The organism is Paenarthrobacter sp. NPDC089988 (assembly GCF_044748465.1).
Taxonomy (GTDB): domain Bacteria; phylum Actinomycetota; class Actinomycetes; order Actinomycetales; family Micrococcaceae; genus Arthrobacter.
Genome location: NZ_JBIVGD010000011.1, coordinates 1 through 57,242, shown reverse-complemented (window position 1 = coordinate 57,242; position 57,242 = coordinate 1). Strand labels below are relative to the sequence as shown.

Here is a 57,242-nt window from a genome sequence, read left to right as displayed (position 1 = left end):
GCGGACCACGCTGGCCCAGCAATTGGTTCGCGGCAAGGTAGCCGAATCCACGCTGGTGAGCATCAGCCGCGCTTACCACCTCAACCCGGTCCAGGAATTGGCCACGTTCGACCTCTATGCAGAGCTTCGGGGTGAACCCATTCCGCCCACTCCTGCCGAGTTGGTCAGCCAGATCGCCACGATCGACCTGCTGCGCGCCGTGGTGGAACGTACCGAGCCGGGCAGCGTTCCCGCCACCGGACTCACCGCAACACCGCACCCCACTGCCGTGCGGAACTGGGTGGACGCGATCGACGACGGCGAGTTGCGGCACCGGGTCAGCGAGGCCACCGGGATCGCGCCCCAAAACTTTTCCGCCCACCTGACGGCCAACCGGCTCCCTCCCGAACTGGCCGTCGCCACCTCGCGGGCCGCCGGCGTCGGACCGGCGGGTGGGCTCGTTGCGGGCGGATTGATCACCGAAAGCGAAGCCGGCTGGACACCCCACGGGCGCCGGGACGCCTTGGACAGGATGACACTGGGCGAGCTGGTGACGCTGTCCGGCGAACGCCTTCAGGCCCTGGGCAAGACCCTGCGCCGGCAAGAACAAGACCACGAACGAACTGAACGAATTTGGGAGAACCTCGGATGACGGCTGTCCTGCCCTGGGCAACGCTTGTTATTTGCCTGGCCATTACTGTGGCGCGCATCCCCAGCGCGCTGCGCGGAGAGAACCGCGTGGTCTTCTACATCTTTGCCTTGATGACCATGGACATCCTGCTCAGCATCGAAGGACCCTACCTGGCCATCGACGCCGTCCTGGGGGGCATGAACCTGACCAACCTCATCCTGCGGTTCCTGCTCTATGGGACATTCCTGCTGATGGGCATCAAGATCGCAACGGGCTTTGACTCCAAATCCGCGGTCCGGGCCATCCGGGGTCCGTGGGGCCTGACTGTCCTGGCCATCACTGCGGCGTTGACTGCATTTTTCTTCTTCATCACCGATACCCGGGGCTCCACGGTGGGCATGACAGGGCTGACGTGGGGTCCGTCCATGGAGGCGTACGCTGCCCTTGGCCGGTTCTATCCGGGCTTTGTTTCGGCATGCCTGCTCCCGGCGATCTGGCGCACGGTTACCGGGCGCTTCCCCGCCCTCTTGCGCGCCGCATCGGCTTTGTTGTTCGTCGGCCTGACGCTGTTGCTGGTGTCCCAGCTCTTCCCGCTGATTCCTCTGGTACATCTGTGGCTGCGCTCACTGATCAACTATTCGGCCGTGCTCGCAACGGCCATCGGCTTGGCCGGAATCTGGTTTTCCAAGGCCTACGCGAGGCGGAAAAGACGACGCACGGCGTAAGACTTTCACAAAAGCATTAGATCGTGGCACAATCATGAATGTGTGAATGAGGCTTGCAGCCTGACAGCGGAATCAGAGAACGGGTTTCCGGTGGATGTGGCGCCCTCATGATCACAATTGGGGGGATGAGTGGTGGCGGGCTGTTGGGGACCGCCCCCACTCAGCCTTTTTAAGGGCCTTTTTCGGAGGCGTTGACCGCGTCGGCTCAGCGGGCCGGACGGAGGGCGTGGCTAAGATGGCTTCCATGACCAGTCTCCGTACCCGTCGCTCTGTCCTGGCAGCTACCTTGGCCTCCGTGGCCCTTGCCCTCTCCGCTTGCGGTGGCGGATCCACCCAGTCGCAGTCCGGTGGCGATATGTCCCTTTCGGATGTGAAATCCAAGGGTGAACTGGTCATCGCCACCGAGGGAACCTACCGTCCCTTCAGCTTCCACGCCAACGGGGCCGGCGAACTAACAGGCTACGACGTGGAGATCGCCAAGGCAGTGGCGGACAAACTGGGCGTGAAGGCAACGTTCCAGGAGACCCAGTTCGACGGCATCTTCGCGGGCCTCGACGCCAAGCGCTTCGATACGATCGCCAACCAGATCTCCATCAACGAAGACCGCAAGGCCAAATACGACTTCTCCACGCCCTACACGGTTTCCACGGGCGTGGTAGTAACCAAGTCCGACAATTCCGGCATCAACAGCTTCGCCGATCTCAAAGGCAAGACCACGGCGCAGTCCCTCACCAGCAACTTCTACAAGATGGCCGTGGACGCAGGCGCCAACGTCCAGGCGGTGGAAGGCTGGGCCCAGGCGGCAACGCTGGTTCAGCAGGGCCGGGTGGACGCCACGGTCAACGACAAGCTCACGTACCTGGACTACGCCAAGACCACCCCCGATTCCGGCCTCAAGGTGGCAGCGGAAGCCCCGGACAAGACCGAGAGCGCCATGGTGTTCCGCAAGGGCTCCACGGAACTGGCCAACGCCGTGAACAAGGCCCTCGCCGACCTGCAGGCTGATGGCACCCTGGCAAAGATCTCCGACAAGTACTTCGGCGCGGACGTCTCCAAGTAAATGAACTGGGACCTCGTCTGGAGTTCCTTCGGGCCGCTCGTCACAGGTGCCGTGACGGGGACCATTCCGCTCACGCTGCTGTCCTTCGCGTTCGGGCTGGTTCTGGCGCTCCTGGTGGCCTTGATGCGGCTTAGCCCCAACTGGCTGCTCTCGGGCATAGGGCGCTTCTACGTGTCAGTAATCCGAGGAACTCCCCTCCTGGTCCAGTTGTTCGTGATCTTCTATGGCCTGCCCAATCTGGGCGTGAAGCTGGATCCTTGGCCCAGCGCCATCATCGCGTTCTCGCTGAACGTGGGTGGTTACGCGGCCGAGATCATCCGCGCAGCCATCCTGTCCGTACCCAAGGGCCAGTGGGAGGCAGGACACACCATCGGCATGTCCAGCCGCCAGACCCTGGTCCGGATCATCCTCCCCCAAGCCGCCAGGGTGTCCGTCCCACCGCTGTCCAACACCTTCATTTCCCTGGTGAAGGACACCTCGCTCGCTTCGCTGATCCTGGTCACCGAACTGTTCCGCAATGCCCAACAGATCGCCGCGTTCAGCCAGGAATTCATGGTCCTGTACCTGCAGGCAGCCTTGGTCTACTGGGTGATCTGCCTCGTCCTGTCCACGGCGCAGTCAGCCGTGGAACGCAGATTGGACCGCTATGTCGCCCACTGACTCACCGCAACCCCGCCCGGTACCGGTCCTGAAAGCCCGCAACCTCGCCAAGGCCTTTGGCAGCAACGTCGTGCTGCGCGACATCGACATCGAGATCCGCCGGGGCCAGGTGGTCGCACTGATCGGTCCGTCCGGTTCAGGCAAAACCACCGTCCTGCGCTCGCTCAACGGACTGGAAATTCCCGACGCCGGCACGGTCGCCTTTGGGGACGACGGCGCCGAACGTGGTCTCTCCATCGACTTCGGCGCCAAGGTGGGCAAGAGGGACATCGCTGCCCTGCGGGATCGCAGCGCGATGGTGTTCCAGCACTACAACCTGTTTCCCCACATGACCGTGCTGAAGAACATCATCGAGGGCCCTGTCCAGGTCCAGAAGCGACCACGGGCCGAGGCCATCGCAGACGCCGAGCGGCTCCTGGAACGGGTTGGCTTGGCCGACAAGCGCGATGCCTACCCCTTTGAACTCTCCGGGGGCCAGCAGCAGCGTGTGGGCATTGTCCGTGCGCTGGCGCTCAAACCGCAGTTGCTGCTCTTCGACGAGCCCACGTCGGCACTGGATCCTGAGCTGGTGGGGGATGTCCTCGGCGTCATCAAGGAGCTTGCCGAAGAAGGCTGGACCATGGTGATCGTGACTCACGAGCTCGCCTTCGCCCAGCATGTAGCGGACGAGGTCATCTTCATGGACGGCGGAGTGGTGGTGGAACGCGGCCCCGCCGCCGAGGTCCTCCGTACCCCCAAGCAGGAGCGCACCAAGTTGTTCGTCAAACGCCTCCAGCACGACGTCTAGCCAGGCTGGCGTATCCTCATAAAGTTCCTGCTCAATAGGAGCCTTAGGAGGATACGGGTGCCCGTTGGCGGGCGCGCGTCAAAAAATCGGGGGAAATCGGACTGTGGAAGTGACAGAACAGCCGGAACAAAAAACCAATCGGCGAACACCCATCATCGTTGCAGTAGTGGCGCTGGCTTTGGTGGTCGGGGGGCTTGGTGCGTGGTTCGTGCTGTCCCGCCCGGCCGGTGTCCAGCGTGCGGACGTGCTTCGCTTGGACAAGCAACGGGCCATCGTGGACAACTCCATGAATATCTACGACCCCCTGGTCCAGGAATTCACGGCCCGGTACACCAGCGCGGTCTCCACCGATGCGGATGAGGTTGGCCAGGTACTGCAACAGCAGCGCGATGTCCTGGCACGCGAATCCGCCACGAACAAGAACCGGCTGGAAGCCATGGCCGGCTCGCCTGCGCTGCAGGAGTCCGAGGTCAAGGACGCCGTTGGGAAGTTCAAGGACAAGTACGGCGCCGTGGTGGCCTACAACGACCAGCGCTTGACCAACACGGCAAACATTACCCAGTCAGTTGGCGGCGCCTGCGCCCCCTTGCACCGCGACCTGAACATCGGCAGCGAAACGTACGCCAAGGACTACGTTTCCACCGCCGATGCTTGTTTGGCAGCCCTGTCGGATGCAAAAAATGGCTCCGACGCCGATACAAGCACGCTCTTGACTGCCTTCGAGGGTGTCATCCGCGGGCAGCGGGACAAGCAACAGGAAGTCCTGGACGCCAAGGATGACTTTGAGCGGGCTGCAAAGCGCACCCTGGCAGCCATCGCCATGCTCGACATCAACGATGCCCTGGACAAGCCCCGCGCGGAGTATGAGAACGCGGTGAAACAAGCGTCCACAACCGTGGTCAACGAAGCGAACGAATCAAACGCCAACCTTGAGCGGGTCCTGAAAGAGCGGTTGGAACGCTTTGATGCCGCCGGCCAGGAGGGGAAATAGGCAATGAGCAACCACATTCCGGAGACCACTGCCGTCCCCGTCCGCCGCAATCGCCGCCCAGTACTCCTGGTGATTGGTATTGTCCTCGTCGTTCTGGTCATTGCCGCCGGAACGCTGGTGGCCATGACCAACTTGGCTGCTCAACAGCGAAAAGAAGGCCTGTCCTTATTGAAGGAAGACCGGATGAATGCCCTCAGCGAGGCCAGGGACAAGATCCAGCCGGCAGTCAACGCTTATCTGGCGGCCTACAAGAAGGCACGGAACGCCCCCGCTTCCCGGGACGAGGCAACGCGGAACAGCCAGAAGGAGAAGGACGACGTCCAACAGGCTACGGAATCTGCCCGGTCTGCCTTGGACGAGCTGAAGGCCACGCATGGTTCCAGCGACGATGCCGTGGGAGTCGCGCTGCAGCAGCTGGTGGAGTCCCACGAAGGGTACTTCGGCTACATGGAGGGACTCGTGAACTCCTACCCGCAGTTCGAGGGCCTCTTCCGCGAGGACGACGCAGCCGGATGCAACGGCCTGTTCGTTGGTTCCAAAGCGGCCAGCCTGCGGGAACGCCAAACCTTGCTGGCCAAGGCTGCCACACCGTGCCGGAAAGCGGCGGAGGAACTGAAGCAGTCCAACAACACCGCTTACCAGGAGTTCGCCCGTACATTCGACGCCAAGGTGGCCGAGCTGGAGGCGAACGCCGAGGCAACCGCGAAGGGCGAAGAAAGCTATGCGGAGTTCGTGCGGCTTAAGGACGACTTCGTCAAGAAGGCAGACGATGCCGAGGCACGCAACGCCCCGGCGGAGGAAGTCCAGAAAATCGCCGACGACGCCAAAGCGCTCAACGCCAAGATCCGATACAACAGATCGGACTTCGACTTCGCCGCGAAGCGCTACCTGGCCGGGGTCAAGGAAATGCCTTCCCTGGTTGAGGAAGTATTCACCAAGGGGGTGGCGGACGACATCAAACACTTCAGCACTGTCATCCCCCTGCGCGAACAGGTCCTGAAGGGCGCCGTGGACGTCGAACTGACCGAGTAGCCGGATGCGGGCCTGCATCCAATGATGCATACCCGCATCGACTATCCGGTGAAGCTACCTGGCAATGCGGAGCGTGACCAGCTGGAACGGCCGGAGAACCAGCTCAGCTGCCCCACCTGTGCAGACCACACCAGGAGCTTCCACGGTCCGTTCAAGCAAGTCCGTCGCCACCACACCGGAAGATTCGAAGTTGGCCATCACCGTGCCCTTCGACCGCTGTCCAAGGGATTCGTAGAGCCGCACAATGACGTCCCCGCTGCCGTCCTCAGCGAGCTTCACCGCTTCCACCACAATCGCAGGGTTGGACACCGAAACCAGCGGCTCCACCGGCCGGGAACCGTCGGCGTAGCGCGGCTTGAGGTTGGCTCGGTAGCCCTCTTCGACGGCGTCGGCGATGCCCGCTCCGGGCCTGATGGAAACCTCCAGGGTATGCTCGCCGCGGTCTGCCTCGGGGTCCGGGAACTTCGCCGACCGCAGCAGCGAGGTGCGCACCGTCGTCGTGGTTCCACCATCCTGGCGGACGGCCCGGGTGACGTCGTGCCCGTAACTGGACGAGTTGCTGACCGCCACGCCATATCCCGGTTCCCCTACGTGGATCCAGCGGTGTGCGCAGATCTCGAACTTGGCGGCATCCCAGGACGTGTTGGTGTGGGTTGGCCGGAACACGTGGCCGAACTGCGTTTCCGAGGCCGAATGGTCGGCCCGCACATCCAGCGGGAAGGCGATTTTCAGCATCTTCTCGCGTTCCTGCCAATCCACGGTGGTGGCTATGGCCAGGGACGCCGCGCCGGCGTCGAGCATGATCCGCTGCGTGATGGTGGATGCGCCCACCGAACGCTTGACCACCACGACGGCGCCCGTCGCGGTCCGCTCAAGGGCGGTACTTTCGGCCTCGGTCAGCGGCGTGACGTTGTGGCGGTAGAACTCCTCAATGTCCCAGGCGTCCCATTCATTCGGGGTGTCGCGGAACAGTTCCAGCAGGTTGCCGCCCTGGCCGGGTGCGATCGCGTTGCGGCCGCTGGCATGGTCAACAAGTGAGGTGAGCAAACCGTTGGAGTCCAGGACCGCGCGGATGACGCCGTTGTCCAGCACATAACCGCCGTCCTCTTCCAGCACCTCCACCGAAGCGCCGGTCCTGGCGGCTTCGGCAACACCCAGTGCCGGCACGCCATACCGCTTATGCGGCGCGGCGTTGAAGAGGAAGCGCGTGTCCCCCTGGCCCACCAGGGCCTGCGCGGCCTCCGCGATGATGGCCTCCAGGTCGCGGGCGATTGCCTCATAATTGCGTTCGGCATCCTGATGGACCCAGGCGATGGAGCTGCCGGGCAGGATGTCATGGAACTGCTGGAGCAGCACCAGTTGCCAGAGCCGCTTGAGCTCCGCCGCCGGATAGGGGAAGCCCACGCGGACGGCCGCCGTGGAGCACCAGAGCTCGGCCTCGCGGAGCAGGTGCTCGCTTCGGCGGTTGCCCCGCTTGGTCTTGGCCTGGCTGGTGTAGGTGCCGCGGTGCATCTCCAAGTACATTTCGCCCACCCAGACAGGCGGGTTGGCGTACTCTGCCTCGGCCTTGAGGAAGAAGTCCCTTGCCGTCCCCAAACGGACCTTGGGTGAGCCTTCCAGGTCTGCCGTGCGGTGCGCCGCGGCCACCATCTCGCGCGTGGGTCCGCCACCGCCGTCGCCATAGCCAAACGGAACCAGGGACATGGTTCCCCGGCCGTGGTCGCGGTAGTTCCGCTGGGCGTGGGCCAGTTCGCGTCCGTGCAACTCGGCGTTGTAGGTGTCCACGGGCGGGAAGTGGGTGAACAGGCGCGTCCCGTCAATGCCTTCCCAGGAGAAGGTGTGGTGCGGCATGCGGTTGACCTTGTTCCAGGAGATCTTCTGGGTCAGGAACCACCGCGACCCGGCGGACTTGACGATCTGCGGGAGGGCACCGGAGTAGCCAAAGGAATCGGGCAGCCAGGCTTCCTGGCACTCAACGTCGAACTCGCGTTGGAAGAAGCTCTTGCCCTCCACGAACTGGCGGGCCATGGCCTCACCACCGGGCATGTTGGTGTCCGATTCCACCCACATACCACCCACGGGGACGAACTGTCCGGCTTTGACCTTCTCGCGGATGCGGACAAAGAGCTCCGGAAAGTACTCCTTGATCCAGGCCAGTTGCTGGGCGGAGGAGCAGGAGAACACAAACCCGGGGTCGTCGTCCATGAGCGCCACCACGTTGGAGAACGTACGGGCGCACTTGCGGATGGTTTCCCGGACAGGCCAAAGCCATGCCGAATCGATGTGGGCGTGGCCGGTGGCAAGCAGTTCGTGGGCAGATGCGTAGGCAGGGCGTTTCAGCACCTCTGCCAGCACGGCACGGCCGGCTGCCGCAGTCCGGGCAACGTCCTCCGGGTCCATGATGTCCAGCATGCGTTCCAGCGCCCGCAGGATCTCATGCCGGCGGGGCAGTTCCATGGGAAGCTCGTGCATCAACCCGGTCAGGGTCCACACGTCCTGGTTGAGCTCCCACACCGTTTCGTTGAGTTCTGCGATGGCGATGCGCCCCAGCCGGTAGCGGGGTTCGTCGCCGGACGTGGCTTTGTCCCCCAGCGGGGTGGGAGCAAAGGACCAGCCCTGGGCTACGTCCGGGTTGGCGGCCGCTTCGACGTAGAAGTCCACGGAAAGTCCACCACCGAGCAGTTTGAGCGGTACGTGGTAGTTCCGCGGCGAGATCGCCTTGATGATGCTGCCGTCGGCACGCCAGGCCGTACCCTCGCACTGGAATCCCGGGACATCGCTGTTGAAGCCGAGGTCAACGATGATTTCCACGGTGGTGTCTTCCGAGGCACCCCAGCCTTCGGGAACCTCGCCCTGCAGCCTGAGCCACTTGGTGCTCCATGCCTTGCCCCAAGCTGCGCCGGCCTCCTGCGGCGTGAACAGCTGGCGCATTGCCTCTGAGGCCGGGACCGGTTCACCCGGCGCATCCCAACTGCTCAATTCAAGGGGAACGGACCTGCCGTAAATGGCCGGAAGAAGGCGTTCCCGAACGAATCGGTCAAGACGCTGTTCTGTGATCCGACGGTCGTCGTGCAATTAAATCCCCTTTGGCATGAGCTGGGCGGCGGGACTGGCGGCGGGTGGACGGTGTCCCTCAAAGAGGTGGCGATCCGGGCACTCCGGCGATTCCATTCGATGGATAAAATCTACGTTGTTCCAGCACAATAGCCAAGTGATGGGGAACTATCCCTGGCCCGCCACGTCCGCGGAGACGGGAACATCCTGCAGGATCCGCTCGACGCCGGCATACACGTTGATGCTGTGGCCGCGGCTGAAGCCGGCCAACGTCACGCCCGTTTCGGCTGCCAGTTCAACGGCAAGGCTGGAGGGGGCGCTGACAGCGGACAGCACGGGGATGCCGGCCATGGCGGCCTTCTGCACGAGCTCGAAGGACGCCCGTCCGGAGACCTGCAGGACCGTGCCGTGAAGCGGCAGCTTCCCGGCCCGCAACGCCCAGCCGATCACCTTGTCCACCGCGTTGTGGCGACCCACATCCTCCCGCAGGCAGAGCAGCTCGGAGGTGCCGTCGTCGTCAACCCGGAAGAGCCCGGCAGCATGGACGCCGCCGGTCTTGGCGAAAACCGCCTGCGCTTCCCGGAGCCTGTCCGGGAGGGCAGCCAGTGCCCGTACCGGCACCGTCACGGGATCTTCCTTGGGGCTGTGGTGCGAAGACTTGCGGACGGCCTCAATGGAATCGGTGCCGCAAATGCCGCACGAACTTGAGGTGTAGACGTTGCGGCCCGTTTCGGGACGTTCGACGTCGGGACGCAACTGGGCGTCGACGACGTTGAACGTCTGCACGCCGTCCTCGTCCTCCCCCGCGCAGAACCGTTCCGAGACCAGTTGCCCGGGCTCCCAGATGACGCCCTCGGAGACCAGGAAACCCGCAACGAGATCGAAGTCGTCGCCCGGCGTGCGCATGGTTACCGAGAAGGACATCTCCCCCAGCCGGATTTCCAGCGGTTCCTCGACTGCAAGGACGTCTTCCTTGTACCGGACGGGGTGCTCCATGGCCTGGGGCGATCCGTCCAGGACGAACTTGTGCAGTTTTCGGCGCTGGGTGACGCGTCCCATGTCAGGCTTCTTCCTCTGCATGCGGGACGAACCGCACGGTCATGGCCTTGTATCCCGGTGTATTGGACTCCCGCGCCACCAGCTCCCGGTGGACCAGTGCGTTGGCCTCCGGGAAGTAGGCGGCCGCGCAGCCCTTGGCAGTCGGGTAAGCGATGAGCCGGAACTTGTTCGCCCGGCGCTCCGTCCCCGCGAACGTGGAGATGACATCCACCAGGTCCCGGTCTTGGAAGCCGAGTTCCTTGATGTCGTCCTCGTGGACCAGGATCACGCGGCGGGCGTCGGATACCCCGCGGTACCGGTCATCCAAGCCGTAGAACGTGGTGTTGTACTGGTCGTGGCTGCGTACGGTCTGCAGGATCAAGTGCCCGGCAGGGGCTTCGAGGTACTCCAGCGGGCTCACCGTGAACCTTGCCTTGCCAATGTCCGTGGCGAAGGTCCTGGTATCGCGTGGCGGGTTGGGCAGGACAAAACCGTTCTTGGTACGGACCCGGGCGTTGAAGTCCTCGAAGCCCGGAATGACGCGGGAGATGTGGTCCCGGATCACGTCGTAGTCCTCGGCCATGGCGCGCCAGTCCACCTCGTGGTCGTCGCCAAAGGTGGCCTGGGCCATCCGGGCAACAATGACCGGCTCGCTCAGCAAGTGTTCGGAGACAGGCGCCAGCCTTCCCTGGGTCTTGTGGATGACGGACATGGAGTCCTCCACGGAGAGGAACTGCCGGCCCTTCGGGTGCTTGTCATCAGTGTCCGTGCGGCCCAGCGTGGGCAGGATCAGGGACGTCCGGCCGTGCACCACATGGGCACGGTTGGGCTTGGTGGAAATGTGGACCGTGAGGCCCGCGGTCTTGAGTCCGGCCTCCAGCGCATTGGTATCGGAACCGGCAGCCGCGAAGTTCCCGCCCATGGACACGAAGACGTCCACCTCGCCCTTTTCCAGGGCGTGCTGGGTTTCCACCGAGTCGTAGCCGTGGTCCCGGGGCATCCGGAAACCGAATTCCTTGTCCAAAGCCTCCAGGAACGATTCCTTGGGCTTTTCCCAGATACCCATGGTGCGGTCGCCCTGCACGTTGGAGTGGCCGCGCACGGGGCAGGCGCCCGCGCCGGGCTTGCCGAAGTTTCCCTGCAGCAGGAGCAGGTTGATGATCTCCTTGAGGGTGTCCACCGAATGCGGCTGCTGGGTCAGTCCCAGGGCCCAACAAATGATGGTGCCCTTGGAGGCGGCCATCATGCCCGCGACTTTGATGATCTCCTCGCGGGAGAGGCCGGTGGCCCGTTCTGTCTCGTCCCAGTCCAGCACGGAGCGTGCCCGGGAGTAGGCCTCGAAGCCCTCCGTCTGCTTGCCAATGAAGGACTTGTCCACCACCGTGCCGGGATTGCGCTTTTCTTCCTCCAGGAGCAAGTGGCCCAAGGCCTGGAACAGTGCGAGGTCTCCGCCAACCTTGATCTGCAGGAACTCGTCCGCAATGGTGGTTCCGCCGCCAATGACGCCGTTCAGGGACTGGGGATCCTTGAAGTTCAGCAGGCCCGCTTCGGGAAGCGGGTTGACGGCCACAACCTTGCCTCCGTTGCGCTTGCAGTCACTCAAGGCGGACAACATACGGGGATGGTTGGTTCCCGGGTTCTGCCCCACCACGAAGACCAGCTCGGCGTGGTGGAGGTCCTCCAAGGACACCGTTCCCTTGCCAATGCCGATGGTGGGGTTGAGGGCACTTCCAGAGGACTCGTGACACATGTTGGAGCAGTCCGGCAGGTTGTTGGTGCCCAGGCTCCTCGCAAACAGCTGGTACATGAACGCTGTTTCGTTGGCCGTCCGGCCCGAGGTGTAGAACACGCAGCGATCCGGCGTGGAGGCGTTGATGTGCTCGCCGATCAAGGCAAACGCGTCGGTCCAGCTGATGGGCGAGTAGTGGGTGTCCCCCGGCCTGATGACCACGGGTTCGGCAATGCGGCCCTGGCTGCCCAGCCACCACTCGGTCTTGTCTTCGAGGTCCGCTATGGAGTGCTCGGCCCAGAATTCAGCGCCGACGGTACGGGTGGTGCTTTCTTCGGCGATCGCCTTGGCGCCGTTCTCACAGAACTCCGCAGGGCTTCGCCGGCCCGTAATGGACTCCGGCCAGGCGCAACCCGGGCAGTCGAAGCCATCACGCTGGTTGACCCGGAGCATGGACCGGACCGTACGGGCCACACCGGCCTGGGAGTAGCCCCGTTCGAGGGCGACGCTCACGGCCTTCAGGCCGGCAGCAGCTCGTTTGGGCGGGTGGATCTGCAGGTCATCCTCGTTGATGTCCTGTTCTGGGGCATGCCTGTTCATGTGTCCATCATTACAAGCCCGGCGGCAAAGCCGCCACCCGCGTCCACGGACAGCGTCAGGCGTCCAGCGCGCTCCAGTCCACCGGTCCCGCCGATGGCTTCTTTGCGGTGCGAACGGGGGCCTTGCGCGGTTTGTCCCCGGCAGCTTTGGGAGCGGGCAGCGGTTTTCCCCACGGCAGCGGGAAGGCTTGCACCGGTTCGCCCATCTGCACCCCGTGGGGAGGCACCACCATGACGCCGTCCGCTCCTGCCAACCCGCGCATCATTCCCGGCCCGGCATGCTGGGACGGCGACGCCAGCCCGTAAACCAGCTTGAACGGCATCAAACGCGTGCGGCCCGGGTCGGCATCGATCATGGAACCGCACGGTACTTCGCCCACATCTCCGAGGCGTCCGTGGCCCAGGGCTGCCAGCAGCGGTCCGCCCACGGTAAAGAGGGCCATCATGGCTGCGAGGGGGTTCCCCGGCAGGCCCAGGACGAAGCGGCCATCCGGCAGTTCCGCCAGAACGGCCGGGTGCCCGGGACGCATGGCGATCCCATCAATCAGCAGCGTCCCGCCCAACTCCGCTACGGCCCTGCGGAAATGGTCAGTTCCCGAGCGTCCGGTCCCGCCAGTAGTAATAACGACGTCGGCAGGCGGGTCTGCGTCGGCGCCCAGTTCCGTCTTGTCCAGTTCCGTAGTGCCCAGTTCCGTCATGCCCGCTTCCAGGGTGCCCGGCTCCGCGTCCTGCAGCGCCGCGAGCCACTCCCCGTAGTTATCGCCCACACGGACCAGCCCGCCGTCGATCCCGCCAAGGAGCTCCACCACCGAACCCAGCTGCGGCCCGAAGGTATCCCTGACCTGTCCGGGGGCAGGGACGCCCTGTTCAACCACCTCGGACCCGGTAAGGAGGAACCTCACCAAGGGTTTGCCCAGGACAGGGAGTTCGTCCAGGCCGGCCAGGGCCGCGACGGCCAGGTGCGCGGGGTTCAGCACCGTTGCCTTCTTCAGCAGGACCTCGCCCTCAGCAGCTTCCTCGGCCGCCTTGCGGATGTGCTGGCCGTTGCGCGGCTCCCCCGGCTTCGCGGTGCCGCCGAGCGCCAAAACCGGCAGGCCGTCGTCGTCCGTGGCGATGATGCCGCTTTCGCTGCGGAGAACCGCTTTGGCACCGGGTGGAATCAGCCCGCCGGTGACGATCGGGCTGGCCTGGTGTGGTGCCAGCCGCTGGCCGGGTTCGTTGAGGATCCACGGACCGCTGCCGTTCACGGCCCAACCATCCATGGCCGACGACGCGTAGTGCGGCATGTCCTGCAGGGCAAGCACGTCCTGGGCAAGGGTCCGCCCCAACGCCGCGCGCAGCGGAACAGGGCTTGCGGGTATGGGAGTGGCGACGTCGAACGCACGCTGCCTGGCTTCGTGCCAGGTATGCGCCGCATGGTGGCCCTGTTCGGGGGCCTCCGTCATTCGGTTTCGGCCCCGGGCTCCGCATACTGCTTGGCTACCTGGCGGGCAAGGTCGAGGGCGGCGGCCATGGCGGCATCTTCGTTGGCCTGGCCGATGCCGCGCGCCATTCCGGCCGCGTAACCCGCGATGAACGTGGTCAAGGGCGCCGCGGGACGTACCACGGAGTGCGCGGCCACGCCGGCTACGGCAAGGATCTCGTTGACGTCCACGTCCACGCCCTCAAGCTCAAAGGCCTGCAGCAGCATGCGGCACCATTCTTCGAGTGTCTCGTCCTGGCTTTTCACGTCCGCCTCCAAGTCGTTGTCAATGCCCAGGGCCGCGGCGTCCTCCCACGTATCCACATCGTCCGTGGAGCCATCGGGAACGGCAACAGCCAGCACGTTCAGCCTAGCAAGCAGCTTGAAGACAGATGCGTTCGTTAACGACTGGGCTGCACCGACTTCGCGTTCCAGTGCCTGCGTGCTGTAGATACCAAGGAGAGGCTGTTGCCTGCCGTCGGAAGACACTGCCATGGCTCCTTCGGTGCCATGATGCCCCTCAACTCCCTCAAGGATGGCCGCCACGCCCCGTGAGGCGTGCGGCATGTCGCAGGCCAGCACCAAGGTCCACGGAGCCGGATCAGCAGCCTCAAGTGCGGCAAGCCCCGCGGCAATCGCCGCCGCCGGTCCTGCGAATGCGGGCTCCTCGCGCGCGGACAGGATCCTTTCCGGAAGGCCTTCCTGGTGCGGCCCAACCACCACCGTCCGCGAAGCACCCCGGACTGCGTCCAGGGCGTGCGAAAGGAGGCTCGCGCCGTCGTACTTCAACTCCGGCTTGGGCACGCCACCGAGGCGGGTGGCCCTGCCACCCGCCAGGATCACGGCGTTGAACTCCATCCGCCCAGATTACCCGCAGGGACGGAGCACAACAGAAATCGATCAGGCAGCGGATTCCGGCAAGAGGAACGGGTCCCAATCCGGCGCAGGTTTCTCGAGTTCTTTGATCTGCCACATGGTTCCCGTGGGCACGCCGGGGGTGAACCGAAGTTTCCAGCCCATCTCGGCGAGCGTCTGGTTGCTCTTGGCGTTATTGCATTTCAAGCACGCCGCAACCAGGTTTTCCCAGGAATCCGCGCCGCCCCTGGATTTGGGGTGGACGTGGTCTATGGTGTGCGCTGTCTTCCCGCAATAGGCGCAACGGTGGCCGTCGCGGCGGAGCACCCCGCGACGGCTCACAGCGGTGATCCTGTTGTACCGGGGACGGATGTAGCGGTTGAGGAGAATCACGGACGGACGTCCCAGAATCTCCTGTGGCCCGACGACAGGTTCGCCGCCTTCGGCCACTACGCTAGCTTTCCCAGTCAGCACAAGGACCAGCGCCCGGCGGAAGGTTACTACCGCCAGCGGTTCATATCCAGCATTCAGAACGAGTGTGCGCATGCACGTACCTCTTCACGGCCGCACCCGTCAGGGGCACGAGGGCCGGCTGCCCTCTGCATGTACGGGCTGTGGATCGACACCATAAGGGTAAGCACTTATATGCCGTATCAACGAATTTTCGGACCGGTTCCCGGGCAGTGTCGGCGAATGTTCATGTGCGGGCCACCTTGCCTGGCCCTCTGCGGGGGCTTAAAGCGGAACGCCCCGCAGGGATTCCTGCGGGGCGTTCAAAGAATTTGTATCAGCCGTTCACGCGGATGAAGACCGGGCCGGAGCCGACGTTCACGCTGAAGAGTGCGGTGGTGGATCCGTTCCATCCACCGTGCACTGCCATGCCGTTACCGACGTACACGGCGATGTGTGCCATTCCACCGTAACCACCGTTGGCGTAGTACGCGAGGTCGCCCGGCTGCGCTTCGGCGGCGCTGACGGTGCGGCCGAGGGAGAGGTAGCCGGCGGGCCAGTCGTGGAAGTTGATGCCCACAGCGGCCAGCGAGTTGGTTACCAGCATGGTGCAATCCTGGGTCACGCCGAGCTGGGCGTAGGCCGCCGCGGCGATGGCAGCACCGAGGCCACTGGACGCCGCTGGAGCTTTGGCGGCCGTGGCCGGGTTGCTGACGGCCACGGTGGCGCTGGCGCCAGTAGTAGCAGTGGAGCCGGACGCGGCCTTCTTTGCGGGCTTCTCAACGACGGGAGCCGGAGCCTCCACTGTGGTGACGACCGGGCTCTCGTAGGAGATGGCCACGGTGGAATCGGCAGCGATGGTGGACTGAGTGACTGCCTGGACGTCCAGGGCCGTGGTGGCGGTGGACTCACGCTGGACGTTGGTATCGGCGGCGTTCGCAGCAACGCCACTGGTCAAGACCAGTCCTGAAGCGGCAGCGATCACAGCTGCCTGGCGGCCCACGCCACCGGCGTTGTCGCTGACAGCCTTCGCGATCACGGCAAGGGAGCTGGTCTTGGGGGCCTCAGCTCGGTGCCGTGCAACCTTGTGTGCACTGGTCATTTTGATCTCTTTTCGTTTCCGCACGCGGTTGGGGCACGTGCGGTTTGTGGGCAAGCCAGCACTTGGGGGGCATGCTGGCGTACCCCGAACGGGGTTTTAGCGGAGGGTGAAGAATGAAGACGTGCCGGTGGAAGCCACCGAGTGAAGCAAGGTGCCCTGGCTCGGGTTGAGGGCGCTGATCATCATGCCGTTGCCGACGTAGATGCCAACGTGTGCGCCGCCGTTCTGCATGACCAGGTCACCCGGCTGCGGAGTGCTGGTGGCCTTCATGGCAGTCCAGGCGTTGACGCGGGGAATGCTGATGCCGGCCTGGGCGTAGACCCACTGGGTGAAGCCGGAGCAGTCCCAGCCGTTGGGGGTGGTGCCGCCCCAAACGTAAGGGTGGCCGATGCCCGTGTAGGCGATTGCGGCGAGGCCGGAAGCTGCGGCACTGGAGGCCGTTTCCTTGGCGTTTGAAGACTGTGCGGTGAGGGCGCCTGCGGCCTGGCCACCAGTGGTCTGGTTACCAGCGGTCTGCGAGCGCTGGGTGGTCTGCGAAGCGCGCTGGATCTTCGGGGCTTCCCTGGTGGCCACAACGGGGCTCTCGAAGGAAACGGTGGCCGTGGGCTCAGCAGTGACAACCTCGGTGGTGAGGAGTTGCTGCGTGCTCGTCTCGGCCTTGGAAACATCGGTGTCCGCTGCCTGGGCCGGAAGGCCGACGCTGAGGACGAGGCCGGAGGCCGCCGCGAGAACTGCGGCCTGGCGGCCAACGGTTCCGGCATTCGCTGAAACAGCCTTCGAAAGAGTGTTCAACGGGTGAACCGTCTCGGCGCGGTGGCGCGCAGAAGTAGTGCGTGATGACACGTAGGTAGCCTCTCCCAATGCCTGCGAGGTGAGCTGTCGGATTCGGATGGGAGTCATCCGGCCACGCGCTTCGGGAAGCTTTGTGACTTAACCCCAAGGCCTTCTCTCGAAGACCAAAAGTGGTTCCCCCGCCCCTGCCAGACGAATTATGCGAACGGACCCTGAGTGGTGGCAGAGCTAGGCAATCCACTCAAGTGCATCGGCCCCCTAAAAAGCCGATGCGCTTTAGACGGTACAACAGTTGAACACGAATGTCACATTCAGGTCACGGGGTGTGTCGCGAATGCGAGAGACGACCATCGACTTTGCTTAGAGCCAGCCCATGGGGTCCACGACTTCGCCGTTGACCTGGACCTCGAAGTGCAGGTGGCAGCCCGTGGAGGCACCTGTGGTGCCGCTCAGGGCTACGACGTCACCGCGGTTAACAGTCTGGCCAACCTTGACGTTGAACGACGACAGGTGGTTGTACGTGGTTTCAAGGCCATTGCCGTGATCCACCACGACGCGGTTGCCTCCGCCGTACTCGTGCCACCCAGCGAACGTGACCTTCCCGGCCGCTGCAGCGTGGACCTGGGTGCCGCACTGGGCAACGAAGTCCTGGCCGCGGTGGAAGTCGCCGGTGCCGCCGGTCAGAGGACTGACCCGGTATCCGAACGGAGAAGCCGTGGACAGCGTGTCCAGCGGGCTGCCAAGGGTGCCTTTGGAGGAACTGGCCTGGATGCTGCCGACGGACTGGGCGCTGAGCAACTGCTTGAGCTTGCCGTCGGGATCGGCTTTGGTAGCCACCGCCGCACGGCTGAAGTCGATTTTTGCCGATGCTTCCGCGGAAACCTCAGGCTGGCTGCCACCGGAGACGGCAAGGGCAGCTTCTGTTTGGCCCGACTCGGAGGTGGCCATAACGGGGCTTGTGGCTGGCAGACCGACAGTAAGGGCGAGGCCTGTGGCAGCCAGTGCCACTCCGGCTTTCTGCCCTACGCCACTGGCTGCGGCGAAATCGGCAACCTGGCGCAACGGGCTCTTACGGCGGCGCACCTGACGCTGGGTGTCGCGGGGCCGGATCTCCGTTACGACGCGGGCTGGCCGCAGCTCAGCAGCGGGGCCGGACGCGCGTCGGCGGCCCCTGACGTTCTGCGATGTCAAACTCTGTTCCTCTCTAGAAAGCCTGCGAAGTTAGCTGTCGGATTCGGATCAGAGAGTGCAAAGACCCGGCCCGCACGCAGCGCATACGGCACACAGGTATCCCGGAGGAAATTGCGTAAGTAGGCACTGCTGCTGCGGACTTCACCCCAAGGCTGCTTCTTCAGGCAGCCGATGGTGGTTCCCCCGCCTCTGCCAGTAGTGGATAACACCCCTGATCTGCTGGCAGAGCTCGGCTCCAGATCAGGTAACGCTTTGGTATCGGCGCTAGAAGATAACTATAGGGGATTAAGGCCTTCGGTAATAAATTCGTTATCTTCCGGAGCGCCGCTTTACGGGGTGGGCCCTTAGCATCTTTCGGCGGAAACTGCAGGTCACACCGTTGCACCCGATGATCTTAGTGAGATCAGACACTCCGGCCCGGTACCCAGAAGAGGCACCCATCCTTTTTCGGAAAGGTGCCTCGAAAGTCCTACGCTCAGCCAACCGCCACGAAGACGTGGGCTGCAACTTCGGGGGGCAATTCGAGGGCGCCCTCGATGCCGGGGACGCGGACGGAGATGTACTCCCCTACCCGTGCCAACGAGACTGCCGCACCCGGCCGGATCCCGCCTTCATCGAGTTGGGTCAGGAGTTCGGGCTCAACCTGGATGGGTTCGGCCAACCTACTCACCACAACCCGTGAATCCGTGGCATAGCCGTCCATCGCCTGGATGAGGTTGACGTCACCCTTCAAGGAGATCTGGCTGGCCCGCCCACCGAGTGCTTCCAGGCCCGGGATCGGGTTTCCATAGGGCGACTCGGTGGGGTGCTCAAGCAACTCGTAAAGCCGGCGTTCAACCCGCTCACTCATTACGTGCTCCCAGCGGCAGGCCTCGTCATGCACATAGGCCCAGTCCAGGCCGATCACATCGGCCAGGAGGCGCTCGGCCAGACGGTGCTTGCGCATCACCTCGGTGGCCCGCTTCCGGCCAACCTCGGTCAACTCCAGATGGCGGTCATTGGAAACAACCACCAGGCCATCGCGCTCCATGCGGCCGATGGTCTGGGAAACAGTGGGACCGGAATGGCGCAGGCGCTCGGCAATGCGGGCCCGAAGAGCAACGATGTTCTCTTCTTCAAGCTCCAAGATGGTACGAAGATACATCTCAGTGGTATCGATCAGATCCGTCATCCAGCTCAGCTCTCCTCGAACGCAGTTCTCGCGTAGTGTCCACCGTACCGCGTCCAGACGAGGCGGTCGGTCCCGTGGCGCCGCCCCATGACGCTTCCTCCAGCTTAGCTTATTTGGAATTACTCTGAATAATCCTCATCCGCGTTCCTGCGCACCCGGACAGCACCATTCCACGTGGCGGACTATGACAACCGCAGGTTCCTGCCCGCGCGCCGAGTCAGGCAGAATTGGGGTGTCGAAGGAGCAGTTGATGCCACCTGCCACGACCCATCTTTGACCGATACCCATTGGAGCCACCCGTGAGCGACAACAGCATCACCATTCCCGCCGACCTGCTGCCCAAGGACGGACGCTTCGGCGCAGGACCGTCAAAGGTCCGCCCGGAGCAGGTCGAAGCCCTGTCCGCCGCAGCCACCACCATCCTTGGCACGTCCCACCGCCAGGCACCGGTGAAGAACCTCGTGGGCTCGATCCGCGAAGGACTCAGCACTTTCTTCCGCGCCCCGGAGGGCTACGAAGTTGTTCTTGGCATCGGCGGCTCCACGGCGTTCTGGGATGTCGCAGCGTTCGGCCTGGTAGAGAAGAAGGCCCAGCACCTCTCCTTCGGGGAGTTCGGTTCCAAGTTCGCGGCGGCCACCAACAAGGCTCCCTTCCTGGATGCATCCTCCATCATCAAGTCCGAGCCTGGCACCCGTCCGTCGCCGCAGGCCGAGGCCGGTGTGGATATCTACGCCTGGCCCCAGAACGAGACGTCTACGGGTGTCTCGGCTCCGGTCAAGCGCGTTGACGGAGCCGACGAGGGCTCGCTGATCGTGGTGGACGCAACCTCTGCCGCCGGTGGCCTGGACGTGGACGTCGCAGAGTCCGACGTGTACTACTTCGCCCCGCAGAAGAACTTCGCTTCCGACGGCGGCCTGTGGCTGGGACTCTTCTCCCCCGCTGCGCTGGAGCGCGCTGCCCGGGTGAAGGCCAGCGGCCGCTGGATCCCTGACTTCCTGGACCTGCAGACAGCGATCGACAACTCCAAGCTGAACCAGACCTACAACACGCCGTCGTTGTCCACACTGGTCACGCTGGACGCCCAGGTGCAGTGGCTCAACGGCAACGGTGGCCTGGACTTCGCCAGCAAGCGCACGGCGGACTCCGCCAGCCGCGTGTACTCGTGGGCTGAGGCCTCCGAATACGCCACGCCGTTCGTGGCCAACGCCGAGGAACGCTCCAACGTGATCGCCACCATCGACTTCGACGATTCGATCGACGCGGCGGCGATTGCCAAGGTGTTGCGCGCCAACGGTGTGGTGGACACCGAGCCTTACCGGAAGCTTGGCCGCAACCAGCTCCGGATCGCCACGTTCGTGGCCATCGAACCGGATGACGTTTCGGCACTGCTCGCCAGCATCGACTACGTGGTTGGCGAACTGAAGAAGTAAACACCGTCAGCGGCCGCACGGCCGGAAACACTGAAAGGCGCCTGCCGGAATGGTTCTTCCCGGCAGGCGCCTTTTGTGTCTTCAGTTGTTGCTAGCCGTCGTGGCCGGAGTGGTCCGCGTCTTCGACGGCGTCCCCGGTTTCTCCCGAATCGTCATCCTCGTCGCCATCGCCCTGGGCATCGTCCTCGGCCGCCTTGACCGTCTCCTCGGTGACGTCGTCCTCGGTCTCTTCAACCAACGGCTTCTCGTCCTCCGGCCGCACCCGTTTGGCCCATGGCACCCATTCCGGCGCGAGGATGGAGTCCTCCGACGGCAGGAGCCCCAGCTCGCTGACCGTGACGATCTTGGACCGTGAGTTGCGGGTGACCACCGCATACCACTGCCAGCCGCCGTAACCTGCCAGCTTCGATTCGAAGAGGTGGGTCACTACCCGGTCGCCTTCCGATTTGGCTCCCAGGTGGGCACCTACTTCCCCACGATTGGCAATGCCTTCCACGGCCTGGCGGGCGACGTCGACGGCGGCAGCCAGGTAAGAGTCCGGCTTGCCGGTGCGCCAAACAGGAACGCCGGCGCGAGGCTTGGGGGCTGCGGCCTTGGGTTCAGCGGGCTTCCGCCCGGGAGCTTCCCCGGTGGCAGGGGCGTCCCCGTTTGCAGGAGCCTCGGCAACGGGGAGTGCAGGGGTTTCCTGCGCGCCTCGCCCGGCCTCCATATCCCGTGCGGATTCCGATGTCATGGCGTTCCTAGGCTTCCAGCTCGTCGGCAACCTTGCGCAGCGCCATTCCGATCGCCTTGGCCTTGTTGCCTTCCGGGTACTTGCCCGAGGACAACGTACCGGACAGATTGTCCAGGACGGTGACCAGGTCCTGTACCAGCGGTGCCAGGTCGCGGGCGTTCATGCGCTTGGCCTTGGCGATGGAGGGGGTCTTGTCCAGGACGCGCAGGCCCAGCGCCTGGGCGCCGCGGCGGCCGTCGGCAACACCGAACTCCACGCGCGTACCGGCCTTCAGCTCGGTGACGCCCGCGGGCAGGGACGTCTTGGGCAGGAAAACTTCCTGGCCGTCTTCGGCCGCGAGGAATCCGAAGCCCTTTTCCTTGTCATACCACTTGACCTTGCCGGTGGGCACGTAATCAACCTTCTTCGTTCTTGCGTGGAAACACGTCGGGCCGCCACCGCATCCACAGGGTCCTGCGGGATCGAGGGTGACAGCCCGCTCCGTGTGGGTCTGTTCCTTCAAGGTTATCCTGCCGGGCACCCTAATCCCGCTTCGTACCGTCCCGCGTAGCGGCGGCCGCCGGCAAACAGCTAGCGTTGAGGCATGACTTCCACGGGTTACCGCCGCCCCCTGACGATTGCCGCCGCGATCGTTGCCATCATTTCCCTGGCCGCTGTCGCGGCTGTCATGGCCATCGCCTTCAACGGCGGAGTTGCACCCGTGTGGATCACGTCGACGGCGCTGTATGGGCTGCCCGTGGCCTTCATCCTGGCCGTAGTTCCCGTGGTGGACGCCGTCCGCCAGCGTCGCCGCCATTAGCTGACCTGCAGTTGCGGGGCCCGCTTTGCGTGGCAAAACACGAGCCAGGCGCGCAGAGCAGGCCCCGCAACGGTAAATTTGAAGTGATGTCCCTCATTCGCGCGCTCAGCAAGGAACTTGAAACGCGCAGCGACGCCTCGCTGCGGGCTCTTTTTGCCGCGCGACCGGACCTGATCTCGCCCATGGCCCCCGATTTCGCGGCCCTGGCGGCGCGGGCCAGTGCGCGGGTCAGTGTGCAGCGGGCCCTGGAACGCCTCACCAAGCCCGAGATGCAGGTGCTGGAAACCCTGCACCTGTGTACCAACGCGGATACGGGCCACAGTGTTTCGGCGGCAGGACTGAAGAAGGCCATTGCCGGGTCCACGCTCTCTGCCTTGGAACCCATCCTGGCCAAACTGCAGGAGCTGGCTTTGATCCACCGGGCCGAAGCGCCGCCGGCCACCCATCCTCCCGCAAGTTCGCGGCAGAAGTTCTACCTTCCCGTGGGCAGCCTGAAGGACGTCATCGGGATCTACCCCGCCGGGCTGGGACGCAGCTACACGGAGTTGGTCCGGCTTCAACCCGCATTCGCCCAACGGGTAGTCCAGCTGGTGGGCGAACTCCACCACAGCGGACTCGGTATCCATCCGGCCAGCACCCCCATGGACGCAGCCCTCGCGCTCCAGCGTTGGACGTCGACCCCCGATGGCGTCCGCGACATCCTGGCCAGCGCGCCGGAACGGACCACCGGTCTCCTGGACAAGTTCGGAAGCTGGGCCATGGGTGCCGTACCCCAAGCGCAAAGGCGGGCTTCGGTCACCCACGAGAGTGCCGACGTCGGGCCCATAGACTGGCTCCTGGCACGCGGACTGCTGGTCCCCCTGGACGCCGGCCACGTGGAATTGCCGCACAGCGTGGGCATTGCGTTACGGGGCGGGGCCATTGTTGACGACTTCACCCTGACGCCCCCGGTTCCGGAGCTCGGACACACCAGCGCAGCCCTGCGTCGCAATGCGGCCATGGGTGCCATTGCGGAGACCCTACGGCTGTCCAACGAGCTGCTGTTCGCCGTCCGGGAACAACCCCTGGCGACCCTGCGGAGTGGCGGCGTGGGCGTGCGGGAACTGCGACGGCTCGCCGAGTCCATCCGCTGCGGCGTCCATCAAACAGCGATCCTGCTGGAATTCTGTGCACTGGCCGGGTTACTGCGCCTGGACGTCGACAGCTCCACCTGGGTCCAGCCGCCGTCCCTGGAGTGGCTGACCTTGCCGCGGCAGGAGCAATGGCTCTGGCTGGTCAACGCCTGGCTGGCCAGCGAGCGCGCACCGTCGTTGGTGGGCCAGCCCCTTACCGGCAGCACCCCGGCGGCCCATCCAGGAACTGCCGGGACCACCATCAATGCCTTATCGGCGGAAGCCCAGCGGCCTGACGCCCCGGTGGTCCGCCGGAGGATCCTGGAAATCCTCAACGAGCTCACCGTGGAGGCCGCAGCCCCCGATGGCAAGGCTCCCGTCCTGGATGCCCGTGCGGTGCTGCAGCGTGCGGAATGGACCCAGCCCCGGATGTCGCGGCGCTTCAGTTCGCTGGTGAAGGGCATCCTTGAAGAGGCTACGCTCCTGGGACTCATGGGCTCCGGCGCTTTCACGCAACTCGGTTCTGCCCTTGCCGTTGGCCAGCCCGATGAAGCCATGACCATTCTTGGCGAACACTTGCCTGCGGCGGTCAACCACATCCTGCTGCAGGCCGACCTGACGGCGGTGGCCCCGGGTTACCTTGCCCCGGAACTCAGCGAAACGCTGTTGCTCATGGCCGACGCCGAGGGGCAGGGACCGGCGTCGATCTACCGTTTTTCGGCCGCGACCATCCGCAGGGCGCTCGACGCCGGACAGGATGCGGAATCGCTGTTGGCGTTCCTGCGCGAACATTCGGCAACGGACGTGCCCCAGCCCCTCGCCTATCTGGTGCAGGACACCGCATCACGGCACGGCCGCCTGCGCGTCAGCACCAGTGCCAGCTTCATCCAGAGCGATGACGAGTCAGCCATCGCCGAGCTCCTGCAGGAAGCCCGGACGTCCGTGCTGAGCCTGGTCCGCATCGCCCCGACAGTCCTGACCTCGGCCGCCAGTCCCCGCGAAACCGCACGGGTGCTGCGCGAGCTGGGACTCTCGCCCGCAGTGCAAGAGGTGGAGCCCGCCGTCGTCCGTTTCAAGCGGACCACGGCGGTGGCAGGCAGCGCTCGTCCCGTCTATACGGCACCACGGACGGCTCCGCCGGACGACGACGTCGAGGCGCAGCTTTCCATCCTGCGGCAGCACCGCGGCGTCCCGGCCGACGGTACGGGAGAAGCTTCGACGCAGCTGGGCCTGGAAACCCTGCAGAAAGCCATCCGGCTCAAACAAGCCGTGACCATGAACGTGGTGGACAGCCTGGGCAACTCGAACACCGAAACGGTTGTCCCGGTTTCCGTCTCCGGCGGCCGGGTCAGGGTGTTCGATCCCGGCAAGGACACCGAACGGGTGTTGTCCATCCACCGGATCATTGATGTTGAACCCGCCGGAGACCGGCACAAGTGAGTGATGCACACGTGAGGATTCAAGAGTGACTGACGGTCCCCTGATCGTTCAAAGCGACAAAACCATCCTGCTGGAAGTCGACCATGAGCTTGCCACGGAGGCCCGGCATGCCATCGCGGCGTTCGCAGAGCTGGAGCGCGCTCCCGAGCACATGCACAGCTACCGCCTCACTCCCTTGGGACTGTGGAATGCCCGTGCCGCCGGGCTGGATGCGGAACAGGTGCTGGACACTCTGTTGAAGTACTCGCGTTTCCCTGTGCCGCATGCCCTGCTGATCGACATCGAAGAGACCATGTCCAGGTACGGCCGGCTCCGCCTGGAGAAGGACCCACAGCACGGCCTGGTGATGCGGACTGACGACTACCCCGTCCTGGAGGAAGTCATCCGCGCCAAGAAGATCGCCCCGCTGCTGGGGCCACGGATCGACGGGGAAACCGTGGTGGTCCATTCATCCCAGCGCGGGCAGTTGAAGCAGTTGCTGCTCAAACTCGGGTGGCCCGCGGAAGACCTGGCCGGATACGTTGATGGCCAGCCGCACCTGATCATGCTCGACGAGACCGACTGGCAGCTGCGCCCTTACCAAAAGGTGGCCACGGAGAACTTCTGGGCCGGCGGCAGCGGCGTCGTCGTACTTCCGTGCGGTGCCGGCAAGACGCTGGTGGGCGCCGCAGCAATGGCCACCTCCTCCACCACCACGCTGATCCTGGTGACCAACACTGTCTCGGCCCGCCAGTGGCGGGACGAACTGCTCAAGCGGACCTCGCTCACCGAGGACGAAATCGGCGAGTACTCGGGTGCGGTCAAGGAAGTCCGGCCCGTCACGATCGCCACCTACCAGGTCCTCACCACCAAGCGGGGCGGACTGTACCCCCACCTGGAACTCGTGGACGGCCACGACTGGGGCCTCATCATCTACGACGAAGTCCATTTGCTGCCCGCGCCGATCTTCCGGATGACGGCGGACCTGCAAGCCAGGCGGCGGCTGGGCCTGACCGCTACGCTGGTCCGCGAGGACGGCCGCGAAGGCGAAGTCTTCAGCCTGATCGGACCCAAGCGGTACGACGCCCCGTGGAAGGACATCGAGGCCCAGGGCTACATTGCCCCCGCCGATTGCGTGGAGGTCCGTGTGGACCTGCCCCGCGACGAACGGGTGGCCTACGCCATGGCCGACGACGCGGACAAGTACCGGCTGTGCGCCACCTCGGAGACCAAGACTGCCCTGGTGGAACAATTGGTGGATGCCCACAGGGGCGAACAGTTGCTGGTGATCGGACAGTACATCGACCAACTCGACGAGATTGCAGAACGTCTGGACGCGCCGGTGATCAAGGGCGAGACGAGCGTCAAGGCCCGGCAGAAACTCTTCGATGCCTTCCGCAAAGGCGAGATCCAAACCCTGGTGGTTTCCAAGGTGGCCAACTTCTCCATCGACCTCCCGGAAGCGTCCGTGGCCATCCAGGTCTCGGGCTCGTTCGGCTCCCGCCAGGAGGAAGCGCAGCGGCTGGGACGCCTGCTGCGGCCGAAGCAGGACGGACGAGCGGCGAGGTTCTACTCGCTGGTTGCCCGGGACACCCTGGACCAGGACTTCGCGGCGAAACGCCAGAGATTCCTCGCCGAACAGGGCTACGCCTACCGCATCATGGATGCCAAGGACATCGGGAAAGACGTGGGCACGGAGCAGGCCTGAGCATGCTTGCACGGGTGATTAACCGCAGTTCCCTTGCTATTTATCTCCAGCAATTTTACGATTCCAAGTGAAGCTCTCCGCCCTGATGGGTTGCCCCTGGTCCAGGCAGCCTGGCGGCCAGTCGTCGGCAGTGGGGGCAGCCCGCAGCCAGGGAGCCGGCGATTCGACGGCCTAGACGAATCCGTGAAGTCTTGTCCGAGGATTCCCCATGCGTAAGACCCTCCTGGTCCTTGCGGCCATCATCCTGCTCTCATCACTCGCCCAACTGTTTTTCGCTGGATACTTCCACTTCCAGAACACCATCGAAGCCCAACGCGAGGCTGGCGTGTACCACGCCATCAACGGCCAGTTCGTGTTGCGCTACGCAGCCTTGCTCGCCGTCATCGTGGCAGCACTTGCACGTGCCGGATCCCGGACCATCTGGCTCGCAGCCGGCATCTTCCTGATGACCTGGTTCCAACTCTTCATCTTCATCATCGGCGGCATGCTGACTGGATCTTCGGAGGACTTCATCACCCCCTCCGGATCATGGGTGGCAGCCATCCACGCCGTCACCGGCCTGCTGATCATTTTCATGTCCTACTGGTTGTTCAACCGCGCGCGGGCCGCGGCCCTCAATCCACAACCTCTCCCACCCAAGTCCGCTTCATCGGATGCCTCTGCTTCCGCTGCGGCCTGACCCCCATCAGCTGTGAACAGTTCACAGCTGATGGCCGTGGACCTGGTGCTGGCGGTCCTTGCCGCCGGTGCCTGGATCGCGGCAGCCTGGCTGACATCATCCCGAAAGGCACTGCGTCACGGGGTAGACGCGGCCCTGCTGGCCCTGGGCGTTGCCGTCCTGGCAACGGCCGGCCGCTACGCACTGCTTCCTGCCTTGGCGGCAAGCAGCTGGTGGTTCGCCAATGAGCGCCTAACCATCAGCCTGCCATTGACCGCCATTCCCGCGGTTGGGGCCGCGATGGCCGGTGTTCCGTATTTGCTGAGGAAGCGGAACACCGGCTCACAATCTGCCCCGGTGCCTGCCGGGCGCGGGCGGCAGTGGGCCGTGCTGTCACTTGTGGCCGCCGGGGCTGCGGCTGTGGGATCGCTCGGGCTGGTGTTCATCCTGGGGCCGTTCCCGGCCGTGTGGTCCCTGGTGATCCTGCTGTTCCTCGTGGGCGGCAGCGTCCTGGCGGCCAAACTTGCCCTGTTTCCATCGGTCCGCGGAGGCTCTGTGACGCCGGGAAGGCGCACGACGGCGGTCACCGCAGTCGCCGGGCTCCTGGCCTGTACCGCTTTGGGTTCGGGAGTCTTCGCCTGGCTAGGCAGCCGCGCTGCCGACGGCACCGGAATTGCCACCGCGGTGGGACACCACGACGGCGGCGCAACGGTTCCGGTGGCAGCGCCGGTTCCGGTGACCACGCTGTTGGGCAACTCCCCCGCAAATGCCGTAGTTCGCCACTATGAACTCACCGCCCGCGTGGAACAGGTGACGCTGCCGTCCGGGCAATCTGTCCAGGCCTGGACGTTCGGGAGCTTGCCGGGGCCCACCTTGGAGGCACAGCAGGGCGAAGTGATGGAGGTGGTGCTGAAAAACCGGGATGTCACGGCCGGGGTCACGCTCCATTGGCATGGTTATGACGTCCCCAATGCCATGGACGGGGTTGCCGGCGCAACTCAGGATGCCGTGATGCCCGGGCAATCCATGACCTACCGTTTCACTGCCGCACAAGTGGGTACGTACTGGTACCACACGCACCAGGATTCTGCCGAGGGGGTCCGTAAGGGACTCTACGGCGTATTCGTCGTGCACGGCACCACCGATGTCCGTCCTGATGAGGACATTGCAGTAGCCGGACACGACCTCAGCGGTCTGGGGTTGCTGGGCTCCTCAGACCGTAGCAGTGCCTACACGGCCGCGCCGGGATCCACCGTTCGCGTGCGTCTCGTCAATACCGATTCGCTGCCTCAGCGGTACCTGGTGTCCGGGACGGCCTTCAAGGTAGCTGCCATAGACGGGACCCCCGTGATTGAACCCGGGGAGGTCACCGGAAGGCTGCTCCGGATAGGGGCGGGCGGCCGGAACGACGTCACGTTCACCATGCCGGCCGCACCGGTGACCGTTCACTCCGATGCCGCCGCGGATGCTGTGGTGGTCATTTCTCCACCGGGGTGGACCTCCGGGAGTCCCGCGAAGCCCGCGGCAGGCGTCTATGCGACCACTCCGGTCCTGGATCTTCTGGGCTATGGCAAGCCCGGATCCGGGCAACAGCCCGCTCCGGCGGCCACTCGTGAAGAAGTAGTGGTGCTGGACCGCCAATTCCGGTTCGTGGACGGAATCCCGCGCTACGCCTTCACCGTCAACGGCGCCGCGTACCCCTTGGTACCGGCCATGGAGGTGGCAGATGGGGACGTCCTGAAGGTGACGATCGTGAACAGGACCGCCGAACCCCACCCGATGCATCCACACGGCCACCACGTTTTGGTCCTGAGCCGCAACGGCGTGGCACCTACGGGCTCTCCGCTGCTGCTGGACACCGTGGACGTCCAACCAGGGGAAGTCTGGCAAGTGCAGCTAACCGCCGACAACCCAGGGATCTGGATGGACCACTGCCACAACCTGGACCACGCCGCCGAGGGCATGATGATGTTGCTGCAATACCAGGGCGTCTCGTCGCCGTTCATGCACGGAGGCCACTCGCACAACAAGCCGGAATAACGTCCGGCGCTATGCGGGCCTAGGCCACCAGGCGGAGGTGGGCGTGGATCTCCATGCGTTCCACGATCGCCCAGGAGTCTTCCGTGCGGAGTTGCAATGCCACGAAGCGCTCGGCGGCAGCAAGGTCATCGAATTCTTCAACCTGAACCGGGCCAATCTGGGAGTCGGAGTAGCTCACGTGGTACTCGTATTCGACTTCGGCCGAGGGGGACGTGCTGCTGGTTGGTGCTGGTTTCTTTGCCATGGTTCCAGTGTGGAATGGGGCACTGACATTTTTGGAAGCATCGGCGGGCGTGTTCCAAATCCACTTCGGCTATGGCTTGCGCAGGAACTCCGCCGCAGCTTCCCTGACCGTATCGCTCACCACGTCCAATACCGTGGATGCAGTTTTCCAACGCTGCCAGTACAAGGGGACGTCGAAGGGCCGGTCCGGCGCCAATTCGATCAGCCGGCCGTCTGCGATGTCCGGACCACACTGGACTTCCGGAATCAACCCCCACCCCAAACCCAGCCTGATCGCGTCCCCAAAGTCATGGGAAGCAGGAACATAGTGGCGCGGTCCCTTCCGTTCGGGCGTTGCCGTCGGCTTCCCCGGCCACGCCCTGACGAAGGCCCACTGATACGTGTCCTTCCGGTCAAAATCGACGGTGGGAGCAGTATTGAGTTTTGCCTGATCCACGCCGTCGGCAAACCAACGTCCGACGAAGGCAGGTTCCGCTACCGCCCGGTACCTCATGATGCCCAGCGCTTCCACCCGGCAACCCTGCACGGGATCCGGAGTAGCGGTCACGGCGGCCATCACTTTCCCGGAGCGCAGGAAGGACGCAGAATGCTGCTCGTCGTCCCGGTGGAGATCAAAAGTGACGTTCAAGTCCTTGGGAAGACGGGCCAGCGCTCGGAGGAACCACATGGACAAGGAATCGGCGTTGACCACGATGGGGATGGCCAGCCGAGGCCCGTCGGAGCCCAACCCGAGTTCCGTCCCGGCGTCAGCTTCGAGTTGCGCCACTTGCCGTGCCAAGCGAAGCACTACCTCGCCGGCCTCCGTGGCCTGGGCCGGATTGCTGCGCTGCAGCAGTACCCTGCCCGCCGATTGCTCCAGCGCTTTAAGGCGCTGGGACACGGCTGAGGGCGTGATGTGCAGCTGCCGTGCTGCTGCGTCCAACGTCCCTTCGGAGAGGACCGTGGCGAACGTCTGCAATTGCTCGGAGGGAAACTGTGTCATAAGAATATCTTAGGCAGCTTCAGAATCTTTAGCTGGTCTAAAGATAGTCTGATTCATAGTTTTGAAGGGTGAACACTGCTGACATCTTCAACACTGCCGGGCTTGGCCTGGCCACCGGACTCGCCCTTATCGTCGCCATCGGGGCGCAAAACGCCTTCGTGCTCCGGCAAGGAATCCGCGGCGAACACATTGGTCCCATCGTTGCAGTCTGCGCCCTGTCAGACGCTGTCCTCATCGGGGCAGGAGTCCTGGGCATCGGCGCGTTGATCGCGGCGGCCCCTGCCGCCGTCGTGATTCTCCGCTTTGTGGGCGCAGCGTTCCTGGTGACCTATGGCGCCATGGCGGCCCGCCGTGCACTGCGGCCCCAGGCGCTCATCGCCGGCGATGGATCCGGCCAAGCAGGCAAGCGGGGGCTGGCCGCCGCGGTCACCACCATGCTGGCCCTGACCTGGCTGAATCCGCACGTGTACCTGGATATTGCCCTGCTCGGATCGATTGCCAGCGCCCAGGGAACACAGCTGCAGTGGTGGTTTGGCATGGGCGCAATGGTGGGCAGCGTTTTGTGGTTTTCCGCGCTCGGCTTCGGGGCGAGGTTCCTACGCGGCTTCTTTGCCAAGCCGCTGGCATGGCGGTTCCTGGATGGTGGAATCGCCGTGACCATGACTGCCTTGGGCGTAGGGCTGGCACTGGGCGGGTAAGGATGCGACGCCTTCGCGGCACGCAGCGCCCTCCCATAGAGCATCCAGATAACTCCCAGAAACTGGGAGCATCATGGGTGTCATGAAAAAGAACGGCCCCGAAGCCAAGCTCCTTGTCGTCGACGACGAACCCAACATCCGCGAGCTTCTCTCCACGTCACTGCGCTTTGCAGGTTTCGAGGTCGTAGCCGCATCGAATGGCCGCGAAGCCCTCGCAGCCGCTGACACCCATGCCCCCGATCTAGCCGTCCTGGACGTCATGCTTCCGGATATGGACGGCTTCACGGTGACACGACGCCTCCGGGCTGCCGGCAAGCACTTCCCCGTACTGTTCCTGACGGCCAAGGACGATACCGAGGACAAGGTCACCGGCCTGACCGTCGGCGGCGACGACTACGTCACCAAGCCCTTCAGCCTGGATGAAGTTGTTGCCCGCATCCGTGCGGTGCTGCGCCGCACCCAACCCCTGGAAGACGACGACGCCGTGATCCGCGTGGACGATCTGGAACTCGATGACGACGCCCACGAGGTTCGCCGTGGCGGGACCGTCATTGAACTGTCCCCCACCGAATTCAAGCTGCTTCGCTACCTCATGCTGAACCCCAACCGCGTGCTGTCCAAGGCCCAGATCCTGGACCACGTATGGGAATACGACTTCAACGGCGACGCCTCCATTGTTGAGTCGTACATCTCCTACCTGCGCCGGAAGGTGGACATCGACCCCGATGCTGCCGCCCTGATCCAGACAAAGCGCGGCGTGGGCTACGTCTTGCGGACGGCAGAGAAGCGCTGACCTTGCTGCAACGCTGGAAATCGGCGTCCCTGAGGTCCCAACTCGTTGCGATCATCATGGGACTGCTCCTCTTGGCCCTGGCAGCGACCGGGGCCGGTACGCTGACCCTCGTCAAGAGCTACCTCCAGGGCCAGGTGGACGACAAGCTCAAGGCCGCAGTTGCCCTTGCACAGGACCAACAGTCGTTCGACAAATTGTCCGAGTACAACCCGGCCGTGCCTACTGACTACTCGCTGACACTCTATGTCTCCGGCCTATCGCCATACCCGTTTGGCGGGAGCGCAAACGACCGCCCGGCGATCGCCAACATCACCCCGGCGGAAGCCAAAGCACGTGGCAATGCTCCTTTCCAGGTCAGCGGAACCGCGGGAACCAACTGGCGCGTAGTGGCCGTGGGAGTGGTGGCCAACGGCCAGAACGGCGTAGTGATCATCGGTCTGCCGCTGACGCCCGTGGACAAGGTCATGGAGCACGCCGTCCTGGTGGTTGTCGGGGTGGGGCTCTTGACGTTGGTCCTGGCATTCTTCATTGCCACCTGGACGGTAGCGCGGTCCTTCCGGCCACTGGCCCGTGTGGAGAAGACCGCCGCCGCCATCGCCGCAGGGGATCTCTCCCGCCGCGTCGAGATCGACAATCCGCACACCGAGGTGGGGCGCCTGGGTGGCTCACTCAATGCCATGCTGGCGCACATCGAATCCTCGTTTGCCGCCCGCGCCGCGTCCGAAGCCCGCATGCGGCGGTTTGCCGCGGACGCCTCCCACGAACTCCGCACTCCACTGGTCACCATCCGAGGCTTCTCCGAGCTGTATCGCCACGGCGCACTGACCTCCCCCGATGACATCTCGACGGCGATGGGCCGAATCGAGAGCGAAGCCAAGCGCATGGGGTCCATGGTTGAGGACCTGCTGATGCTGGCCCGGCTGGACGAGCAGCGCCCGCTGCACTTGAAGCCAGTGGACCTGCAGTTGCTGGCGAACGACGCCGTGGTGGATACCCGTGCCGCCTCCGGCGACCGCACCATCAGGCTTGTGGGCCTGGACGGCGCCTCTCCTGCGCCTGCGCCCGTCCAAGGCGACGAAGCCAAGCTGCGGCAGGTGATCGGCAACCTGGTGGGAAACGCGTTGCGGTACACACCTGATGGCACCCCGATCGAACTGGCGGTGGGCGTCCGCACCAACCCGGAGGGCTCCTTCTCCGCCATCGAGATCCGGGACCATGGGCCCGGGATTCCGCAGGAAGAGACCAATAAGATCTTCGAACGCTTCTACCGCGCGGATACCTCCCGGACGCGGGAAACCGGCGGCAGCGGCTTGGGACTGGCTATTGTTGCGGCGATCGTGGGAAGCCACGGCGGTACCGTGCGGGTCACCGAGACCGACGGCGGCGGGGCCACCTTGGTGGTCAGCCTGCCCTTCCACGAGGAACCCGCAGAGGTGTTATCCACATAGCGGTGATCGACCTTTCCGCTGATTGCGGCTGGTGCCTAGGCTCGATGTTGTGGCCCACGCTTCCACCGCGAAACCGCGGAACTACTTCGTCGAAAGGCATCACCCATGAGCGTCATCTCCGTCGATACCGAGCTCCTTCAGCTCAAGGCCGCCAACGTCAAAGCAACGGTTGACCGCATCAGCACCGACGTTCAGGCCATGAAGCAGGGACTTGATGAACTCCAGGCAACCTGGCGGGGCTCGGCGGCCACCAATTTCCAGTCCCTGGTCCTCGAGTGGACCCTGACCCAGAACAAGGTGGAGTCCTCGCTCGCGTCCATCAACGTGGCCTTGGCAACCGCAGCTTCGAACTACGCCGAGGTTGAACAGGGCAACACGCAACGCTTCGCCTACTAGGGGCCGGCTTCTGAAACTCCTGCGGGGCCGGCCGTCTTCCCCCTGTGCGGCCGCCCCGCAGGTCAACCTAGTTTTCCGGAGTTCCTTGGTGGAACCGCAGCCTCCACTTGCCTCGGTCAAGAAGCCACACCGAGCTGCGGAGAGCCGAACCGGCGTGGGACAAGCTCCGGTAGTTCAGCAGGATGGTGTTCTCACTGAGGCGGTCTGCGCTCAGGAGTTCCAGTTCCACGTGCTCCCCCGGGTCCTCCTCCAAGGCAACCATCATGGCGTCCCGGGTCCAGAACCTTCCGGACTGGCCGATCTCGGCAAACTCGGGGTGCAGCAACACGCCGATCCTCCCGATATCCGCACGAACGTCCGGGCGGAGCAGTTCGCGTTCGAGGGCCACCACTACTTCCTCGGCTGACAGTTCCGGGGTTGCTGCGGCGTCCTCGAGCTCGCTGAAGAGGTCGGCCTGGCCAAAGATTCCCGACTCTCCAAAGAGCGTGGGCTCGGAGTGCAGGCGGGGTGCCCGGTCCAGCCGCGAGGCCGGGAGGGGGCTGGATGTGGGCACGGCTGATGCTGGGCCGGCAACTGATGCTGGGACCGGCAAGGGCTCTGCGGCAGTTCCAGCGGCGCCGGAGAAGCCGGGACCACCCGGGGCTGCCACACCTTGCTGATAGGCCGCTGCCACGGCACGGGCGCGTTCGTCGGCAGCTTCGTTGAGTTCGTGGCCGGCATGGCCCTTGACCCACTCGAACGTGTACTTGCGGCCAACAATCGCCTGGTCGATGTCCTTCAGGAGGTCGACGTTGAGCACGGGCTTGCCGTCGGCCTTCCGCCAACCCTTCCGCTTCCATCCGGGCATCCACTTGGTGACGCAGTTGATGACGTACTGGCTGTCGCAAAGGATCCGCAATTCCTCGTGCGGGATGTGCGCGGTGGAACGGAACAAGTCAAGGACAGCCATGAGCTCGCCCATGTTGTTGGTGCCGTGCGGCCAACCTCCTGCGCGCCAACAGGAATCGTCAACATACCAGGCCCAACCGGCCGGCCCAGGATTGCCGAGGGCAGAGCCATCGGCGGCAGCAATAATCGTCATGCCTTTAATCCTGCCAGACTGCACTGACACTTTTAGCGGCCCCGGGAACCCCGCGAGGTCGTGGGAAGCGTGCCGGAACGCTGTAGCTCTCCCTGCGAATGGGGCGTGTTCCCACGCATTCGGCGGCCAATCCCCCGGCGGTGAAACGCCGACGGCGGCCCCCACCAAAGGTGAGGACCGCCGTCGTGCGTTCTGAGCGTGATGCTGCAGTACAGGAGGCTTAGAAGCCGCCCATGCCGCCCATCTCGTCGCCGCCCGGAGCCGGAGCGTTCTTCTCAGGCTTGTCGGCAACTACAGCCTCGGTGGTCAGGAACAGACCAGCGATCGAAGCAGCGTTCTGGAGGGCCGAACGGGTGACCTTGACGGGGTCGTTGACGCCGGCAGCCAGCAGGTCCTCGTAAACACCCGTAGCAGCGTTCAGGCCGTGGCCGGAAGGCAGGCCGCGGACCTTATCGGCAACAACGCCCGGCTCGAGGCCGGCGTTGAAAGCAATCTGCTTCAGCGGAGCGTCGATGGCAACCTTGACGATGTTGGCGCCGGTTGCTTCGTCGTTCTCAAGGTTCAGGTTGGCGAATGCCTTGGCACCGGCCTGGATGAGGGCAACGCCACCACCGGCGACGATGCCTTCTTCAACGGCAGCCTTTGCGTTGCGGACAGCGTCCTCAATGCGGTGCTTGCGTTCCTTGAGCTCAACTTCGGTTGCGGCACCGGCCTTGATGACTGCAACGCCGCCGGCCAGCTTGGCCAGGCGCTCCTGCAGCTTCTCGCGGTCGTAGTCGGAGTCGGAGTTCTCGATCTCGGAGCGGATCTGGGCAACGCGGCCTGCGATCTGCTCGGCGTCGCCGGCACCTTCGACAATGGTGGTCTCGTCCTTGGTGACAACAACCTTGCGGGCGGTACCGAGGAGTTCCAGTCCAGCGTTCTCCAGCTTGAGGCCAACCTCTTCGGAGATGACCTGGCCGCCGGTGAGGATGGCGATGTCGGCGAGCTGTGCCTTGCGGCGGTCACCGAAGCCCGGAGCCTTGACGGCAACGGACTTGAAGGTGCCACGGATCTTGTTGACGATCAGCGTGGCAAGGGCTTCGCCCTCGATGTCTTCGGCGATGATCAGCAGCGGCTTGTTGGACTGCATGACCTTCTCCAGGACCGCAACGAGTTCCTTCACGTTGGAGATCTTGGAGTTGACGATCAGGATGTACGGGTCTTCGAGGACCGTTTCCTGGCGCTCAGCGTCGGTGACGAAGTAAGCGGAGATGTAGCCCTTGTCGAAGCGCATGCCTTCGGTGAGTTCGAGCTCCAGGCCGAAGGTGTTGGATTCCTCGACCGTGATAACGCCTTCCTTGCCCACCTTGTCCAGGGCTTCAGCGATCAGGGCGCCGATTTCCTGGTCTCCGGCGGAGATGGAAGCCGTAGCGGCGATCTCTTCCTTGGTTTCGATTTCCTTGGCGGAGGCCAGCAGTTCGCTGATGACAGCGTCAACGGCCTTCTCGATGCCGCGCTTGAGGGACAGCGGGTCGGCGCCGGCGGCAACGTTGCGCAGGCCTTCCTTGACCAGTGCCTGGGCGAGAACCGTAGCGGTGGTGGTACCGTCACCGGCGACGTCGTCCGTCTTCTTGGCAACTTCCTTGACCAGCTCGGCGCCGATCTTCTCGTAAGGATCGTCCAGCTCGATCTCCTTGGCGATGGAAACACCATCGTTGGTGATCGTGGGGGCGCCCCACTTCTTTTCGAGGACGACGTTGCGTCCACGCGGGCCGAGGGTGACCTTGACGGCGTCAGCAAGGGTGTTCAGGCCCCGCTCGAGGCCGCGGCGTGCCTCTTCATCAAATGCAATGATCTTGGCCATAACGGCGGTAGTCCTTTCGGGACAGTCGTTAAGAAGGTACCTGTCAGGTGGGATGCCCGCGACGGACGATCCTTTGCTTGCGACCTCTGTATGCCGCGCGCTCCGGACCTCACCCCACCAGGGTGTTTCTTGATCCTCCCGGCGCCGACTACCATCCCTACGGCGCCGCGAACGGGCCGGAATTAGCAGTCGATGCGTGGGAGTGCTAAATCAATAATTAGCACTCGACCGTGGAGAGTGCAAGCAGGGGCGCCACCTTGCGCCATACATCCGGGCAGTTTCAGCCCACAGCGGAGAACTGGATTCCGGGTCAGGCGACGCGGACACTCTCCGCCTGCGGGCCCTTCAGTCCTTCGCCGAGTTCGAATTCAACGCGCTGGCCCTCTTCGAGCGCGCGGAAACCGTCCATCTGGATGGCCGACCAATGCACAAAGACGTCATCGCCGGAATCGTCCACAGTAATGAAGCCGTACCCTTTTTCGGCGTTGAACCATTTGACGGTTCCCAAAGCCATGATGCCCACACTTTCACAGTTGCCAAGACCGGTTGCCGGGATCTCCGTACCGGAATCAATCCACTGTAACCACAGTCACGGCACCCGCGCTGCCGCCCGAAGGCAGGGCAGCGTTTTTGTTATTGAGGCTTAACCGGGATGGCTGGAGCGCACGGGCTTACTGGTAGCCGGGTCCCACAACAACCACCAGCGGCTGCTGGACTTCCGGGGACTCCACTACCGAGGTGATGCGCAGGAGGGCGGCAACTGCCTCGGCGTTCGCCTTCTGGTCCGGGGCGTTGTAGAACACAACCGAAGTCTGCTGCGGCAGCCCGCCCCAGTTTCCGACGGTGCCGAGTGCCCAACCATCACCCTGGACGATTCCGGCGACGCGGCTGGCGAGGCCCGCCGTCGCGGTGCCGTTGTAAACGGCCACCGCCGTGGTCTTGTCCAGCGGGGCCGTAGACGGGATTGTCGACGCAGACTCGGAGGGCGTGGGTTCACCCGAGGCGATGGGGGCGCTGCCCGTCTCGGAGGGAGTCGCCGAAGGCGCCGGCTCGCTCTGCTGCGACGCCGGCGCGGAAGTGCTGGACGATGCAACGGGAGCCACGAAACCAAGACGCGGCAGGATCAGGAAAGCGACCAGGCCGAGCACCAGGGCAACAGCTCCCACGGTCAGGACAGGCCACAACGTGGGGCGGGCTGTCTCCGTGGCGTCGCGGTGCACGCCTTGCCGGGACGCGTTCTGCGGGACCCGGTCGAATTCATCCTTGGCAAATTTGGTCATGGTGAAGCGTTGTCCTTGCTGGTTGCTGCTGACAGATCAGCCTGGCGATTTACGCGTCCGACCCCAAGCGCCGCGCTGTCCGCGCGCGTTGGCGGGACGTACGTAGTCTACGCAGTCTCTTGACCAGCATGGGATCGTGCGCCAATGCGTCCTCGGTGTCGATGAGTGCGTTGAGGATCTGGTAGTAGTGCGTGGCTGAGAGATCGAAGAGTTCCCGGATAGCCTGTTCCTTGGCTCCCGCGTACTTCCACCACTGCCGTTCCAAGGCCAGCATCTGCTGGTCCCGCTCGCTCAACGGCGAGTCGCTGCGGACGCCGGCCGCAAGGTCTTCCAGGGCAAAACCCGTTGCCTGCGGCGCCATCGGTTCCGGTGCTGGTTCGGCCACGGCACACTCCTTCGACGCTTGTTGGGGAAAATGTCCTCCCCCTATGTTACGGGCGAATAACAAGCCTGTCATTCGCCCGCGCAGCCCGGGCAAGGGACAATGGCCGGGTGACTGGCGAGGATGCACTCTTTGACCTTGAACCCGACAACACTGCAATCCAGGACTTCGGCGAGCTGCTCAACAGGCCCCTCGAGGAACTCATGGCTCCCGACTGGGCAAGAGCCCTTCGCCCCGTTGAGGGGGAGCTCTACGAGGCGTTGGCCTTCGTGGCCAATCAGGCCGGACAGGGGACGCAGGTCCTTCCGGCGGCCTCCAACCTCCTGCGGGCCTTCCAACAGCCCCTGGCGGACGTCAAGGTGCTCCTACTCGGCCAGGACCCGTATCCAACGCCGGGACACGCCGTCGGGCTTTCCTTCTCGGTGTCCCGCGAAACCCGTCCCATCCCGCGAAGCCTGGCCAATATCTACCGGGAACTCCACGATGATCTGGGGCTGCCGCCGCGCATCCACGGCGACCTCACAGCGTGGTCGGACCAAGGTGTCCTGCTGTTGAACCGCGTGCTCAGCGTCGCGGCGGGAAACGCCGGCTCGCACCGCGGCAAGGGGTGGGAGGCAATCACGACGGCGGCCGTCACCGCCGTCGCGAACCGCACCGACGCCGGTGGAAAGCAGAAGCCGCTCGTCGCGATCCTGTGGGGGAAGGACGCGGAGTCCGTGGGGCCGTTGCTGAACGGCGCGCCGTCGATCGTGTCTGTCCATCCAAGTCCGCTGTCCGCGTCCCGGGGGTTCTTCGGGTCCAAGCCGTTCAGCCGAACCAACGCCCTGCTCGCAGACCAGGGTGCCGGGCCAATCGATTGGGAACTCCCCGTTCTCTAGCCCCCACCCCGGACGCTCTCTCACCAAACCACCCATTTCCACGAGCCCTCTCTCACCAAACCACCCATTTCCACGAGCCCTCTCTCACCGGCGAGTGCTCGGCAGGATTCGGTGAGAGAGGGTCCGTCAGAAAGGGGCGTTCGATGAGAGAGCGTCGGCTAAAAAACGGGCGGTCGGTGAGAGAGCGTCGGCCAATAGCGGGCGGTCGGTGAGAGAGCGTCGGCCAATAGCGGGCGGTCGGTGAGAGAGCGTCGGCTAAAAGGGGGCGGTCGGTGAGAGAGCGTCGGCCAATAGCGGGCGGTCGGTGAGAGAGCGTCGGCCAAAAGCGGGCGGTCGGTGAGAGAGGGTCCGTCAGAAGGGGGGCATTCGGTGAGAGAGGGTTGGGTGTAACTTTCGACTCATACCCAGGCCGCGTGCAGCCAATTAGCTTAGGCTTACCTTCATGCCTGCTGCTCTTCCTGTGACGTCGTCCGCCAACCGCCAAACACGACCCCAGACCAACCTGGTGGTGCTGCGCAAGGAACGCCTTTCGCCGCACATGGTGCGGATCGTAGCGGGCGGGCCCGGCTTCAGCGACTACGCGAACAACGAGTTCGTGGACCGCTACGTGAAGATCGTCTTCCCCCAGCCCGGCGTGGACTACGAACTGCCGCTGGATCTCTGGGCCATCCGGGAGACCATGCCGCGGGAGCAGTGGCCGCACACCCGGACGTACACCATCCGCTGGGTGGACCTGGCAGCCCAGGAACTGGCCATAGACTTTGTGGTCCACGGCGACGAAGGGCTCGCGGGTCCCTGGGCCGCCGCGGCAGAACCCGGAGACAGGCTGGTCTTCACCGGCCCCGGTGGCGCGTACAACCCGTCGCCCGACGCAGACTGGTACCTGTTCGCCGGCGACGACGCCGCAATCCCGGCCATCGCAGCATGCATTGAGGCGCTGGGGCCGGACGCCCGCGGATTCGCCTTCCTGGAAGTGGACAGTGCCGAGGACATCCTGCCCATCGCTGCTCCGTCGGGCGTGGAATTGCACTGGCTGCAGCGCAACGGAGTGCCGGCCGGATCCAGCGAGATCCTGCTCGACGCCCTCCGCAACCTCGAATGGCTGCCCGGACGAGTGGATGTCTTCGCACACGGAGAGCGCGGCTATATGAAAGGCCTGCGTGAGATCTTCTTCGTGCAGCACGGCCTGGAACGCTCCCAGGTGTCCCTGTCCGGATACTGGGCACAGGGCCGGGTAGAGGAAGTGTTCCAGGCCGAGAAGAAACTGCCCGTCGGGAAGATCTAGCAAGATCTAGCGGCGCCGAACCCTCCGCCGCTCGTTGCTGGACAGGCCCTTCGTCAGTGGCCTGGCAAGGTTGTCGCCGAGCACGATTCCTGCGGCCACACCGAGGACAATGGCTCCGGCGTTGAGCATCCCGCCCGCACCCGCGAGGATGTCGCCCCCTTCGACGGTCAGTGCATACATCGACCGGAAGATCGTCAGGCCCGGCAGCAGGATCAAGGCTGCAGGAACGGCGACCACCAACTGTGGAGCGCCAAGCTTCAGGGCGACCACACGACCCAGCAGACCGATGACCACTGCCGAAATGGCGGGTGACAAGCGGTCGCCAAGACCGAGTTCGCCAACCCCCCACAAAACGAAGAAGCCCACCAAGCCGACTGCCGCCGTCGGGAGTAACAGCCGCATTTTTGTCTGTTCGGTAACGCCGATGGCCACCACGGCGATCGCGATCAGGATCGCTTGCCCCCACAGGGGGTAGGCGGGTGGGAAGGTATTGGTGACGTCGAGGACCTGGCTGCCCATCAGCGTTCCGACCACGACGGCGACGCCAATGCCTGCCACGATGGCACCGAAGGTGAGCAGGGTGGAGAGGAAACGGCCGGCCGCTGTCACTGGGAAGCCGTTGATCGCATCCTGTACCGACGAGACGAGCCTGCCCGTCGGGAGCAGCAGCAGGATACCGCCGGCCACCACAATGGACGGAGCGATGTCCGCGCCTGCCCAGCGCAGCATCAGGGCAACAAAGGTGACCACGAATGAACTCGCCATGGTGACAAAGAAGTCCGGTGTCCGCCAGCGAATCAACTGGCGCGCCAGGAGACTGATCAGCATGTTGGATGCAAAGGCGAGGGCGGAAGCCCCCGGTCCGCCGCCCAGTACACCCACGAAAACCGCGGCGAACACACCGAAGGCAACGGTGACCATCCACCGTGGGAAGGGCTTGGCGCTCCGGGTGATCTCGGTCAACCGCCGAACGGCTTCGTCTCGTCCCACTCCCCCGGCCACAATGTCCGAGACCAGCTGGTGCACTTGGGCGAGCCCGGCGTAGTTGTTGGTCCACGATCGCACGACGCGGAGGAGCGTGATGGGCGTTTGGTCCTTCGGCGCATAGTTGATGGCCACCGACTGGTTGGTGATATCAACCTCGACGTTCTTCAACCCAAGCGCAGCGGTGACCGCAATCATGCTGGTCTCCACTTCCAACGCGCCTGCGCCGTAGCGGAACATGGCCTCGGCAAGGTGCAGGGCGAAGTCGATGGTCTTGCGGGCTGAAGCGTCCATACCGGCCACCTGGATGGTGGGGTTGGCGTAGGGGCTTCCAGCCAGGCGGTCCACGATGCTCATGGGCGCCGTAGGTGGACTATCGCCTTGGACCAACCGCATCAGCATGCGTTTGGCGTTGGCGTTCTGTCGCACCTGCGACGGCCGCAGCGGCTGGGTCTTCGGCAAGCCGTCCGTGTGAGGCCTGCCGCCGGTGCCCTCCGGGCGTTCAGTCATGCAGCAATCCTCCTTTGGCTTAGTTACTCTTGAGGAGTTTTCCTATGACCGGCAATTGTCCTGGGTTTCGCAAGTTTCCCAGAACCGTCTGGGCGGCTCCTGCAAGCTTCCTGACCGCGCGGTAGGCGGTGTACTTTACGGGGCTGACAGGGGCCACGAAGTCGCCCAACAACTGGACCACCTCGCCGCCGAAGCCCTTCTTGAACTCGTACCCGCCGTGGCCGGTCTCGTCCTGGCCCTGGATGCCGAACGTGCCATAGAAGTTGTACCTGGAGTAGCCGTTGTTCAAGGCGTGCAGCATCATGCCCCAGTAGAGGGACGTTGCGCCGTTGAAGTAGATGTAATCCTGGACGGTTCCGCCGATCACGCAAGTCAGTTCGTCGCCGGAGCAGGCAAAGTGGATCGCAGCCACGGTGGCCACACCTACGGAATCCGGGAAGCGTTCGATGTCCTTGAGGCTGCGTTCGTAGCTGTCCACCAGGTCCTGGACAACCTTGACCCGGTTGGCCTTCTTCTTGCTGCCGGTTTCCTCGACCTCGCGCTTGAGGTCGTTCAGGGTCTTGGACTCCGCCTCCAGCCGCTCGGTAATGGACGCGCGGTACTCGGGGATGTTGATCTTGGCCATCATGAGCTTGGTGAACTCATCAGAGGTATTGCGGAGCAGTTGCTCGTAGTACTCGCGTTCGCGGTACGTGAAGCCCTTCTCGTCGCCCGCGGTCTTGAGGGCGTTGTAGAAGTCGTCCAGCGTCTCCAGCGTGGCCTGTTCCAGGTACACGCCGTTCTTCTCGGCCTTCCGGATGGCCTTACGGGTGCGGTAGTTCATGCCCATGATGAGCTCTTCGGAGTCCGCCACGCCGTCCAGGGTCTTGATGAACATCCAGTTGATGTTGGCGAAGTTCATGTCGAAGCCCTGGTGCTGGAAACCGAGCCCCTCAAGTTCCTTGAGGAGCGGCCGGTTGTCCTCCACCTCGGGGTGCTCCGCGCCGTCCTCGTCCCGGGCTATGTACTTCACGTTCGGAGAAATGCGCAGCTCCGCTGCCTTCTTCGAAGCAGCGTGCTTCTTCAAAAGCTCGACGACGGGCCTCACCGCTGCTGCGTCGCTGTAGTCCATCAGTGGTCCCTTGGCGCAGTCTGCCACCTTGTAGCCAACGCGGTTGGAGGTGTAGACGATCTTGCCGGCGGCGATCAAGCTGCCACCGCGGTTGATGCCGAAAAGCTCCACTTCCTGCCCGCGGGCCCTTTGGAACCGGGTAAGTTCCATGGACTGGATGAAACTCCCCTGCGGGTGTCCCTTGGCGAAGGTCTCGAAGTCCGCGTCACTGAGAATCACAAATTCCATGTCTGTTCCAGCCTCGATCGGAGTCAAAGAAAATTACCTCATCTTGTTGGATGTGCGCCCGTTGGTGGCCGGGGCGGGCCTTTTGTCTGCTGGTGTTCTTTAGTAGAACTGGCCGCCGGTACGCATGGTTTCAAGGCGCCGGAACACTTTCTCTCCGCCCTTGAGCCACAGTTTGTACCGGAGTGGGCTCAGGACCAGGTCATAGCAGCCGACGAAATCCGTGACCGTCTTGGTGAAGCTCGTCTTGAATGATCCGAGGCCGTAGAGGGGGTGGCTCTTGTCCTTGATTTTTGCCGCACTTGGAGTGCCGCAGAAATCGTACTCGACACAGCCAAGTTCCTGCATGCGCTGGATCGCGGCCCATTGCGTCAGGTGCGAATCGCCGTACTGTTTCCGGTTCTGGGTGGAGCCGCCGTCCTTATACGTGGCCTTCGACCCGTAGTTGATGACGAACGCGCCCACGCTGGGCTGGCCGTCCTCGTAGACAAAGAAGAAGTGACCCTGGCCGCGACTGCTGAACTCGTTCCAGAACTTCGCGTAGTAGTCGTAGCTGCGCAGTGGCATGGCGCCCTTGGCGTTCACCGTGTTCTGCATGAGGGCGTAGAGCTTCTTGTAGCTTTGCTCACCGGCTTCTTCCTGGAGAACTTCACAGCCTTCGCGCTCGGCCCTGCGGACTGCGTTGCGGGCACGGGACGAGATACTCCGGAGAACCTCATTGCTGGGCTTGCTGGTGTCCAGAATCGCGGTGGAGTCATTGGACTGGATATTGGGGGCCTTCACCAAGCCCGCCGCCTTCAGTTGCGCAATCACCTCAGGTGACTCCACGACGTCGGGCTCTATCTTGATGGTGAAGACGTTCATCTTCTGTTCGCGTGCCAGCCTGGCAACGGCAGTGAGCATCGGTTTGATGTCTTCGACGGCGGCAGCGTCCGGTCCCTTGATGAGGTACCAGAGCCGGCCCAGGACGGGGAACTTCTTCTCCAGCAGCAGGTTGTAGCTGGAGTACTCAGCGGTCTCGACGACGAGCCTGCGGACCAGCCAGCCGTTGCCGTCCTTGACCGCCGCATAGGCATCCGACTGCAGCATATTGCCACCGTTGGGGTTGGCCGTGACGTGCTTGTCCCAGTTATCGATTTCCTCGGCGGTGGCAAAGCGGGCGGTAAATTCTCGCAAGGTGGCCGTGTCCAATCTCAGGGTTCAGTGCAGTGTTCAAAGCGTAGGGCGCATGGGGACATGCAGGATCCAGTCTATCGGGCATGGGTAAATCGCCCGATTCCCGCCGTAGTCCAGGCGTTCGAAGGTTAGTAGCGACATGCATCCATCACTGCACCGTCAAAGCAGGACGCGAGCATAGCCCGCCACAAGGTCCGGGCCCTGGCGTAGGACCCGGCTCATCTTGACACAGGGCCACCTTTGGGGCATTTCGGGGCCAATTTTGACCACAGAGTTTCACAAAATAGCCAAGCTTGGGCATTTTAGAAACGAAAATTAGCACGCAGAGGCCCTTTTCCGGGTTATCTCCAAATGCACCAGAGTCTCTGGTTGACGTAACTTGGGAATCAAACAACTCTGTTCGTAGAATCTCATTCACTGCGAACCAAAATATTCTTATTATTTTGGTTGTCTCAGCGAACCATGGCTGTTACATTGAGCCACTCCACCAGATTTAGACATCAGCTTATTCAACGCAATGATCGGGGATTACGTGCGAATCATGAAGAAAGTACTTCTGGCGGGCGGCTTTGCCACTGGATTGGCGCTCATACCATCCGCGGCCTACGCCGGATACGCTGCCGGCGACCGTGGCGTTTACACGGTGAGCGGGATCCGGTACTGGAACCAAGCGAACATCAACGTCACCGCCGGTAGCGCACTAGGGGAAACGAGAAGCGGCCCCGACACGCACTGCGTGTCTCCAGGCTCCATTGCCATCAGAGGAAAGGTGTTCGAGAGTAGCGCAACCGGCACAGCGGCCGCTTTTAGAGCGGAAAGTGTCGTCTACTACTCATCGGCGACCCTGTGCCCTGGCGACTACAACGGTTACAGCGCCCACTACTACTTCGGCAGCGGATTCAGGTACTTCTACAGCGACGGGGACTCCTGGGCTTGGAATTCGGGAGGTTTCTACGACTGGTACACCACCATCCCAGGCAAGGTCCAGAATCCGTGAGTCGATCATCAGGAGCGAAAATGAAAAACAAGAAATTCAAGCAAAGGGCCATCACGGCACTCTTAGCCGCGGCACTGCTGGGTGGTGCAGGTATTGGCATTGCTCAAGCCACGGCCCAGCCCACTCTGACGACATCTATAGACATCCCGGAACGTACTCAGTTCGAGGGTGACGCCGGTTTTGAAAAGAACAAGGATGGTCAAACATACGGAATTCCAGTTGAAATCAACGGACAGATCGCTGAACCGGATCTTATCCGCGCTTATGCCACTAACGGAAAGCTTGGGTATATGAAGAACAGCGAGCGGAAAGTTGCAACAGGTGACCCTTCGATATTTAAGTCGCCCGAGGAAGCATTGAGGTGGCAGGAAAATAGGGGGGACCTTCCGGTGACTGTACCAATCTACGACATCGACGGAGTCACCGAAATCGGCATCTTCGAGTTCTCAACAGGACAGCCCACAGGCATGGTGAAGTAGAACCGGAGGCCGCGGACGCAAGCATCCCAGGCGCCATGCGCTTGGGATGCTTGTCTGCCTAGACTGAACTTCTGTGATGAGGAAACCCGCCACCGATGCCAAGCAATTCAACGGGCACGAGAACGCTTACTAGAGCTTGATCTGCTCCATGCTCTCCAGTTGTATTGCCTTCGGCGCTTTGCCCAGCTCGCGTTGGCCGCTGGCCAGCCGGTCGCCATTGGTGAGCCGGCTGAGGCTTAGCCCGGTGAGGTCCGCGATTTCACCTATGGGAACCTGGAACGTCCTGAAAGGTCCCAGGGGCGGAGGTTCGCCCTCGAGGAGCCGCTCGGTGATGGCCTTCTTCAACTCCACCCTTCCCAGCAAGGGTGACTGATCCAGGATGAAGCCGGCAGCACCCAGCTTGGCGTCATTGGTCCAGGCAGCGATCTTCCAGAATTTCCTTGGCACCTGAACGCCCCGGTAGGGCGGGTCGTCGTCGAGCAGTACCGGACCAGTAAACACGCTGAGCTTGGCATCGAACGAATCTGCGTGCTCCAGGACGTGGTCCTCAAGCCCTACCCAAAGCTCCTTGCCCTGGTTGAAGTCGTCCACTTGCGGCGCGGCATTGGTGAAGGCGAACGTGTCCTGGTTGGCCTTCTTGGCTGTCGCTTGGTCACCCCACACGGGATCCAGGCGCCGGACCAAGTGGCCTCTGTCAAAGGCGTTGTTCTTGTAGACGTCAGGCCCGGCCTGCTGTTCCTTGGGGACCCGTTCATCGAAATGCCAAGTGCCCTCACGTGCCAACGGGTTCAGCTCACTACCGCTGATGTTGACACCCACGATCGCCGCCAGTTTCCGGGCCGTCCGGAAACGCACGGAGAAATGCGTATAGTCCAACAGAATCGTCGTCGCCGACGGACTGGGCAGCTCTAGGCGTGCCCGCAAGAAATCCCTGTCATATCCCCCGCTCATGGATACAGCATGGCACTAGGCACTGACAGCGAACAGACTCCGCTCAGCGCGAGCCCGATTCGGGGCATCGCTGCGGAACATGCCGTGCGCACGGCACAACCCGCAGCGAGCCCACGAATCGGCGGGACGACCAATCGTAGGTGGCCCCAACGGGTCAGACAGGACCTAGGCCAGGTCCCCACCGTTCTTGGAGGCGTATTCCTCGGCCGAGAGCAGCGGCCCGTCGGACTCGGCGGCGACCTTGAAGAGCCAGCCTTCGCCGTAGGGATCGTTGTTGATGAGGGCGGGATCGGACACTACGGCGTCGTTGATCTCCGTGACCTCACCGGTGACCGGGGAGTACAGGTCCGAGACGGACTTGGTGGACTCAACTTCGCCACAGGTCTCGCCTGCAGTCACGGTGGAACCAACCTCGGGCAGGTCGACATACACGATGTCACCGAGCGCGTCGGTGGCAACCTCGGAGATGCCGACAGACACCGAGTTCCCCTCCCCACGCAAAACCCACTCGTGCTCGTCGGAGTACTGAAGTTCAGGCGCTACTTTGGGCATTCTTTTTCCTAACGTTGTATGGACAAATCTGTGGCTGGGTTGGCCGTGCGACGGGTCGCCTTGCGCCCGTCAGGTCCGGCATCCTCCGCGGGCTCGGTCGCCGGGGCGCCCGCTGGGCGGACGCGAGGCTCCCTTAGACGCCCGCTTCCGGATACCGGCCCCGAAGGGGCTGCCATCTGCGGCTTACTTCTGGCGCTTGTAGAACGGCAGTGCGACCACTTCGAAGGGCTCGGCCTTGCCGCGCAGGTCCACGTCCAGCGCAGTCCCCGGCTCAGCAAGGGCCACGTCGACGTAGGCAAGAACTACGGGGTACCCGAGCGTCGGGCTGGGCTGGCCGGAGGTCACTTCGCCCACCACTACGCCGTCCTTCAGGACCGGGTAGTGCGAACGGCCGGCACGGCGTCCGAGGCCCTTGAGGCCAACGAGCTTGCGGCCAGTGGAGACCCCAGCCCCTGAAGCTTTCAAAGCAGCGAGGGCTTCCTTGCCAACAAAGTCGCCTTCCTTGGACAGTGCCACTACGGGTCCAAGCCCAGCGGCAAAGGGGTTGCCTTCGCGGGAGAGTTCATTGCCGTAGAGGGGCATGCCAGCTTCGAGGCGCAGCGAGTCACGGGAGGCGAGGCCAGCCGGAATCAACTCGCCCTCTTCGGCAACTGCGGAAATGGCCTGCCACAGGGCTGCGGCTGATTCGTTGGGCACAAAGATCTCAAAGCCGTCTTCGCCGGTGTATCCGGTACGTGCCAGGAGCAGGTCCTGGCCGCTGCCGGCTACCAGGAAGGTCACGTCAACCGCGGCGTAGTACTTCAGTTCCGTGACGAGCGCGTGCTGCTCCGCCGGGACCAGGCGCAGGAGAATGGCTTCGGCGAGGGGTCCTTGGACCGCGATGAGCGAGGTCTCGGAGGAGGCGTCTTCCACCACGACGTCGAACCCGGCGGCACGCACCAGGAGCGCCGCAGCAACAACGGGAGCGTTTCCGGCGTTGGGTACCACCAGGAACTTTTCGGGACCGCGGCGGTAGACAATGAGGTCGTCGATGATTCCGCCGTCTTCCTGGCAGATCAGCGAGTACTTGGCCTTACCGTCAGCGATAGCGGACAGCTTGCCCACCAGCGCGTAGTCCAGAAAGGCACCCGCATCCGGACCAGTGACCCAGACTTCGCCCATGTGGGAGAGGTCGAACAGGCCGGCGGACTTCCGCACGGCGTGGTGCTCAGCCAGCTCGGAGGTGTACTTGAGCGGCATCTCCCATCCACCGAAGTCGGTGAACGAGGCGTCGAGCTTCTTGTGCTCTTCGTAGAGGGCCGTGTATTTCCCAGTCATGACCAGTCCTTAGTTCTCGAAGTCTTCGATCGGCGGGCAGGAGCACACCAGGTTGCGGTCGCCCGCAGCACCGTCGATCCGGCCGACAGGCGGGAAGTACTTGTCCTGTTTGAGGTGGTGGACCGGGAAGGCGGCCTGCTCACGCGGGTACGCACGGTCCCAGTCGGAGCTCACGACGGCGGCTGCCGTGTGGGGTGCGCGGCGGAGTGGGGAATCCTGCACGGAGAAGTCCCCGACAGCAACCTGTTCGATCTCGGCCCGGATGGTGATCATGGCTTCGATGAACCGGTCGATCTCCACGAGGTCTTCGGACTCCGTCGGCTCAACCATGAGCGTGCCCGCAACCGGGAACGCAAGGGTGGGGGCGTGGAAGCCGAAGTCGATGAGGCGCTTGGCCACGTCCTCAGCCGTGACGCCGGTCTTCGCGGTCAGCTCGCGGAGGTCCAGGATGCACTCGTGGGCTACAAGTCCGCCTTCACCGGTGTAGAGAACCGGGAAGTGCTCGTTGAGGCGGGAAGCGATGTAGTTCGCAGCCAACAGGGCGGACTTGGTGGCTTCGGTGAGTCCCTGGCCGCCCATGAGCTTCACGTAGGCCCAGGAAATGGGCAGCACGCCGGCGGAGCCAAAGCGCGATGCCGAGATCGGAACGTCATTGCCTTCGGTCCAGGACGTGGCGTCACCGGGCATGAACGGTGCAAGGTGTGCCTTGGCTGCCACGGGGCCTACACCGGGTCCACCACCACCGTGCGGGATGCAGAAGGTCTTGTGCAGGTTCAGGTGGGACACGTCGCCGCCGAACTTACCCGGCTGCGCCAGGCCAACAAGCGCGTTGAGGTTGGCGCCGTCGATGTACACCTGGCCGCCGGCCTCGTGGACCGCGTCGCAGACCTCGCGCACGTCGGCGTCGTACACACCGTGCGTGGACGGGTAGGTGATCATGATGGCCGAGAGCACGTCGCGGTTGGCCTCGATCTTGGCCTTGAGGTCATCGTGGTCGATGGTGCCGTCGGAGGCGGTGGCCACAACCACAACCTTCATGCCAGCCAGCACAGCCGAGGCAGCGTTGGTGCCGTGGGCCGAAGCCGGGATCAGGCAGACATTGCGCTGCTGGTCACCGCGGGAGTGGTGGTAGCCGCGGATCGCGAGCAAGCCGGCCAGCTCACCCTGCGAACCGGCGTTCGGCTGAATGGAGACCTGGTCGTAGCCGGTGATCTCCGTCAGCTGTGCCTCAAGATCCGTGATGAGTTCACGCCAGCCAGCGGTCTGGGAATCCGGAGCGAACGGGTGGATCGAAGCGAACTCCGGCCACGAAATGGCTTCCATCTCAGCCGTAGCGTTGAGCTTCATGGTGCACGAACCCAGCGGGATCATGGTGCGGTCCAGCGCCAGGTCCCGATCGGAGAGCTTGCGGATATAGCGCAGGAGCTGGGTTTCTGAACGGTGCGTGTTGAACACGGGGTGCTGCATGTATTCGCTGGAGCGTTCAATGGAAGCTTCCAGCGCGAAGCCCTCAGCTGACTCAACCACGGAGGCACCGAACACCGCCGCAACCTCGGCGACAATCGCCGTCGTCGTGGTTTCATCAACCGAGATGCCCACCGTGTCAGCGTCGATCGCGCGCAGGTTGATACCGCGCTCTTCAGCGGCAGCCACAAGCGAAGCGGCGCGACCCGGGACACGGACCGTGATGGTGTCGAAGAAGGAACCGTGCAGGACCTCGACGCCGGCAGCCTTCAGGGAGGCGGCCAAGGTGCGGGCGTGGCCGTGGGCGGTTTCCGCGATCGCCTTCAGACCTTCGGGACCGTGATAGACGGCGTACATCGAGGCGACGATCGCCAGGAGTGCCTGTGCGGTGCAGATGTTGGACGTGGCCTTCTCGCGGCGGATGTGCTGCTCACGGGTCTGCAGCGCCAAGCGGTAGGCGGGGACACCGGCGTCGTCCTTTGAAACGCCCACCAGGCGGCCCGGCATGGAACGCTCCAGGCCCTTCTGGACGGCCATGTAGGCGGCGTGCGGGCCGCCGAAGAACAGCGGGACGCCCAGGCGCTGGGCGGAGCCGACGGCGATATCGGCGCCCTGCTCGCCCGGAGGTGTGATGAGCGTGAGGGAGAGAAGGTCGGCGGCGACGGTGACCAGGGCACCGCGCTCCTTTGCCGAAGCGATCACGGCGGAGTGGTCGAACACGCGGCCGGACACGCCGGGCTGCTGGAGGACGACGCCGTTGATGGCACCTTCCGGGAGGCCGTTGGCGAGGTCCGCGACCTCAACGTCAAAGCCAAGCGCCTCGGCGCGGCCCTTGACGATCGCGATGGTCTGCGGGAGGCAGTCGGCGTCGAGGACAGTCTTGCCATCCTGGGCGGCCTTGTTCTTGTTGGCGCGGCGCATCATCAGCACGGCTTCGGCCACGGCGGTGGCTTCGTCCAGCAGCGAGGCGTTGGCGATCGGGAGGCCGACGAGGTCCTGGACCATGGTCTGGAAGTTCAGCAGCGCTTCGAGGCGGCCCTGGGAAATTTCCGGCTGGTAAGGGGTGTACGCGGTGTACCAGGCCGGCGATTCGAGGATGTTGCGGCGGATCACCGGCGGCGTGACGGTGTCGAAGTAGCCCTGCCCGATCATCTGCACTGCCGTCTTGTTCTTGGAGGCGAGCTTGCGCAGTTCCGCGAGGACCTCCACCTCCGAAAGGGCGTTCTGCAGGGTGAGGGCAACGTCCTGGCGGATGTCGTTGGGAACCGCGGTGTCCACGAGGGAATCCACGGAGTCGTAACCGACGGACTTGAGCATGGTGTCAATGTCGGCCTGGCGGCGGGCACCGATATGCCGGTCGACGAAGGTGGTGGAGGCTGAACTAACCGTCACGAAGGAACTCCATTACTTGGGCGGCGTTTGGGTACGCCACAGTGGCTCGGGTTCCTCCCCGCTCTGTATTGGACCTGAGAGTTTCCGCGTGTTGCTGTCCGCACAGCCACCCGCTTGCACCGTCGGTGAGCACAACAATCCGGCCGGACTGCCTGCTGCTTTCCAGAGTTGCCTATCCGCGGCGGTGCATGGGCCTGAGAGATTCCTGGGGAGGATTTGCTCCTACGGCGCCTGCATCTCGTACTGCAGGACTCTCCCGCCGCAGATCAAAGGCTTTATGCAGTTGTAGGCGGCGTGCCAGGGAAGGCACACCACAGTTGTTAATTGTCCTATGCCCGCAGCGCGGCGGCAAATGGAGGATCCGCTACTTCCGCAGGCGGTCCAGGACCGCGAGGAGGACCTCGACGTCGGCCTCCCGCCCGGCGCCGCCGGCTTCCTGCCCGCCCTCGAACATGGCGTTGAAATAGAGTCCGTCTCCCATGTAGCTGATCGCCTTGGCAACGTCCGGGCCCACGTCCTCGGCAAGGACGTCAAGCCACCGTTGTTGAATGGCCGCGAACCGGCGGCGGGTCTCCTCGTGGGCCACTTCGGCCAACCTGGTTGCCGCAACAAAGGCCCTGTCCATGGGGGTTCCGGCCCAGAGCGAGGAGCGGATGAAGTAGGCCGCGGCACCATCGGGCGCCGCCTGCATCTGCTCGGTATCTTCCTCGGCCAAGTCATCCAGGCGCTCCAGCAGGGCACTGATGAGCGACTCCTTGTTGGGGAAGTGATAGAGCAAACCACCCTTTGAGACGCCTGCGCGCCTGGCCACGGCGTCGAGGGTGGCAGCACGCTCCCCTACTTCGATCAGGAGTGCTTCAAAGGCGTCCAGGACGGCGTCCCGGGCTACTGGTTTTCGCGGCATGGATCCATCATTCCCTAAAGCTCGGTCTTGTTCTATTTGAAACTGTACCGTCTGGACGGTACAGTAAAGATCATGTTCTCGCCGTCCTCAACCCACGCTCCCCGTTCCTCTGTGCGCCCGGTTCCGGGCAAGACCGCACCGTGGCGTGACTGGACGGCCCTGGCACTGCTGATGTTCCCGGTGCTCCTGGTGGCCGTCGACAACACCGCGCTCACCTTCGCCCTCCCGGAAATCGCCCGCTCACTGGAAGTCGGCGGCATCCAGCTCCTGTGGATCGTGGACGCCTACCCGCTGGTTCTGGCCGCGCTGTTGGTATCCATGGGCAACTTCGGCGACAGGATCGGACGACGGCGGCTGCTCCTGATCGGCAGCACAGGCTTCGCGGCGGTTTCGGCTGCTACGGCGTTCGCGCCTTCCGCAGAATGGCTGATTGCGGGCCGCGCAGCGCTTGGCGTCTTCGGCGCCATGCTGATGCCCTCCACCCTGTCCCTGATCCGGAACATTTTCACCGACCCCAACCGTCGCCGGCTGGCTATTGCCGTCTGGGCTGCGGGTTTCTCCGGCGGCGCCGCGCTCGGCCCGATCTTCGGCGGCTGGCTCGTGGAGCACTTCTGGTGGGGCGCCGTGTTCCTCGTGGCAGCCTTCCTCCTCCTGCCGCTGCTCGCCTTCGGCCGGATGCTCATCCCTGAGTCCAAGGACGCCAACCCGGGCCGCGTGGACGTACCAAGCATTGTCCTGTCCGTGCTCACCATGGCGCCCTTTGTCTACGGGATCAAAGAACTCGCCGTGCATGGATTCGGAGCATCCGCCGCTGCCTTCATGGTGTTCGGCTTGGTGATGGGTGTGCTGTTCGTGCGCCGGCAGCAGCAACTCTCCAGCCCCATGCTGGATGTCCGCTTGTTCCACAACAAGGTGTTCAGCACGGCCATTGTGGCAAACGTGCTGTCCTTGTTCTCCATGACGGGCTTCATCTACTTCTTCGCCCAGCACCTGCAATTGATCGAAGGGCAGTCACCCATGGAAGCCGGAATCGCCATGATTCCAGCGCTCCTGGCAACGGTGGTGGCCGGTCTCCTGGTGGTCCCGCTGGTGAAGCGGATCCGTCCGGGATTCGTGGTAGCCGGTGGGCTGACGCTCAGCGCCGTGGGCTATTTCGTGGCTATGGCGGGAGACCACGGAACCGGACCAATCTTCCTGCTCTCCGCTTTGACCGTGCTGGCCGTGGGCGTGGGGGCCGCAGAAACCATCTCCAACGACCTCATCCTGGCTTCCGTCCCGGCCGACAAATCCGGCGCGGCTTCGGCCATCTCGGAAACCGGCTACGAGCTGGGATCCCTGCTGGGCACGGCCGTGCTCGGGTCCATCCTCACGGCCTCGTACCAGCACAACCTCGTCATTCCGGACGGCGTATCTTCGGAGGCTGCGGGCAAGTCCGGGGAGACGCTGGCCGGAGCAGTGGACGCCGCCTCGGCACTCCCGGCGCCCCTGTCGGAAGCGTTGACCCAGGCCGCCCGGGTTGCCTTCGAATCGGGTGTCCACATCACTGCGGCGATTGGGCTGGTACTCATGGCAGGAGCGGCAGTGCTTGCCGCCGTCGTACTTCGCCGGGTACCGAAGGCGCAGTAGGCGCGTCCTTCGCGCCGGGGTGCAGGTCTGCAGCCCGGCGCTTTGTCATATCGGTGTAAGCGGATAAATTGAGATTCACAAGATTCACAAGATTCACAAGGATTCACAAGGAGTCCCAATGGAGAACCCGTTTCGCCCTACTGCCGGCGCAACCCCGCCAGATCTTGTGGGCCGGGGCGGCGTCCTTGACGAGTTCGTCTACGGTCTACGTATCGGCTCAGGGGCACCCGGGCTATTGACAATTTTCACCGGCGCAAGAGGCATCGGCAAGACGGTTATGTTGGGCGCAGCCGAGGATCTGGCGATCGAAAATGGCTGGGCTGTGATCTCTGAGACCGCCACCCCCGGTTTCCTCGGGCGTATCGGCGAGGCCATGCGCCGACTAGCCACCGATCTCGGAGATGGCCCCACAGGACGCCGGGTAACGGCCCTCTCCGTTGCCGGATTCTCCGTAACCACCCAACTTGCCCCTGAGGAGCAAGTTGACTGGCGCGCACGGGGCGCTGCACTGCTCCGCCTGTTGGACCAGCGAGGCACGGGCTTGGTCATCACCGTCGATGAGATTCACGCGGCCGATCGGACGGAACTATCCCAGTTGGCCGCCGACGTACAGCATTTCATCCGGGAAGGCCTCCCAATAGGACTCATCTTCGCCGGTCTTCCTGCAGCTGTGTCGGACTTGCTCAACGAGGGCGTAGCGACTTTTCTCCGCAGAGCAGACCGGATTGACCTTCACGCCGCATCCATCGCTGAGGTACAAAAGTCCTTCAGTGAAACTTTCATGGCCGCAGGAAAAGGTCTCCCAGAGGGCCTTGCCGAGACAGCCGCACTGGCGACCGGAGGCTACCCCTTCCTGATCCAACTGGTCGGCTATTACCTATGGCAAGAAGCCGAGAAAGCACCTGCAGGTCTCGATTCCGGGGCCGTGGACCGTGCGATCACGGCTGCTCGTCGCCGAAACGAGCGAGTGGTCATCGAAGCTGCCTTATCAACCACTTCCGAAAGGGACCGTGATTTCCTGCAGGCCATGGCCGAAGATGCCGGACCGTCGTCCACGACCGACATCGGTAAGCGAACCGGACTGCGCCCAAACGCCGTCGGAAACTACCGAACCAGACTTCTGGACGCCGGCCTGATCGAAGCTGCAGGATACGGGGCCGTCGATTTCGCTATTCCCGGCCTGCGTGAATACCTGTCAATTCACAGTTCCCAGTGACCGGAATGATCGAAGCAGCCCGGGCCGCACCAGTGGCCCGGGCTGTTTGCGTTCAGACTGCCTGGTTGAGTGTCGAGCCGAGGCCCAGGGTCCGGGTGATACCGCCGGTGGTCGCCGTGGCCAGGGCGGAAAGGTAGTCGTTCCGGCGTCGAGCGGTGATACGAGACTCCGGTTCGAAGGCCTGCTCGGGGTTGTCGGCATAATGCGCGGCCAGTCCGTCCCGCATCAGGCGGATGCCCTCGGCGCGCTGCTGGGACACGGCAGCGTGGGTGGACCCCAACTCCTCCGCAAGCTCCTTCACGGAGCGGCCGGAAAGGTAGATCTCCTGGATGACGAAGCGCATCTTGTCCGGCAAGGCATCCACGGCCGCGCGAAGGTACTTGATGCGTTCGTCAGCCAGGACGGAGTTCTCCGGGGACGGGGTAACCGAAGCAACCGTGTCCACCACTACCTCATCCAGCGACGTCAAGGTGCGGGCGGCGTCTGCCAGTGCCGCCTCAACGTAACTCCGCTCCACGCCCAGCGCCGATGCCATCTCGGCAACGCTGGGGCCGCGGCCCAAAACACCGGTGAGCGTCTCCTGGATAGCCAGGGTCTCCTTGATGCGCTTCCGGGCGGAGCGCGTGGCCCAGTCCCCCGCGCGCATCTCGTCCGCGAACGCACCTATGATCCGACGGCGTGCGAACGCACCGAACGGGACACCCAAGTCCGGATCAAAGGAATCTGCCGAAGTAATCAGCGCCATGGAACCAACAGAAGCAAAATCGTCGCGCGACAAATGAGATGCGCGCGCACAAAGGTCAGAGACCAGGTAACCAACGAGCGGAAGGTGCTGCAACACCAGCTCGTTGCGCTGTTCGCGATTCAAACTTAAGTCCCCCCATGAGACCGGATTATTGAGTTGCCATAACCTTTGACCGCAAATTCCGGTCGGCGCCTAGAGACCAATCACGGCGACGATGAGGGACTTCGTTTCAGGTACGTGTTCAGAGAACATATCACCTGAAAACGACTCTGCGTGTACGCTCGACACAACAAATTCAAAACCCTGCAGAAACGTTATTTCCACGGGGTAAAAGGGATGGGGGCACCGTGGGGGCGGATGAGCTGTCAGCAACGCTTTGGCGGGAACGAAGACAACTGGATTTCCTGCTTTTCCTGCTTGAAACCCAGCTTCTGCACCTCCGCGCCGGGAGTTGGCATCGGTTGAACATCACCGCGGCCGAGCTGGAAAAAGTCCTCGAAAAGCTTCGTTTTGAATCACTGGCCCGGAGTGTCGAGGCCTCTTCGGCCGCCGCCGAATGGAAGGCACCTGATAAATCGACTCTACCGGCTCTGGTGGCAATTGCGCCCCCGGGCGTTTGGGCGGAGCTATTGGACGAGCATCGTCGAGCAATGATTTCGCTGGTGGAGTCAATTGACGGCGTGGCCAACGCCAATGTTGCGGCCTTGTCCGAAGGCCCTCCCTTTGACGCCCGGCAGGATTCCGACATTGAAGCCCTTGCCCAGCAAGCCAACATCCAACGTGCCTTGGACGCTGTAAAGAGCACCTCGCTTCGATCTTTGCGGGACTTCCTCGGCTTGGATTGAAGCTGCTATGAGAGAGCGTGCGCCTGAACCGGCGGTTAGGTGAGAGAGCATCCGCCGGAAAGGGGGGTTAGGTGAAAGAGCGTCCGGGAAAACGGGCGGTTCGATGAGAGAGCGTCCGCTGGAAAGGGCGGTTAGGTGAGAGTGTCCCTATGTTTTTCGTCAAGCGGTTTTGGGTGTTTGGGCTTGGTAGAGGGTGCCGTCGCGGAGCATGGCGTAGAGGGTGTCGCAG

The 57,242-nt window shown here is 63.7% G+C and carries 52 protein-coding genes and 3 riboswitches (1 of these 55 running past the window's edge); of the genes, 24 read left to right on the top strand and 28 right to left on the bottom strand.

Annotation, left to right across the window (positions count from 1 at the left end; translation table 11 throughout):
- From ACIPV6_RS14075 to ACIPV6_RS14045, 7 genes are all read left to right on the top strand, one after another.
- A protein-coding gene (locus tag ACIPV6_RS14075; protein WP_400271468.1) for a hypothetical protein crosses the window boundary here: on the top strand, positions 1–631 show its 3' portion. The gene continues 92 nt to the left of window position 1, outside the view; only the last 631 of its 723 coding nucleotides appear in the window; the start codon falls outside the window, past its left edge; its stop codon occupies positions 629–631.
- On the top strand, positions 628–1,335 hold the full coding sequence (locus ACIPV6_RS14070) for a hypothetical protein (protein WP_400271467.1): 708 nt from the start codon (positions 628–630) through the stop codon (positions 1,333–1,335). The genes ACIPV6_RS14075 and ACIPV6_RS14070 overlap by 4 nt, the downstream gene beginning before the upstream one ends.
- Before the next feature lie 244 nt (positions 1,336–1,579).
- Positions 1,580–2,395, top strand: coding sequence for an amino acid ABC transporter substrate-binding protein (locus ACIPV6_RS14065; RefSeq protein WP_400271466.1), 816 nt, complete (start codon positions 1,580–1,582; stop codon positions 2,393–2,395).
- The gene (locus ACIPV6_RS14060) at positions 2,396–3,055 is read left to right on the top strand and encodes an amino acid ABC transporter permease (RefSeq protein WP_400271465.1); all 660 of its coding nucleotides are present in this window, start codon (positions 2,396–2,398) and stop codon (positions 3,053–3,055) included.
- A complete protein-coding gene (locus tag ACIPV6_RS14055) occupies positions 3,042–3,842 on the top strand; it encodes an amino acid ABC transporter ATP-binding protein (RefSeq protein WP_400271464.1) in 801 nt (266 codons plus the stop codon). The genes ACIPV6_RS14060 and ACIPV6_RS14055 overlap by 14 nt, the downstream gene beginning before the upstream one ends.
- A gap of 109 nt (positions 3,843–3,951) precedes the next feature.
- Positions 3,952–4,833, top strand: coding sequence for a hypothetical protein (locus ACIPV6_RS14050; protein WP_400271463.1), 882 nt, complete (start codon positions 3,952–3,954; stop codon positions 4,831–4,833).
- 3 nt (positions 4,834–4,836) lie between these two features.
- Complete coding sequence (locus ACIPV6_RS14045) at positions 4,837–5,865, top strand: hypothetical protein (protein WP_400271462.1); 1,029 nt, start codon at positions 4,837–4,839, stop codon at positions 5,863–5,865.
- Positions 5,866–5,919: 54 nt separating this feature from the next.
- On the opposite strand, the gene ACIPV6_RS14040 is transcribed toward ACIPV6_RS14045, so the two are convergent.
- The 10 genes from ACIPV6_RS14040 to ACIPV6_RS13995 form a co-directional block, all read right to left on the bottom strand.
- The gene (locus ACIPV6_RS14040; RefSeq protein WP_400271461.1) at positions 5,920–8,940 is read right to left on the bottom strand and encodes an alpha-mannosidase; all 3,021 of its coding nucleotides are present in this window, start codon (positions 8,938–8,940) and stop codon (positions 5,920–5,922) included.
- Between the two features lie 147 nt (positions 8,941–9,087).
- Positions 9,088–9,978, bottom strand: coding sequence for a formate dehydrogenase accessory sulfurtransferase FdhD (gene fdhD / locus ACIPV6_RS14035; protein ID WP_397323128.1), 891 nt, complete (start codon positions 9,976–9,978; stop codon positions 9,088–9,090).
- Between the two features lies 1 nt (position 9,979).
- Positions 9,980–12,286, bottom strand: a complete 2,307-nt coding sequence (locus ACIPV6_RS14030; protein WP_400271460.1) for an FdhF/YdeP family oxidoreductase — start codon at positions 12,284–12,286, stop codon at positions 9,980–9,982.
- Positions 12,287–12,341: 55 nt separating this feature from the next.
- Positions 12,342–13,730, bottom strand: coding sequence for a molybdopterin molybdotransferase MoeA (locus tag ACIPV6_RS14025; RefSeq protein WP_400271459.1), 1,389 nt, complete (start codon positions 13,728–13,730; stop codon positions 12,342–12,344).
- Positions 13,727–14,605, bottom strand: coding sequence for an NTP transferase domain-containing protein (locus ACIPV6_RS14020; protein WP_400271458.1), 879 nt, complete (start codon positions 14,603–14,605; stop codon positions 13,727–13,729). The genes ACIPV6_RS14025 and ACIPV6_RS14020 overlap by 4 nt, the downstream gene beginning before the upstream one ends.
- 42 nt (positions 14,606–14,647) lie before the next feature.
- Complete coding sequence (locus tag ACIPV6_RS14015; RefSeq protein ID WP_400271457.1) at positions 14,648–15,148, bottom strand: HNH endonuclease; 501 nt, start codon at positions 15,146–15,148, stop codon at positions 14,648–14,650.
- A 241-nt stretch (positions 15,149–15,389) separates the two neighbouring features.
- A complete protein-coding gene (locus ACIPV6_RS14010) occupies positions 15,390–16,154 on the bottom strand; it encodes an NlpC/P60 family protein (RefSeq protein ID WP_400271456.1) in 765 nt (254 codons plus the stop codon).
- A 96-nt stretch (positions 16,155–16,250) separates the two neighbouring features.
- On the bottom strand, positions 16,251–16,946 hold the full coding sequence (locus ACIPV6_RS14005) for a C40 family peptidase (RefSeq protein ID WP_400271455.1): 696 nt from the start codon (positions 16,944–16,946) through the stop codon (positions 16,251–16,253).
- A 55-nt stretch (positions 16,947–17,001) separates the two neighbouring features.
- Positions 17,002–17,160, bottom strand: a riboswitch (cyclic di-AMP (ydaO/yuaA leader).
- 146 nt (positions 17,161–17,306) lie between these two features.
- Positions 17,307–18,137 carry a M23 family metallopeptidase gene (locus ACIPV6_RS14000; RefSeq protein WP_400271454.1) on the bottom strand — a complete coding sequence of 277 codons (831 nt, stop codon included), beginning with the start codon at positions 18,135–18,137 and terminating at the stop codon, positions 17,307–17,309.
- A gap of 4 nt (positions 18,138–18,141) precedes the next feature.
- Positions 18,142–18,382, bottom strand: a riboswitch (cyclic di-AMP (ydaO/yuaA leader).
- 230 nt (positions 18,383–18,612) lie between these two features.
- The gene (locus ACIPV6_RS13995) at positions 18,613–19,308 is read right to left on the bottom strand and encodes a metal-dependent transcriptional regulator (protein WP_400271453.1); all 696 of its coding nucleotides are present in this window, start codon (positions 19,306–19,308) and stop codon (positions 18,613–18,615) included.
- A 299-nt stretch (positions 19,309–19,607) separates the two neighbouring features.
- Here ACIPV6_RS13995 and serC point away from each other — a divergent pair, with 299 nt between their 5' ends.
- Positions 19,608–20,738 carry a phosphoserine transaminase gene (gene serC, locus ACIPV6_RS13990; protein ID WP_400271452.1) on the top strand — a complete coding sequence of 377 codons (1,131 nt, stop codon included), beginning with the start codon at positions 19,608–19,610 and terminating at the stop codon, positions 20,736–20,738.
- Between the two features lie 91 nt (positions 20,739–20,829).
- Here the strand turns inward: serC and ACIPV6_RS13985 are convergent, their stop codons facing one another.
- The gene (locus ACIPV6_RS13985; RefSeq protein WP_400271451.1) at positions 20,830–21,471 is read right to left on the bottom strand and encodes a DUF3027 domain-containing protein; all 642 of its coding nucleotides are present in this window, start codon (positions 21,469–21,471) and stop codon (positions 20,830–20,832) included.
- A 7-nt stretch (positions 21,472–21,478) separates the two neighbouring features.
- Positions 21,479–21,862 carry a cold-shock protein gene (locus ACIPV6_RS13980; protein ID WP_397323143.1) on the bottom strand — a complete coding sequence of 128 codons (384 nt, stop codon included), beginning with the start codon at positions 21,860–21,862 and terminating at the stop codon, positions 21,479–21,481.
- A 192-nt stretch (positions 21,863–22,054) separates the two neighbouring features.
- On the opposite strand from ACIPV6_RS13980, the gene ACIPV6_RS13975 reads away from it, so the two are divergent.
- The 5 genes from ACIPV6_RS13975 to ACIPV6_RS13955 all read left to right on the top strand — a co-directional run bounded on the left by ACIPV6_RS13975 (position 22,055) and on the right by ACIPV6_RS13955 (position 29,207).
- Entirely contained in the window at positions 22,055–22,270 is a 216-nt protein-coding gene (locus ACIPV6_RS13975; RefSeq protein WP_400271450.1) for a hypothetical protein, read from the top strand.
- 86 nt (positions 22,271–22,356) lie between these two features.
- On the top strand, positions 22,357–24,822 hold the full coding sequence (locus ACIPV6_RS13970; RefSeq protein WP_400271449.1) for a helicase-associated domain-containing protein: 2,466 nt from the start codon (positions 22,357–22,359) through the stop codon (positions 24,820–24,822).
- Between the two features lie 25 nt (positions 24,823–24,847).
- Positions 24,848–26,509 carry a DNA repair helicase XPB gene (locus ACIPV6_RS13965; RefSeq protein ID WP_400271448.1) on the top strand — a complete coding sequence of 554 codons (1,662 nt, stop codon included), beginning with the start codon at positions 24,848–24,850 and terminating at the stop codon, positions 26,507–26,509.
- A gap of 208 nt (positions 26,510–26,717) precedes the next feature.
- Complete coding sequence (locus ACIPV6_RS13960) at positions 26,718–27,188, top strand: hypothetical protein (protein WP_400271447.1); 471 nt, start codon at positions 26,718–26,720, stop codon at positions 27,186–27,188.
- 12 nt (positions 27,189–27,200) lie between these two features.
- Positions 27,201–29,207: a multicopper oxidase family protein gene (locus tag ACIPV6_RS13955; RefSeq protein WP_400271446.1), complete on the top strand. Its 2,007-nt coding sequence runs from the start codon at positions 27,201–27,203 to the stop codon at positions 29,205–29,207.
- A gap of 19 nt (positions 29,208–29,226) precedes the next feature.
- On the opposite strand, the gene ACIPV6_RS13950 is transcribed toward ACIPV6_RS13955, so the two are convergent.
- On the bottom strand, positions 29,227–29,451 hold the full coding sequence (locus tag ACIPV6_RS13950; protein WP_400271445.1) for a hypothetical protein: 225 nt from the start codon (positions 29,449–29,451) through the stop codon (positions 29,227–29,229).
- 69 nt (positions 29,452–29,520) lie between these two features.
- A complete protein-coding gene (locus ACIPV6_RS13945) occupies positions 29,521–30,432 on the bottom strand; it encodes a LysR family transcriptional regulator ArgP (protein ID WP_400271444.1) in 912 nt (303 codons plus the stop codon).
- 68 nt (positions 30,433–30,500) lie between these two features.
- Between ACIPV6_RS13945 and ACIPV6_RS13940 the strand changes: the two genes are divergently transcribed.
- The 4 genes from ACIPV6_RS13940 (at position 30,501) to ACIPV6_RS13925 (ending at position 33,767) form a co-directional block, all read left to right on the top strand.
- Entirely contained in the window at positions 30,501–31,130 is a 630-nt protein-coding gene (locus ACIPV6_RS13940; protein WP_400271443.1) for a LysE/ArgO family amino acid transporter, read from the top strand.
- An 82-nt stretch (positions 31,131–31,212) separates the two neighbouring features.
- Positions 31,213–31,923, top strand: coding sequence for a response regulator transcription factor (locus ACIPV6_RS13935; RefSeq protein ID WP_347109954.1), 711 nt, complete (start codon positions 31,213–31,215; stop codon positions 31,921–31,923).
- Between the two features lie 2 nt (positions 31,924–31,925).
- Entirely contained in the window at positions 31,926–33,371 is a 1,446-nt protein-coding gene (locus ACIPV6_RS13930) for an ATP-binding protein (RefSeq protein WP_400271442.1), read from the top strand.
- A 105-nt stretch (positions 33,372–33,476) separates the two neighbouring features.
- Entirely contained in the window at positions 33,477–33,767 is a 291-nt protein-coding gene (locus ACIPV6_RS13925; RefSeq protein ID WP_397323156.1) for a WXG100 family type VII secretion target, read from the top strand.
- A 67-nt stretch (positions 33,768–33,834) separates the two neighbouring features.
- On the opposite strand, the gene ACIPV6_RS13920 is transcribed toward ACIPV6_RS13925, so the two are convergent.
- The 5 genes from ACIPV6_RS13920 to ACIPV6_RS13900 all read right to left on the bottom strand — a co-directional run bounded on the left by ACIPV6_RS13920 (position 33,835) and on the right by ACIPV6_RS13900 (position 38,359).
- Entirely contained in the window at positions 33,835–34,848 is a 1,014-nt protein-coding gene (locus ACIPV6_RS13920) for an RNase H family protein (protein WP_400271441.1), read from the bottom strand.
- 220 nt (positions 34,849–35,068) lie between these two features.
- Positions 35,069–36,694, bottom strand: a complete 1,626-nt coding sequence (gene groL / locus ACIPV6_RS13915; protein ID WP_397323158.1) for a chaperonin GroEL — start codon at positions 36,692–36,694, stop codon at positions 35,069–35,071.
- A 310-nt stretch (positions 36,695–37,004) separates the two neighbouring features.
- Positions 37,005–37,208 carry a cold-shock protein gene (locus ACIPV6_RS13910; RefSeq protein WP_217376272.1) on the bottom strand — a complete coding sequence of 68 codons (204 nt, stop codon included), beginning with the start codon at positions 37,206–37,208 and terminating at the stop codon, positions 37,005–37,007.
- Positions 37,209–37,365: 157 nt separating this feature from the next.
- Complete coding sequence (locus ACIPV6_RS13905) at positions 37,366–37,974, bottom strand: LytR C-terminal domain-containing protein (RefSeq protein ID WP_400271440.1); 609 nt, start codon at positions 37,972–37,974, stop codon at positions 37,366–37,368.
- Between the two features lie 49 nt (positions 37,975–38,023).
- Positions 38,024–38,359 (bottom strand): DUF3263 domain-containing protein, encoded by a 336-nt coding sequence (locus ACIPV6_RS13900; protein WP_387438035.1) that lies wholly within the window; start codon positions 38,357–38,359, stop codon positions 38,024–38,026.
- A 107-nt stretch (positions 38,360–38,466) separates the two neighbouring features.
- Between ACIPV6_RS13900 and ACIPV6_RS13895 the strand changes: the two genes are divergently transcribed.
- Positions 38,467–39,234, top strand: a complete 768-nt coding sequence (locus ACIPV6_RS13895) for a uracil-DNA glycosylase (protein WP_400271439.1) — start codon at positions 38,467–38,469, stop codon at positions 39,232–39,234.
- Positions 39,235–39,676: 442 nt separating this feature from the next.
- Positions 39,677–40,519: a siderophore-interacting protein gene (locus ACIPV6_RS13890; protein WP_400271438.1), complete on the top strand. Its 843-nt coding sequence runs from the start codon at positions 39,677–39,679 to the stop codon at positions 40,517–40,519.
- A gap of 6 nt (positions 40,520–40,525) precedes the next feature.
- On the opposite strand, the gene ACIPV6_RS13885 is transcribed toward ACIPV6_RS13890, so the two are convergent.
- The 3 genes from ACIPV6_RS13885 to ACIPV6_RS13875 form a co-directional block, all read right to left on the bottom strand.
- Entirely contained in the window at positions 40,526–42,013 is a 1,488-nt protein-coding gene (locus ACIPV6_RS13885; RefSeq protein ID WP_400271437.1) for a threonine/serine exporter ThrE family protein, read from the bottom strand.
- Between the two features lie 19 nt (positions 42,014–42,032).
- Positions 42,033–43,352, bottom strand: a complete 1,320-nt coding sequence (locus tag ACIPV6_RS13880; protein WP_400271436.1) for a peptidoglycan bridge formation glycyltransferase FemA/FemB family protein — start codon at positions 43,350–43,352, stop codon at positions 42,033–42,035.
- Positions 43,353–43,451: 99 nt separating this feature from the next.
- Positions 43,452–44,540, bottom strand: coding sequence for a lipid II:glycine glycyltransferase FemX (locus ACIPV6_RS13875; RefSeq protein ID WP_400271435.1), 1,089 nt, complete (start codon positions 44,538–44,540; stop codon positions 43,452–43,454).
- Positions 44,541–45,066: 526 nt separating this feature from the next.
- Between ACIPV6_RS13875 and ACIPV6_RS13870 the strand changes: the two genes are divergently transcribed.
- Positions 45,067–45,522, top strand: a complete 456-nt coding sequence (locus tag ACIPV6_RS13870) for a hypothetical protein (RefSeq protein WP_400271434.1) — start codon at positions 45,067–45,069, stop codon at positions 45,520–45,522.
- A gap of 20 nt (positions 45,523–45,542) precedes the next feature.
- Positions 45,543–46,001, top strand: a complete 459-nt coding sequence (locus tag ACIPV6_RS13865) for a hypothetical protein (RefSeq protein WP_400271433.1) — start codon at positions 45,543–45,545, stop codon at positions 45,999–46,001.
- A gap of 129 nt (positions 46,002–46,130) precedes the next feature.
- Here ACIPV6_RS13865 and ACIPV6_RS13860 read toward each other — a convergent pair whose 3' ends face one another.
- From ACIPV6_RS13860 to ACIPV6_RS13840, 5 genes are all read right to left on the bottom strand, one after another.
- Positions 46,131–46,952, bottom strand: a complete 822-nt coding sequence (locus ACIPV6_RS13860; RefSeq protein ID WP_400271432.1) for a DNA/RNA non-specific endonuclease — start codon at positions 46,950–46,952, stop codon at positions 46,131–46,133.
- Positions 46,953–47,117: 165 nt separating this feature from the next.
- Positions 47,118–47,504 (bottom strand): glycine cleavage system protein GcvH, encoded by a 387-nt coding sequence (gene gcvH / locus ACIPV6_RS13855; protein WP_400271431.1) that lies wholly within the window; start codon positions 47,502–47,504, stop codon positions 47,118–47,120.
- Between the two features lie 183 nt (positions 47,505–47,687).
- Positions 47,688–48,821 carry a glycine cleavage system aminomethyltransferase GcvT gene (gene gcvT / locus ACIPV6_RS13850; RefSeq protein WP_400271430.1) on the bottom strand — a complete coding sequence of 378 codons (1,134 nt, stop codon included), beginning with the start codon at positions 48,819–48,821 and terminating at the stop codon, positions 47,688–47,690.
- 9 nt (positions 48,822–48,830) lie between these two features.
- Positions 48,831–51,677 (bottom strand): aminomethyl-transferring glycine dehydrogenase, encoded by a 2,847-nt coding sequence (gene gcvP / locus ACIPV6_RS13845; RefSeq protein ID WP_400271429.1) that lies wholly within the window; start codon positions 51,675–51,677, stop codon positions 48,831–48,833.
- Positions 51,678–51,849: 172 nt separating this feature from the next.
- Positions 51,850–51,946: riboswitch (glycine riboswitch) on the bottom strand.
- A gap of 95 nt (positions 51,947–52,041) precedes the next feature.
- Complete coding sequence (locus ACIPV6_RS13840; RefSeq protein ID WP_400271428.1) at positions 52,042–52,581, bottom strand: TetR/AcrR family transcriptional regulator; 540 nt, start codon at positions 52,579–52,581, stop codon at positions 52,042–52,044.
- Positions 52,582–52,653: 72 nt separating this feature from the next.
- Here ACIPV6_RS13840 and ACIPV6_RS13835 point away from each other — a divergent pair, with 72 nt between their 5' ends.
- Both ACIPV6_RS13835 and ACIPV6_RS13830 read left to right on the top strand, forming a co-directional pair.
- Complete coding sequence (locus ACIPV6_RS13835) at positions 52,654–54,207, top strand: MFS transporter (RefSeq protein ID WP_400271427.1); 1,554 nt, start codon at positions 52,654–52,656, stop codon at positions 54,205–54,207.
- Between the two features lie 118 nt (positions 54,208–54,325).
- Positions 54,326–55,423 carry an AAA family ATPase gene (locus ACIPV6_RS13830; protein ID WP_400271426.1) on the top strand — a complete coding sequence of 366 codons (1,098 nt, stop codon included), beginning with the start codon at positions 54,326–54,328 and terminating at the stop codon, positions 55,421–55,423.
- 52 nt (positions 55,424–55,475) lie between these two features.
- Here ACIPV6_RS13830 and ACIPV6_RS13825 read toward each other — a convergent pair whose 3' ends face one another.
- Positions 55,476–56,291 carry a sigma-70 family RNA polymerase sigma factor gene (locus ACIPV6_RS13825; RefSeq protein ID WP_400271425.1) on the bottom strand — a complete coding sequence of 272 codons (816 nt, stop codon included), beginning with the start codon at positions 56,289–56,291 and terminating at the stop codon, positions 55,476–55,478.
- Positions 56,292–56,515: 224 nt separating this feature from the next.
- Between ACIPV6_RS13825 and flgN the strand changes: the two genes are divergently transcribed.
- Positions 56,516–57,013, top strand: a complete 498-nt coding sequence (gene flgN, locus ACIPV6_RS13820) for a flagellar export chaperone FlgN (RefSeq protein ID WP_400271424.1) — start codon at positions 56,516–56,518, stop codon at positions 57,011–57,013.
- Positions 57,014–57,242 lie beyond the last annotated feature (229 nt).

Bases quoted from the DNA above. Each gene is read 5' to 3' on its own strand.
- ACIPV6_RS14070 (WP_400271467.1), top strand. From the start codon at position 628: ATGACGGCTGTCCTGCCCTGGGCAACGCTTGTTATTTGCCTGGCCATT.
- ACIPV6_RS14065 (WP_400271466.1), top strand. From the start codon at position 1,580: ATGACCAGTCTCCGTACCCGTCGCTCTGTCCTGGCAGCTACCTTGGCC.
- ACIPV6_RS14060 (WP_400271465.1), top strand. From the start codon at position 2,396: ATGAACTGGGACCTCGTCTGGAGTTCCTTCGGGCCGCTCGTCACAGGT.
- ACIPV6_RS14055 (WP_400271464.1), top strand. From the start codon at position 3,042: ATGTCGCCCACTGACTCACCGCAACCCCGCCCGGTACCGGTCCTGAAA.
- ACIPV6_RS14045 (WP_400271462.1), top strand. From the start codon at position 4,837: ATGAGCAACCACATTCCGGAGACCACTGCCGTCCCCGTCCGCCGCAAT.
- fdhD (WP_397323128.1), bottom strand. From the start codon at position 9,978: ATGGGACGCGTCACCCAGCGCCGAAAACTGCACAAGTTCGTCCTGGAC.
- ACIPV6_RS14030 (WP_400271460.1), bottom strand. From the start codon at position 12,286: ATGAACAGGCATGCCCCAGAACAGGACATCAACGAGGATGACCTGCAG.
- ACIPV6_RS14025 (WP_400271459.1), bottom strand. From the start codon at position 13,730: ATGACGGAGGCCCCCGAACAGGGCCACCATGCGGCGCATACCTGGCAC.
- ACIPV6_RS14020 (WP_400271458.1), bottom strand. From the start codon at position 14,605: ATGGAGTTCAACGCCGTGATCCTGGCGGGTGGCAGGGCCACCCGCCTC.
- ACIPV6_RS14015 (WP_400271457.1), bottom strand. From the start codon at position 15,148: ATGCGCACACTCGTTCTGAATGCTGGATATGAACCGCTGGCGGTAGTA.
- ACIPV6_RS14010 (WP_400271456.1), bottom strand. From the start codon at position 16,154: ATGACCAGTGCACACAAGGTTGCACGGCACCGAGCTGAGGCCCCCAAG.
- ACIPV6_RS13995 (WP_400271453.1), bottom strand. From the start codon at position 19,308: ATGACGGATCTGATCGATACCACTGAGATGTATCTTCGTACCATCTTG.
- ACIPV6_RS13985 (WP_400271451.1), bottom strand. From the start codon at position 21,471: ATGACATCGGAATCCGCACGGGATATGGAGGCCGGGCGAGGCGCGCAG.
- ACIPV6_RS13975 (WP_400271450.1), top strand. From the start codon at position 22,055: ATGACTTCCACGGGTTACCGCCGCCCCCTGACGATTGCCGCCGCGATC.
- ACIPV6_RS13970 (WP_400271449.1), top strand. From the start codon at position 22,357: ATGTCCCTCATTCGCGCGCTCAGCAAGGAACTTGAAACGCGCAGCGAC.
- ACIPV6_RS13960 (WP_400271447.1), top strand. From the start codon at position 26,718: ATGCGTAAGACCCTCCTGGTCCTTGCGGCCATCATCCTGCTCTCATCA.
- ACIPV6_RS13950 (WP_400271445.1), bottom strand. From the start codon at position 29,451: ATGGCAAAGAAACCAGCACCAACCAGCAGCACGTCCCCCTCGGCCGAA.
- ACIPV6_RS13945 (WP_400271444.1), bottom strand. From the start codon at position 30,432: ATGACACAGTTTCCCTCCGAGCAATTGCAGACGTTCGCCACGGTCCTC.
- ACIPV6_RS13935 (WP_347109954.1), top strand. From the start codon at position 31,213: ATGAAAAAGAACGGCCCCGAAGCCAAGCTCCTTGTCGTCGACGACGAA.
- ACIPV6_RS13925 (WP_397323156.1), top strand. From the start codon at position 33,477: ATGAGCGTCATCTCCGTCGATACCGAGCTCCTTCAGCTCAAGGCCGCC.
- ACIPV6_RS13920 (WP_400271441.1), bottom strand. From the start codon at position 34,848: ATGACGATTATTGCTGCCGCCGATGGCTCTGCCCTCGGCAATCCTGGG.
- groL (WP_397323158.1), bottom strand. From the start codon at position 36,694: ATGGCCAAGATCATTGCATTTGATGAAGAGGCACGCCGCGGCCTCGAG.
- ACIPV6_RS13910 (WP_217376272.1), bottom strand. From the start codon at position 37,208: ATGGCTTTGGGAACCGTCAAATGGTTCAACGCCGAAAAAGGGTACGGC.
- ACIPV6_RS13905 (WP_400271440.1), bottom strand. From the start codon at position 37,974: ATGACCAAATTTGCCAAGGATGAATTCGACCGGGTCCCGCAGAACGCG.
- ACIPV6_RS13890 (WP_400271438.1), top strand. From the start codon at position 39,677: ATGCCTGCTGCTCTTCCTGTGACGTCGTCCGCCAACCGCCAAACACGA.
- ACIPV6_RS13885 (WP_400271437.1), bottom strand. From the start codon at position 42,013: ATGACTGAACGCCCGGAGGGCACCGGCGGCAGGCCTCACACGGACGGC.
- ACIPV6_RS13880 (WP_400271436.1), bottom strand. From the start codon at position 43,352: ATGGAATTTGTGATTCTCAGTGACGCGGACTTCGAGACCTTCGCCAAG.
- ACIPV6_RS13870 (WP_400271434.1), top strand. From the start codon at position 45,067: ATGAAGAAAGTACTTCTGGCGGGCGGCTTTGCCACTGGATTGGCGCTC.
- ACIPV6_RS13865 (WP_400271433.1), top strand. From the start codon at position 45,543: ATGAAAAACAAGAAATTCAAGCAAAGGGCCATCACGGCACTCTTAGCC.
- ACIPV6_RS13860 (WP_400271432.1), bottom strand. From the start codon at position 46,952: ATGAGCGGGGGATATGACAGGGATTTCTTGCGGGCACGCCTAGAGCTG.
- gcvH (WP_400271431.1), bottom strand. From the start codon at position 47,504: ATGCCCAAAGTAGCGCCTGAACTTCAGTACTCCGACGAGCACGAGTGG.
- gcvT (WP_400271430.1), bottom strand. From the start codon at position 48,821: ATGACTGGGAAATACACGGCCCTCTACGAAGAGCACAAGAAGCTCGAC.
- ACIPV6_RS13840 (WP_400271428.1), bottom strand. From the start codon at position 52,581: ATGCCGCGAAAACCAGTAGCCCGGGACGCCGTCCTGGACGCCTTTGAA.
- ACIPV6_RS13835 (WP_400271427.1), top strand. From the start codon at position 52,654: ATGTTCTCGCCGTCCTCAACCCACGCTCCCCGTTCCTCTGTGCGCCCG.
- ACIPV6_RS13830 (WP_400271426.1), top strand. From the start codon at position 54,326: ATGGAGAACCCGTTTCGCCCTACTGCCGGCGCAACCCCGCCAGATCTT.